Source organism: uncultured Thiodictyon sp., from assembly GCF_903946935.1.
In the GTDB taxonomy this organism is placed as follows: Bacteria; Pseudomonadota; Gammaproteobacteria; order Chromatiales; family Chromatiaceae; genus Thiodictyon.
In genome coordinates, this window is sequence record NZ_CAJAXH010000026.1 from 1 (window position 1) to 57,259 (window position 57,259).

52 protein-coding genes and 1 pseudogene (1 of these 53 cut by a window edge) are annotated in these 57,259 nt (G+C 65.7%); 16 read left to right on the plus strand and 37 right to left on the minus strand.

Annotation, left to right across the window (positions count from 1 at the left end; genetic code table 11):
- The first annotated feature begins 238 nt into the window (after positions 1–238).
- From QZX93_RS03260 to QZX93_RS03275, 4 genes are all read left to right on the plus strand, one after another.
- Entirely contained in the window at positions 239–4,219 is a 3,981-nt protein-coding gene (locus QZX93_RS03260; RefSeq protein WP_295392276.1) for a hypothetical protein, read from the plus strand.
- A gap of 83 nt (positions 4,220–4,302) precedes the next feature.
- Complete coding sequence (locus tag QZX93_RS03265; protein WP_295392277.1) at positions 4,303–4,494, plus strand: hypothetical protein; 192 nt, start codon at positions 4,303–4,305, stop codon at positions 4,492–4,494.
- 17 nt (positions 4,495–4,511) lie between these two features.
- Positions 4,512–5,708, plus strand: a complete 1,197-nt coding sequence (locus QZX93_RS03270) for a hypothetical protein (protein WP_295392279.1) — start codon at positions 4,512–4,514, stop codon at positions 5,706–5,708.
- A complete protein-coding gene (locus QZX93_RS03275) occupies positions 5,692–6,759 on the plus strand; it encodes a nucleotidyltransferase family protein (protein WP_295392281.1) in 1,068 nt (355 codons plus the stop codon). The genes QZX93_RS03270 and QZX93_RS03275 overlap by 17 nt, the downstream gene beginning before the upstream one ends.
- Before the next feature lie 170 nt (positions 6,760–6,929).
- Here the strand turns inward: QZX93_RS03275 and QZX93_RS03280 are convergent, their stop codons facing one another.
- Together QZX93_RS03280 and QZX93_RS03285 are read right to left on the minus strand one after the other, a co-directional pair.
- Complete coding sequence (locus QZX93_RS03280; RefSeq protein ID WP_295392283.1) at positions 6,930–7,508, minus strand: hypothetical protein; 579 nt, start codon at positions 7,506–7,508, stop codon at positions 6,930–6,932.
- Positions 7,509–7,518: 10 nt separating this feature from the next.
- Positions 7,519–7,731: a hypothetical protein gene (locus QZX93_RS03285; RefSeq protein WP_295392285.1), complete on the minus strand. Its 213-nt coding sequence runs from the start codon at positions 7,729–7,731 to the stop codon at positions 7,519–7,521.
- 94 nt (positions 7,732–7,825) lie between these two features.
- Here QZX93_RS03285 and pncC point away from each other — a divergent pair, with 94 nt between their 5' ends.
- Entirely contained in the window at positions 7,826–8,323 is a 498-nt protein-coding gene (gene pncC, locus QZX93_RS03290) for a nicotinamide-nucleotide amidase (RefSeq protein ID WP_295392286.1), read from the plus strand.
- Positions 8,316–8,921, plus strand: coding sequence for an RNA 2',3'-cyclic phosphodiesterase (gene thpR / locus QZX93_RS03295; RefSeq protein WP_295392288.1), 606 nt, complete (start codon positions 8,316–8,318; stop codon positions 8,919–8,921). The genes pncC and thpR overlap by 8 nt, the downstream gene beginning before the upstream one ends.
- Positions 8,922–8,997: 76 nt before the next feature.
- On the opposite strand, the gene QZX93_RS03300 is transcribed toward thpR, so the two are convergent.
- Genes QZX93_RS03300 through QZX93_RS03310 form a run of 3 tightly spaced genes read right to left on the minus strand, consistent with a single transcriptional unit; the run spans position 8,998 to position 10,845 of the window.
- Positions 8,998–9,450, minus strand: a complete 453-nt coding sequence (locus QZX93_RS03300; RefSeq protein WP_295392290.1) for a universal stress protein — start codon at positions 9,448–9,450, stop codon at positions 8,998–9,000.
- Positions 9,451–9,463: 13 nt separating this feature from the next.
- Positions 9,464–9,688: a hypothetical protein gene (locus tag QZX93_RS03305; protein WP_295392292.1), complete on the minus strand. Its 225-nt coding sequence runs from the start codon at positions 9,686–9,688 to the stop codon at positions 9,464–9,466.
- A gap of 20 nt (positions 9,689–9,708) precedes the next feature.
- Positions 9,709–10,845 carry a putative sulfate exporter family transporter gene (locus QZX93_RS03310; protein ID WP_295392293.1) on the minus strand — a complete coding sequence of 379 codons (1,137 nt, stop codon included), beginning with the start codon at positions 10,843–10,845 and terminating at the stop codon, positions 9,709–9,711.
- Positions 10,846–11,081: 236 nt separating this feature from the next.
- Between QZX93_RS03310 and QZX93_RS03315 the strand changes: the two genes are divergently transcribed.
- Positions 11,082–11,546: a hypothetical protein gene (locus QZX93_RS03315; RefSeq protein ID WP_295392295.1), complete on the plus strand. Its 465-nt coding sequence runs from the start codon at positions 11,082–11,084 to the stop codon at positions 11,544–11,546.
- 96 nt (positions 11,547–11,642) lie between these two features.
- On the opposite strand, the gene purD is transcribed toward QZX93_RS03315, so the two are convergent.
- The 12 genes from purD to cutA all read right to left on the minus strand — a co-directional run bounded on the left by purD (position 11,643) and on the right by cutA (position 24,056).
- Positions 11,643–12,938 carry a phosphoribosylamine--glycine ligase gene (gene purD / locus QZX93_RS03320; RefSeq protein ID WP_295392298.1) on the minus strand — a complete coding sequence of 432 codons (1,296 nt, stop codon included), beginning with the start codon at positions 12,936–12,938 and terminating at the stop codon, positions 11,643–11,645.
- A 173-nt stretch (positions 12,939–13,111) separates the two neighbouring features.
- A complete protein-coding gene (gene lpxA / locus QZX93_RS03325) occupies positions 13,112–13,888 on the minus strand; it encodes an acyl-ACP--UDP-N-acetylglucosamine O-acyltransferase (RefSeq protein WP_295392300.1) in 777 nt (258 codons plus the stop codon).
- A 225-nt stretch (positions 13,889–14,113) separates the two neighbouring features.
- The gene (purH, locus tag QZX93_RS03330; RefSeq protein WP_295392301.1) at positions 14,114–15,679 is read right to left on the minus strand and encodes a bifunctional phosphoribosylaminoimidazolecarboxamide formyltransferase/IMP cyclohydrolase; all 1,566 of its coding nucleotides are present in this window, start codon (positions 15,677–15,679) and stop codon (positions 14,114–14,116) included.
- Positions 15,680–15,748: 69 nt separating this feature from the next.
- Positions 15,749–16,078: a helix-turn-helix domain-containing protein gene (locus QZX93_RS03335; RefSeq protein WP_295392302.1), complete on the minus strand. Its 330-nt coding sequence runs from the start codon at positions 16,076–16,078 to the stop codon at positions 15,749–15,751.
- Positions 16,075–17,100 (minus strand): tRNA dihydrouridine synthase DusB, encoded by a 1,026-nt coding sequence (dusB, locus tag QZX93_RS03340; RefSeq protein ID WP_295392304.1) that lies wholly within the window; start codon positions 17,098–17,100, stop codon positions 16,075–16,077. Before dusB ends, QZX93_RS03335 begins: the two co-directional genes overlap by 4 nt.
- Entirely contained in the window at positions 17,097–17,924 is an 828-nt protein-coding gene (locus tag QZX93_RS03345) for a zinc-ribbon and DUF3426 domain-containing protein (protein WP_295392306.1), read from the minus strand. The genes dusB and QZX93_RS03345 overlap by 4 nt, the downstream gene beginning before the upstream one ends.
- Before the next feature lie 2 nt (positions 17,925–17,926).
- The gene (gene prmA / locus QZX93_RS03350; RefSeq protein WP_295392307.1) at positions 17,927–18,826 is read right to left on the minus strand and encodes a 50S ribosomal protein L11 methyltransferase; all 900 of its coding nucleotides are present in this window, start codon (positions 18,824–18,826) and stop codon (positions 17,927–17,929) included.
- 37 nt (positions 18,827–18,863) lie between these two features.
- Positions 18,864–20,207 carry an acetyl-CoA carboxylase biotin carboxylase subunit gene (gene accC / locus QZX93_RS03355; protein WP_295392308.1) on the minus strand — a complete coding sequence of 448 codons (1,344 nt, stop codon included), beginning with the start codon at positions 20,205–20,207 and terminating at the stop codon, positions 18,864–18,866.
- An 87-nt stretch (positions 20,208–20,294) separates the two neighbouring features.
- Positions 20,295–20,753 (minus strand): acetyl-CoA carboxylase biotin carboxyl carrier protein, encoded by a 459-nt coding sequence (accB, locus tag QZX93_RS03360; protein ID WP_295392309.1) that lies wholly within the window; start codon positions 20,751–20,753, stop codon positions 20,295–20,297.
- A 2-nt stretch (positions 20,754–20,755) separates the two neighbouring features.
- On the minus strand, positions 20,756–21,217 hold the full coding sequence (gene aroQ / locus QZX93_RS03365; protein WP_295392311.1) for a type II 3-dehydroquinate dehydratase: 462 nt from the start codon (positions 21,215–21,217) through the stop codon (positions 20,756–20,758).
- A 191-nt stretch (positions 21,218–21,408) separates the two neighbouring features.
- On the minus strand, positions 21,409–23,742 hold the full coding sequence (dsbD, locus tag QZX93_RS03370) for a protein-disulfide reductase DsbD (RefSeq protein ID WP_295392312.1): 2,334 nt from the start codon (positions 23,740–23,742) through the stop codon (positions 21,409–21,411).
- Positions 23,727–24,056, minus strand: coding sequence for a divalent-cation tolerance protein CutA (gene cutA, locus QZX93_RS03375; RefSeq protein ID WP_295392314.1), 330 nt, complete (start codon positions 24,054–24,056; stop codon positions 23,727–23,729). Before cutA ends, dsbD begins: the two co-directional genes overlap by 16 nt.
- Before the next feature lie 154 nt (positions 24,057–24,210).
- Here cutA and QZX93_RS03380 point away from each other — a divergent pair, with 154 nt between their 5' ends.
- Positions 24,211–24,630 (plus strand): FxsA family protein, encoded by a 420-nt coding sequence (locus QZX93_RS03380; protein ID WP_295392316.1) that lies wholly within the window; start codon positions 24,211–24,213, stop codon positions 24,628–24,630.
- A gap of 89 nt (positions 24,631–24,719) precedes the next feature.
- Here QZX93_RS03380 and QZX93_RS03385 read toward each other — a convergent pair whose 3' ends face one another.
- The gene (locus tag QZX93_RS03385; RefSeq protein WP_295392318.1) at positions 24,720–26,534 is read right to left on the minus strand and encodes an alpha/beta fold hydrolase; all 1,815 of its coding nucleotides are present in this window, start codon (positions 26,532–26,534) and stop codon (positions 24,720–24,722) included.
- 145 nt (positions 26,535–26,679) lie between these two features.
- On the opposite strand from QZX93_RS03385, the gene QZX93_RS03390 reads away from it, so the two are divergent.
- Positions 26,680–27,141 carry a hypothetical protein gene (locus QZX93_RS03390; RefSeq protein WP_295392320.1) on the plus strand — a complete coding sequence of 154 codons (462 nt, stop codon included), beginning with the start codon at positions 26,680–26,682 and terminating at the stop codon, positions 27,139–27,141.
- Positions 27,142–27,209: 68 nt separating this feature from the next.
- Here the strand turns inward: QZX93_RS03390 and QZX93_RS03395 are convergent, their stop codons facing one another.
- The 3 genes from QZX93_RS03395 to QZX93_RS03405 form a co-directional block, all read right to left on the minus strand.
- Entirely contained in the window at positions 27,210–28,313 is a 1,104-nt protein-coding gene (locus tag QZX93_RS03395; RefSeq protein WP_295392322.1) for an MraY family glycosyltransferase, read from the minus strand.
- A gap of 203 nt (positions 28,314–28,516) precedes the next feature.
- Complete coding sequence (locus QZX93_RS03400) at positions 28,517–29,995, minus strand: O-antigen ligase family protein (protein WP_295392323.1); 1,479 nt, start codon at positions 29,993–29,995, stop codon at positions 28,517–28,519.
- A gap of 63 nt (positions 29,996–30,058) precedes the next feature.
- The gene (locus QZX93_RS03405; RefSeq protein WP_295392324.1) at positions 30,059–30,841 is read right to left on the minus strand and encodes a hypothetical protein; all 783 of its coding nucleotides are present in this window, start codon (positions 30,839–30,841) and stop codon (positions 30,059–30,061) included.
- A 419-nt stretch (positions 30,842–31,260) separates the two neighbouring features.
- Between QZX93_RS03405 and QZX93_RS03410 the strand changes: the two genes are divergently transcribed.
- The 3 genes from QZX93_RS03410 to QZX93_RS03420 all read left to right on the plus strand — a co-directional run bounded on the left by QZX93_RS03410 (position 31,261) and on the right by QZX93_RS03420 (position 35,304).
- Positions 31,261–32,067 (plus strand): CpsB/CapC family capsule biosynthesis tyrosine phosphatase, encoded by an 807-nt coding sequence (locus tag QZX93_RS03410; protein WP_295392325.1) that lies wholly within the window; start codon positions 31,261–31,263, stop codon positions 32,065–32,067.
- A gap of 113 nt (positions 32,068–32,180) precedes the next feature.
- A complete protein-coding gene (locus QZX93_RS03415; protein ID WP_295392327.1) occupies positions 32,181–32,915 on the plus strand; it encodes a polysaccharide biosynthesis/export family protein in 735 nt (244 codons plus the stop codon).
- Between the two features lie 37 nt (positions 32,916–32,952).
- The gene (locus QZX93_RS03420) at positions 32,953–35,304 is read left to right on the plus strand and encodes a polysaccharide biosynthesis tyrosine autokinase (protein ID WP_295392328.1); all 2,352 of its coding nucleotides are present in this window, start codon (positions 32,953–32,955) and stop codon (positions 35,302–35,304) included.
- Between the two features lie 26 nt (positions 35,305–35,330).
- Here QZX93_RS03420 and QZX93_RS03425 read toward each other — a convergent pair whose 3' ends face one another.
- Positions 35,331–35,717: a hypothetical protein gene (locus tag QZX93_RS03425; RefSeq protein WP_295394353.1), complete on the minus strand. Its 387-nt coding sequence runs from the start codon at positions 35,715–35,717 to the stop codon at positions 35,331–35,333.
- On the opposite strand from QZX93_RS03425, the pseudogene QZX93_RS27265 reads away from it, so the two are divergent.
- The 4 genes and pseudogenes from QZX93_RS27265 to rfaH all read left to right on the plus strand — a co-directional run.
- Positions 35,679–35,762, plus strand: a pseudogene (locus QZX93_RS27265) (hypothetical protein); the annotation flags it as partial. The gene QZX93_RS03425 and the pseudogene QZX93_RS27265 sit on opposite strands and share 39 nt — an antisense overlap.
- Before the next feature lie 736 nt (positions 35,763–36,498).
- On the plus strand, positions 36,499–36,888 hold the full coding sequence (locus tag QZX93_RS03430) for a hypothetical protein (RefSeq protein WP_295392332.1): 390 nt from the start codon (positions 36,499–36,501) through the stop codon (positions 36,886–36,888).
- A gap of 41 nt (positions 36,889–36,929) precedes the next feature.
- Positions 36,930–38,141 (plus strand): hypothetical protein, encoded by a 1,212-nt coding sequence (locus tag QZX93_RS03435; RefSeq protein ID WP_295392334.1) that lies wholly within the window; start codon positions 36,930–36,932, stop codon positions 38,139–38,141.
- Between the two features lie 6 nt (positions 38,142–38,147).
- Positions 38,148–38,663 carry a transcription/translation regulatory transformer protein RfaH gene (rfaH, locus tag QZX93_RS03440; RefSeq protein WP_295392335.1) on the plus strand — a complete coding sequence of 172 codons (516 nt, stop codon included), beginning with the start codon at positions 38,148–38,150 and terminating at the stop codon, positions 38,661–38,663.
- Between the two features lie 224 nt (positions 38,664–38,887).
- On the opposite strand, the gene QZX93_RS03445 is transcribed toward rfaH, so the two are convergent.
- From QZX93_RS03445 to QZX93_RS03515, 15 genes are all read right to left on the minus strand, one after another.
- Positions 38,888–40,147 (minus strand): glycosyltransferase family 4 protein, encoded by a 1,260-nt coding sequence (locus QZX93_RS03445; protein WP_295392336.1) that lies wholly within the window; start codon positions 40,145–40,147, stop codon positions 38,888–38,890.
- 273 nt (positions 40,148–40,420) lie between these two features.
- Positions 40,421–41,314 (minus strand): glycosyltransferase family 2 protein, encoded by an 894-nt coding sequence (locus tag QZX93_RS03450; protein WP_295392338.1) that lies wholly within the window; start codon positions 41,312–41,314, stop codon positions 40,421–40,423.
- A gap of 152 nt (positions 41,315–41,466) precedes the next feature.
- Complete coding sequence (locus tag QZX93_RS03455; protein WP_295392339.1) at positions 41,467–42,213, minus strand: class I SAM-dependent methyltransferase; 747 nt, start codon at positions 42,211–42,213, stop codon at positions 41,467–41,469.
- 293 nt (positions 42,214–42,506) lie between these two features.
- Positions 42,507–43,262 (minus strand): hypothetical protein, encoded by a 756-nt coding sequence (locus QZX93_RS03460; protein ID WP_295392341.1) that lies wholly within the window; start codon positions 43,260–43,262, stop codon positions 42,507–42,509.
- A 38-nt stretch (positions 43,263–43,300) separates the two neighbouring features.
- Positions 43,301–45,049, minus strand: a complete 1,749-nt coding sequence (locus tag QZX93_RS03465) for a carbamoyltransferase C-terminal domain-containing protein (RefSeq protein WP_295392343.1) — start codon at positions 45,047–45,049, stop codon at positions 43,301–43,303.
- Positions 45,050–45,230: 181 nt separating this feature from the next.
- Entirely contained in the window at positions 45,231–46,400 is a 1,170-nt protein-coding gene (locus QZX93_RS03470; RefSeq protein ID WP_295392344.1) for a glycosyltransferase, read from the minus strand.
- Positions 46,401–46,403: 3 nt separating this feature from the next.
- Positions 46,404–47,897: a hypothetical protein gene (locus QZX93_RS03475; RefSeq protein WP_295392346.1), complete on the minus strand. Its 1,494-nt coding sequence runs from the start codon at positions 47,895–47,897 to the stop codon at positions 46,404–46,406.
- A gap of 111 nt (positions 47,898–48,008) precedes the next feature.
- The gene (locus tag QZX93_RS03480) at positions 48,009–49,205 is read right to left on the minus strand and encodes a glycosyltransferase family 4 protein (RefSeq protein WP_295392348.1); all 1,197 of its coding nucleotides are present in this window, start codon (positions 49,203–49,205) and stop codon (positions 48,009–48,011) included.
- Between the two features lie 24 nt (positions 49,206–49,229).
- Positions 49,230–50,126 (minus strand): glycosyltransferase, encoded by an 897-nt coding sequence (locus QZX93_RS03485; RefSeq protein ID WP_295392350.1) that lies wholly within the window; start codon positions 50,124–50,126, stop codon positions 49,230–49,232.
- A 42-nt stretch (positions 50,127–50,168) separates the two neighbouring features.
- Positions 50,169–51,125, minus strand: coding sequence for a glycosyltransferase family 2 protein (locus QZX93_RS03490; RefSeq protein ID WP_295392352.1), 957 nt, complete (start codon positions 51,123–51,125; stop codon positions 50,169–50,171).
- On the minus strand, positions 51,122–52,093 hold the full coding sequence (locus QZX93_RS03495) for a glycosyltransferase family A protein (protein WP_295392354.1): 972 nt from the start codon (positions 52,091–52,093) through the stop codon (positions 51,122–51,124). Before QZX93_RS03495 ends, QZX93_RS03490 begins: the two co-directional genes overlap by 4 nt.
- Entirely contained in the window at positions 52,068–53,852 is a 1,785-nt protein-coding gene (gene asnB, locus QZX93_RS03500) for an asparagine synthase (glutamine-hydrolyzing) (RefSeq protein ID WP_295392355.1), read from the minus strand. Before asnB ends, QZX93_RS03495 begins: the two co-directional genes overlap by 26 nt.
- 341 nt (positions 53,853–54,193) lie before the next feature.
- Complete coding sequence (locus QZX93_RS03505; RefSeq protein WP_295392358.1) at positions 54,194–55,336, minus strand: glycosyltransferase family 2 protein; 1,143 nt, start codon at positions 55,334–55,336, stop codon at positions 54,194–54,196.
- Entirely contained in the window at positions 55,251–56,594 is a 1,344-nt protein-coding gene (locus QZX93_RS03510) for a glycosyltransferase family 4 protein (RefSeq protein WP_295392360.1), read from the minus strand. The genes QZX93_RS03505 and QZX93_RS03510 overlap by 86 nt, the downstream gene beginning before the upstream one ends.
- A 76-nt stretch (positions 56,595–56,670) precedes the next feature.
- Positions 56,671–57,259 carry the 3' portion of a glycosyltransferase family 2 protein gene (locus QZX93_RS03515; protein WP_295392362.1) on the minus strand. Its footprint extends 338 nt past the window's final position, so the window shows 589 of its 927 coding nt (coding positions 339–927); its start codon lies beyond the right edge, outside the window; its stop codon occupies positions 56,671–56,673.

The following is a 57,259-nucleotide window of genomic DNA, read 5'->3' on the forward strand; positions in this document are numbered from 1 at the left end:
AACTCGTTCATGGTAGCGACCGGTGTCCAAAGATCCGACGCCCATGATCGCAGGAAGACCTCGGTTTTTCAACTGAGTGGCCGCCGCTATACATAGATCGCCGGAGCTAACATGAGTAACTTCTTAGTGAACCGTTCCTTAGACTATGGTGCAGTGGATCAGCCTCAATTGCGCACTGACTCACGCGAAGTCGCGAAGCCGCGAATAAGAACGCGAAGACGAACAACTGGAGACCGTCATGAACGCCGCCCGCTACCCCGTCTGGACCCTCCTGGTCCTGCTGCTCGCCACCTGGTCGGCCCTCGCCACGGCCGAACCCGCACCCGCACCCGCACCCGATCCCACGGCCAATCAGGCCGCGCCCATCCCGGCGGCCGAACTCGGCCGGCGCGCCGATGCCCAGCAGGCCGCGCCCACGCCGGTGCTCGACGGGGGGCGCGCCACCCTGGCCGTGCCCCTGCAGGCCCTGCGCGGGGAGGTCGGCCCGGCCGGGCTGAGCGTGGACTCCACCTCGGTCGCCGAGGGCACGGGCCGCTTCCGGCTGACGCCCGGCACCCTGAGCAAGGGCGGCACGCCCACCCCCGTGGGGCCCGGCGTCGTGCGCCTGAGCGGGCAGACCGCCGTGCTGGACCGCGGCGCGCTCACCGAGGTCTTCAGCGCCTCCGCCGACGGGCTGCGCCAGGACTTCGTGGTGGCGCAACCGCCCGCCGGGGACGCCCCGCTCACCCTGACCCTGGCACTGGAGGGCGTGACCGCGGCCGACGCGGCCGATGGGATCGCGCTGACGCTGCCGGGCGGGCGCAAGCTCGTCTATCACCACCTGCACATCACCGACGCCGCCGGCCAGGTACTGACCGGTCAATTGCGCCGCGCCGATGACCACACCCTGGCCATCACCGTGGCGGACGCCCAGGCCCGCTACCCGATCACCATCGACCCCACCATCACCGATGCCGACTGGCAGGTGTGGGGTGGTGCCCTCGCGGGGGCGAACCGCACCGTGCAGGCGCTGGCCTACGATAGCACCGGCAGCAAGCTCTACGTCGGTGGCGACTTTAGCGCCATCGGCACCGTCAAGACCAACGGCATCGCGCAATGGGACGGCAGCGTCTGGTCGGCGCTGGGCGGCGGCATCGGCCAGTACGAAACGGTCTACGCCATGGCGGTGTCGTCCGGCGGCACCCTCTACGTCGGCGGCAGCTTCACCACGGCCGGCGGGGTCGCGGTCAACAACATCGCTCAATGGGACGGCAGCGCCTGGACGGCGCTGGGCAACGGCCTGAACAGCCAGGTCCAGGCGCTGGCGGTGTTCGGCAGCACCCTCTACGCCGGCGGCTACTTCGACACAGCCGGCGCGGTCACGGCCAACTACATCGCACAATGGAACGGCAGTGCCTGGTCCAACCTCGGCACCGGCCTGGACAGCCAAGTCAACGCCCTGGCGGTGTCGTCCACCGGCATCCTCTATGCCGGCGGCGGCTTCACCGCGATTCAAGGCGGCACGGCGGGTACGCTCAACCACATTGCCCAATGGAACGGCAGCGCCTGGTTGGCACTGGGCAACGGCATGAACCAGTACGCCTCGGTCATGGCCCTGGCGGTGTCCGGCAGCACTCTCTACGCCGGCGGCTACTTCAGCACGGCCGGCGGGGTCGCGGTCAACAACATCGCGCAATGGAGTAGCGGCGCCTGGTCGGACGTCGGCGGCGGCATGGACCAGTACGGTCCGGTCAATGCCCTGGCGGTGTCCGGCAGCACCCTCTACGCCGGCGGCTCCTTCAGCACGGCCGGCGGGGTTGCGGCCAACGCCATCGCACAATGGAACGGCACCGCCTGGTCGCCGTTGGGCAGCGGCATTTCGTTCGGCATGAACGGGGTCACCGCCCTGGCGGTGTCCGGCAGCGGTACCCTCTATGCCGGCGGCGACTTCACCACGGCCGGCGGGGTTGGGGCCAACGGCATCGCGCAATGGAGCGGCAGTGCCTGGTCGGGGCTGGGCACCGGCATGGACGGCGCGGTCAACGCCCTGGCGGTGTCCGGCAGCGGCACCACCCTCTATGTCGGCGGCGCCTTCACCACGGTCGGCGGGGTCACGGTCAACCGCATCGCGCAATGGAACGGCAGCGCCTGGTCGGCGTTGGGCAGCGGCATGGACAGCGATGTCTTCGCCCTGGCGGTGTCCGGCAGCACCCTCTACGCTGGCGGCCGGTTCAGCACGGCCGGCGGGGTCACGGTCAACAACATCGCGCAATGGGACATCGTCAACAGCGCCTGGTCGGCGCTGGGCAGCGGCATGGACGGCGATGTCTACGCCCTGGCGGTGTCCGGCGGCACCCTCTACGCCGGCGGCTACTTCAGCATGGCCGACGGCAAGTCGGCCAAGTCCGTCGCGCAATGGAACGGCAACGCGTGGTCGGCCGTCGGCAGCGGTATGAACCAGTACGCCACGGTCTACGCCCTGGCGGTGTCCGGCAGCACCCTCTACGCCGGTGGCTGGTTCACCACGGCCGGCACGGTCACGACCACAGGGATCGCCCAATGGAACGGCACCGCCTGGTCGGCGCTGGGCAGCGGCATCGACAACCAAGTCAACGCCCTGGCGGTGTCCGGCAGCACCCTCTACGCCGGTGGCTGGTTCAGCACGGCCGGTACGGTCTCGGCCCCCAAAATCGCGCAATGGAACATCCTCAACAACACTTGGTCGGCGCTGGGCAGCGGCCTGAACAGCGCGCCCTCCGCCCTGGCGGTGTCCGGCGGCACCCTCTACGTTGGCGGCGGCTTCACCAGGGCCGGCGGGCTCACGGTCAACCACATCGCGCAATGGGACATCGTCAACAGCACCTGGTCGGCGCTGGGCAGCGGCCTGGACAATCAGGTGAACGCCCTGGCGGTGCTCGGGACGACGCTCTATGTCGGCGGCAACTTCCTCACCGCCGGCAACAAGTTGTCTCCCTACGCCGCCGTGGTGCGCCTGTCGCCCTGCGGCCCCGGCGTCGCGCTGACCACCAGCCCCACCGCCCTGTGGCAGCAACTGGCACTGCCCTGTGTACCCAGTGTCGGCACGGCCAGCGTGGCGAACGTACTCGGCAACGGCCCCACGGCCAACCTGGTCGGCACCAATTACGGTTCGAACAGTTGGCTGATGTATGACCTGCCGCCGACGGCGACCGCCTACCGGGTGCTCACCAAGACCAGCCTGCTCACCTCCGGCACCGGCTATTGGATCAAGAGCCTGGTGGCGCCGGTCGGGGGTCAGCTCAGGGTCGCGGGCACCAAGACCCCGGTGGATACCGCCCTCGCCGACTGCCAATCGATCGACGGCTGTGCCGTGGTGCAGGTGTACAGCAGCGGCCAGCCGATCGGCTACAAGCTGATCGGCAATCCCTTCCCCTATGATGTGGACTGGTCCAAGGTGCGGGTGCGGGTCGATGGCACCGTCTACACCCCGAGTCAAGCGGCGGGTATCGGGGGCAATGCCGCCAGTCCCGCGGTCCTGTCCAACCAGATCTGGATCTGGAACGGCAACACCTTCCAGTACTGGACCGACACCGCGCCCAACCAGGGCAACCTGCAATATTTTAAGGCATTCTGGGTCAAGGTGCTGCCCGGGGCAGCGAACAAGACCATCGAGCTGCTGATCCCCGCCGAGGCCTCCACGGTGCCGCTGAGCGCGCTGCCGACGCCGTTCGCGGCACCGCTGGCCGCCGTGCCGGCGCGGCCCTGGTATCTGGCCTGGCTGGATGCCCTGATCCCGAGCGCCGCCGCGGCGGAGCGGCCGGCGGGTGCCTGGGTGATCCAGCTCAAGGTCGAGGCCCCCAAGACCGGCTGGAAGGCCCAGGCCAAACTCGGTCAATGGCCCGGCGCCGAGCCGGGTTACGACCCCGCGGACCTGACCGCCATGGCCCCCTTCGCCAGCCCCTACCTGACCCTGGTCTTTCCGCAACCCGCCTGGGGGGCGCGCAAGGGCGACTATGGCACCGATTTGCGCCCCGCCGACGGTTGGCCGGGTACCTGGAACCTGGAGCTGCGCACCGATCCGGTCGGCGCGGCGGTGGTGCTGCGCTGGACGGGCGACCCCGCCATCCTGGCGCGCTCGCGCCTGACCGATAAGCAGACCGGCAAGGTGATCGATCCCGCCGACCCGGCCTATGTCAAGGGCTACCCCCTCACCCTGACCACCAAGGTGCGCGCCCTGACCTGGGAGTATCTCGGCAACTGAGCCGGGGCGGGCGCGCCGAGCGGTTCGGCGCGCCCGCGTTCATCTGTCCCCAACTGGCCACTTTACCGATGAGAACCACCGCGATGCACACCCCCGTTGACGACACCACCCCCACCACCGCGGACACCGCCGCGCCCACCGATGCCGAGCGCCGCGCGGCCTTGCAGCGGCTGGGTGCCCTGGCGGCCCTGACCCCGCCGGTGGTGCTCACCCTGCTGCTGTCGCCGCGCCCCTCGGCGGCCTCCGTCGGTGCGCCGCCGGTGCTTGGGCCCTAGAACAGGGGCCGGGCATCATGCTCCACACCACACTGGGTTCGACCCGTTTGCTGGCGCGCCCGGGCGACCGCCGGCTCTGGCTGCTCGATAGCTTCACTGCTGCGCTCTGGGACCTGCACGCGGCGGGCTGGGCGCCGGGGCCGCTGGCCGAGCTGCTGGCGCAGCGCTTCGGGCTCAACCCGGGCGCGGCCGGCGACTATCTGGACACCCTGCGCGCCGCATGGCAAGCGGCAGGTCTGCTCGCGGATGAGGCCGCGACGGCCGGGCGCTTGACCCCGGCGCAGGCCTTGTGGTCGCTACCCCCGCCCGACGGCGCCCCGTCCCCGCCCGGGGCCTGGCGGCTGGCGGTGGCGGATCGGACACTGAGTCTGGCGATCACCGATGGGGCGTTGCGCGCCGACCTCGCCCCGCTGCTCGCTTCCTTGATGGTACCGCCGCCCACCCCGGACCAGCTCGCCGATTGGGGGCGGCCCAGCGATCGCCTGATTCTGGATGGCGCGGCCGCGCACTGGACCCTCACCGCCAACGGCCGGGGCTGGGAGGCGGGTCACGGCCATGATGCCGCACTGGTGGCCATCCTGCACGGCTTGACCGAGTTCGGCTGCGCTACCCACGAGCGCCTGCTGGTGGTACATGGCGCCGGGCTGGTCGCGCCCGACGGGCGCGCACTCTTGTTGATTGCCCCCGGCGGTTCCGGCAAGAGCACCCTGACCGCAGCGCTGAATACCGCGAGCTATGGGCTCTTGAGCGACGACGTGGTGCCGGTGACCCCGGCGGGCGAACTCTTGGGCCTGGGATTGCCGCTGTGTCTGAAGCCCGGCAGTTGGCCGCTGCTGGTGGGGTGCCGACCGGACCTGGCCCAGGCGCCGACTGTGCAGCGCCTGGGCCAGGCGGTGCGCTTTCTGCCGCCGCGGGGGCGGGTGGCACCAGGTCCGCGGGTGCCGGCCCGGTTGCTGTTTCCGCGCTTTCGCCCCGGCCTGGCGCCCCGGCGCGAGCGCCTGTCGCCCGCGCGGGCGCTGCAGGGCCTCATCGAGGCCGAGGCGGTGATCCGCGACCTCACCCAGGTCAAACTCGCGGCCCTGGCGCACTGGGTGGGCGCGGTGCCGGCCTATGCCCTGAGCTATCCGGACCTCGACGGCGGTGTGGCGCTGGTCCGCGGCCTCCTCGATGACCTTGACTCACATGAGTATGACGCCCATGACACAACGGCTTAGAATCACCCGCTGGTCCGATCTCGCCGCCCTGCTCGATCCGGGCGGACAGTGCGCCGATCCCAGGGCGGATGGTCATGCGCTCGATTGGCTGGGCATCTACGCATTGGCGGCGGCCCATCTGGTGGCCCCCACACTCTATGCCGTGCTGGCGGCACGCGGTCGGCTGGACGCGGTGCCGGAGGCGGTGTGCGCTGCCCTGGCGGAACTGCATCGGCTCAATGACGCGCGCAATGCGCGGTTGCGTGCGGTGCTGCGTGATACGGTGCGACATCTCATCGCGGCCGGGATCGAGCCGCTGTTGCTCAAGGGGTCGATCGCCCTGCTGCCCGATCAATACCCGCAGGCCGCGGCGCGCATGATGGGCGACCTGGACCTGGCGTTGGTCAACGCGCCGGCCGAGCAGGGCGAGGCGGTGTTGCGGGCGGCCGGCTATTTTGCTGCACCCAACGTCAATCCGGCGCATTATACCGCCCCCTTTCATCATATCGTTCCGCTGTTTCACCCCAGCGGCGACGGCTATGTGGAACTGCATCGGGCTATCCTGGCCGGGTGGGTGCCGGCGCAAGCGCTGCCGCTGGCGCGGGTGTGCGGTGCGGCGCAGCCGGTCGACTGGGACGGCCTGCGGTTGTGGGTGCCATCCCTGGGGCATCGCCTGCTCCATAATGCGCTGCACCACCAGGTGACTGATGCGGGCTTGTACTCCGGCCGTCGCGCCTTGCGCCAACTGTTTGAGTTTGCAAAGTTGCGGGCGTTGCCGGGCGCCGCGCGGATCGACTGGCCGGACCTACTCGCCGGACTCGACCGGGTGGGGCAGGGCGGTGCGGTGCGCGCCTATCTGCTCGCGGGCGAGCGGCTGTTCGGCCAACCCTTGCCGGCCGGCGTCAGGCCGGGTGTCATGGCTTACTGGTCGGAGCGACTTGCTTGGCTGCGCATTGCGCTGCCGCGCCTGGGGCCGCAGTTCGATCTGGTCGGACGTCTGCACAACCTGCCCCGACACCTCATCACGCCGAGCTGGTATCCGGCGAAGATTCGTTCCCTGTGTCGGGGGTGATGGCCGGGCCGCTGCGCCAATGGTCGTCCACAATTCGCGTCAAGAGTCTTTGTGATCTTTGTGTCTGCGTGTGAGCTGTGATCGCCTGCCTGAGGGCAGGGGTAGTCCGGGGCGCCGACATTGGCACGACTCTCGGTGGTGCGCTCCAGGGCCGCCAGAGAACGGCTGGCTCACCGGGCACCGGCGACCCTCAGGGTCGCCACATCCCCGAGTGCGGCACGGATTTCGTCCAGTGTAATGGGCCGGGAGCGCGACATCTCATTGAGCATGCCCAGGCAGGTGAGTCGCATCACATTGCGATCCGGTCCCTCAAGCCATAGGTGATAGCCGTCCTGGATCATGGGGTTGCCGCCACCCCCGTCGTCGACCCAATGGGCGGGCAGCAACCGTGCCGCAGCCGCTCGGCGATGGTAGGCGACCTGCGCCCAATAGACCTGCACCCGGGCGATCTGGAAGCTTTGCGGGGCAATACGCTGGGGGCCGGCATGGGATATGCGGCGCACCTGTAGCGCGCAGCTGGGCCCCAGGTTGATCCCGATCTGGGAGATCTGACCGTCGCGCAAGACCACTTGCGCCTGATCTTGGGGCACCTGAACCGGACGGTTCAGGGTGAGTGTGCTGCCGGGCGGGATCGGGGTCCAGGGACCCCGGGCCGACTCCTGGACCAGCATCGGTCCACAGCCGGCGAGCCCCAGGGCCGCGGCCAGGACCGCGGCCACCGCAATCCGATATGAATTCCCCAGCGTCATGGTGTTGCCCTCAGTGGTGCGTTGTGTGCCGCTTGATTTGGTGCTCGGCGAGCAGCGGCGTGAGTGCGCAGGACGCCATCTCGGTCATGCTGTCCGCGATGGTAAGGCGCCGCGCAAGTCGCGCCTTGGCGCCGACGGCGATTTCGTTGAATGTGAGATTTTGGATGCAGATCGGGGACTGGTCTATGGTTGCGCCTCCAGGATGGTCGATGGCACCACTCATTTCCGGGTGGGGGCTGGCGGTACGCGAAGGATAGAATAGATGTCGCTGCCGGTGATAGGGTGGCGACGTCCAAGCACATCACAGGGGCTCTACCATGACCGAATCGCTCGACCCGCTCGCCACCCGTCTCGGGGAGTTACTGCTGGCCCAGGGGCTGCACCTCACTGCCGCGGAATCCTGCACCGGCGGCTGGATCGCCAAGGTAGCGACCGACATCGCCGGCAGCAGTGCCTGGTTCGATCGCGGGTTCGTCACCTACAGCAACTCGGCCAAGACCGAGATGCTCGGGGTGCGGGCGGCGACCCTGGAGGCCCAGGGTGCGGTGAGCGAGGCCGTGGTCCTGGAGATGGTGGCCGGTGCCCTGGCGCACAGCCGGGCGCAGGTGGCGGTGGCGGTGAGCGGCATTGCCGGACCCGGCGGCGGCAGCGCGGACAAGCCGGTGGGTAGGGTCTGGTTCGCCTGGTCGGTCCCCGGTGCCCCACCCTGGGCGCGGTGCCTGCAATTTGTGGGCGAACGGGGTGAGGTGCGACACCAGGCGGTGCGGTGTGCCATCGCGGCCCTCGTGGAGCGGCTGGCGGGGTCCGGTGGCTGAACGCTGGTTCTTTGCCCTGTGGCCGGACCCGGCGACGGCCAAGGTCCTGGCCGCGCGGGCCAGGCCGCTGATCCCGCCCGGCGCCCGCGCGGCCCATCCGCTGGATCTGCACCTCACCTTGCGCTTTTTGGGTGAGTTGAGCCCTGACGCACTGCGGGCGGCGCAGTCGGTGGGGGCGGGGGTGCGGGCCGCGCCCTTGAGCCTAAGCCTCGATCAGGCGGGCTGTTTCCCGCGTGCCGCGGTGCTGTGGTGCGGGCCGACCCGGGCCCCGGAGGCGCTGTTGGCGCTCGTGACCCAATTGGAGCAGGGGCTTGCGTCCCAGGGGTTCGTCCCGGAAACCAGGCCCTACCGCCCGCACCTGACCCTGGCGCGGCGGTTCCATGGGCGCGCGGCGCGGGACTGGGGGCCGGCGGTGACCTGGGAGGCGCGGGAGCTGGTGCTCGCCCATGGGTGTCCCGGTCAGTTGCCGCGCTATGTCGCGGCGCGCCGGTGGCCCCTCGCCGTTGCGCCTAGAGAGAGCGATTGTCCGCAAATGAACGCAAAAAACGCAAATAAAATCAAATTACTTACCTCAGCCCCGTCACCACCCCCGGGGTGACCTGGCGACCTGACTCAAGCCCTTGATTATTTGCGTTAATTTGCGTTCATTTGCGAACGAAATGCTCTTTTTGGGGTTACGGCAGCAGCAGGAGCGGCCGGGTCGCGTGCCGCGCCAGGGCGCGGGCGGCCGACTTGAGGCTGGGTCGGCCGCTGACCTGAAAGGTGCGTCGGGCGAAGATGCAGAGGTCGGTGCCCGGGTCGTTGAGGCGAGCGAGCAGGACCCGGACCGGATCGCCTGCGGCCAGCTCGAAGCGGGCGTCGCCGAGCCCCGCGGCGGCCTCGGCGAACTGGCTGCGCGCCGCCTGCGCCTGCGCGTCCTGCTCGCGCCCGATGTGGTCCAGAAACCCCTGGCGCGCGTTGCTGGAGGATTGCCAGTCGTTGCCGATGAAGTCCGCCCAGCCGGTGTCGATGACAAAGAGGCCCGTCAGGGTGGAGTCACCCTGACGGGCCAGCCAGCACGCGTGCCCCAGGGCCGCGGCGCAGGCCGGCGAGCCGTCGAGCGCGACCAGGATGTGGCCGAAGTGCATGGCCCCGACGGCCTCAGCGGCCAGGTGCGGCGCCGGGCAGCGCCGCGGGGGCGGCCGGCGCCGGTGTCGCCGCGGCAGGGGGTTTCATGAAGACGGTCAACACCACCACCACGACGACCACCAGGACCGCGAGCGCGATGGCACCCAGGTCCTCGGCGCGGTCGCTGCGGAACAGGGTCATGGTGCCGCGGTCGCCCGCCGCCCCGATGGTCTCGCTACCGGTATGTTCATTGGCCATGAGTCTCTCCTGCGAAGCGTTCAGATGGCGACCAGATAGTCGCGGATCAGCAGCACCACCGCCAGCGCCAGCACATATTTGGTCACGCCGACCAGCAGCCCGACCTTGAGCGGCGCACCCCCCGCCTGGGCCAGCTCTTTGAAATCGATATAGGCCCCCAGCCCGACCAACCCGAAGCCGAAGATCCAGGTCATCCACAGCCGCAGCATCTTGATGGTGTCCGAGGCCGCCGGCCCGCCCTTGATGCCGACATCGCCGAAGGCCCCCAGGCTGGTCAGCAGGACCATGACCAGGAAGCCGATGACGAAGACCGGGAACTTCTCGACCAACAGGGTGCCCAGGCCCTTGCGCTCGCCGCTCTCCTCGGTCTTGCCCGACCAATACCAGAGGGTAACCGCGAAGACCGCAAAGGGGATGGAGATGACCCGCATGATGTTCCAGATCTCGGCCACCGAGACCGCGCTCCCGGGCGTGACCTGCGGATTGAAGGCCAGGGCGGCGGCCAGCACCTGTCCGGAATTCAGTATTCCGGTCCCGACCCAGGCCCCGTATTGCAGATCGGTGAGCCCCAGTGCATGGCCGATGAAGGGGCTGATGAACATGGTGAGGATGCCGAAGCCCAGGATGGTGGCGATGGCATAGGCGACATGGGAGGCCTTGGCCTCCACCGCCGGTGCGGTGGCCACCGCGGCACTCACCCCGCAGATACTGAGCGCGTTGGCCAGGACGGCGGTCATGGAGCGGTCGAGCCCGAAGACCCGGCCGAGCCACAGGACCAGGACCAGGCTCAGGATCACGAAGCCGCCGATCAGCAGGACCGCCATGGCCCCGAGCTGGACGATGGCCTGCACCGTGTAGAGCGACCCCAGCAGGATGATCCCGGTCTTGATCAGTAGCCGGGAGAGCTTGAACCCGTCCTCCAACAGCGCTGGGATGCGCCCGCGAAAGAGCAGATTGCGGTAGAGCAGGCCGGCGATGATGCCGAGCAGGATGTAATTGAGGTGGGTTACCTTGATCAGCCAGCCCTTCTGGCCCAAGACCACCGCGTCCGTCATCCAGGGTTCGACCCAGTTGCGGATGACGACCATGGTCAGCACGATCAGCGCCAGCCCCGGCAGGGCGCGGGGCAGGCGCTTAAAAAAGTCGATGTCGGTCATGTGGTCCTCCTCGTTCTTAGCGTGTGACGATTCGCTCACCACGGGTTCGGACGCGCCCCCAGCCCGCCCAAGACCCGCGCTGCCTGGGCAGAATAGGCGCGCGGCGACCCGCCGACAAGGGATTTGCTATCCTGCGGGCTTCGACACCACGCGGCGTTGCCGGAGGTCGCCCGCTGGGTCGCTATGCAAGTTCTCGGCCGTCCTTTACCCCTGCTGTCATGTGCCGAGGTGGCGCCATGATCGACTTGATCCGCCGCCGCCCGCGGTTCTTCCTCGTGGCCGGCGCGGCCGGGCTCCTGCTGCGGCTGGGCCTGGTCATCTGGTTTCCCGTCAGCTTCGATGACGACACCCTGTACTATGCCGAGCTGGGCCGCAACTGGCTCCAGTACGGCACCTATGGCAGCCTGGTCAATGGCACCGTGATTCCAAGCGATGTCCGGCTGCCGGGCTACCCGGCCTTTCTCACCGCGGTCTTTGCAGTCTTTGGGGACGGCCAATATCTGCCCGTCTTACTCATTCAGGTCATCGCCGATCTGGGCTCCTGCCTGCTGATGGCCGCAATCGCACTGACGCTGGTGGGCGAGGGGGCCGCGCTGGCCGTCTTACTGGCGGCAGCGCTCTGTCCCTTCACGGCGACCTATGCCGCGGTGGGCCTCGATCATCATTGCGGCCACCGGCGCTTCACGGCGCGGAGCGCCTGACACAGGCGTGCCACCGCTTGAGCGGTGGCACGAGAACGGGGGCGCGGCGGCCGGGAATCGGATGGCGCGACAGAACTCGCATCGACACTTGGCGGGCTAAAGGCCGCTGGCGGCCTCGCGGGCAATGGCACGGTAGCCGATGTCGGTGCGGTAATAGGCATCCGGCCAGGCGATGCCATGCACCCGATCATAGGCAAGGCCCTGCGCGACCTGTGCGGTGTCGCCCAATGCGGTGACGCAGAGTACCCGCCCCCCGGCGGTCAGCGTCTGATCCCCATCGCGGCGCGTGCCGGCGTGGAAGACCTTCACCTCGGCCGTATCGCCCGCCGCCAGACCGCTGATCGGCAGCCCTTGGGCATAGGTGTCCGGGTAACCGCCGGCGGCCATGACCACCCCGAGCGCGACCCGCGGGTCCCAGTCGGCCGTCACCTCATCCAATCGCCCATCCAGGGCCGCCAGACACAGGGCCACCAGGTCGGAGCGCAGGCGCATCATGATGGGCTGGGTCTCGGGGTCGCCGAAGCGGCAGTTATATTCCAGCACCTTGGGGGTGCCGTCCGGGGCGATCATGAGCCCCGCATAGAGGAATCCCACATAGGGCAGGCACTCGGCGGCCAGCCCGGCGATGGTCGGCTCGATCACCTCGCGCATCACCCGGGCGTGGATTGCGGGCGTGACCACCGGGGCCGCTGAGTAGGCGCCCATGCCGCCGGTGTTGGGGCCGCGGTCGCCGTCGTCGCGCGCCTTGTGGTCCTGGGAGCTGGCCATCGGCAGGCAATGGGCGCCGTCGACCATGACGATGAAGCTCGCCTCCTCGCCGGTGAGGAACTCCTCGATGACGACGCGCGCCCCAGCGCTACCGAAACGCCCGGCGCCGAGCATGTCGCGCACCGCCGCTTGGGCGGTCGGCAGGTCCTGGGCCAGGATCACGCCCTTGCCGGCGGCCAGTCCGTCCGCCTTGATGACGATAGGCGCGCCGACCTGCTCGAGATAGGCCAGTGCCGGCGCCACCTCGGTAAAGACGCCATAGGCCGCGGTGGGGATGCCGTGGCGCGCGAGGAAGGCCTTGCTGAAGGCCTTGGAGCCCTCGAGTTGAGCGGCGGCCTGGCGGGGGCCGAAACAGGGCAGCCCGGCGGCGCCGAAGGCGTCCACCAACCCGGCGACCAGTGGCACCTCGGGGCCGACGATGGTGAGTCCGACGGCGTGCTCAGTGGCGAAGCGCACCAGGGCGGGGATGTCGTCGGCCGCGATCGGGACGTTTTGTAGCCCCGGTTCGACAGCGGTGCCGCCGTTGCCGGGGGCGACATAGACCAGGTCGGCCAGGGGCGATTGCGCGGCCTTCCAGGCGAGCGCGTGTTCGCGGCCACCGCCGCCGATGATGAGGATATTCATAGGGATTCCTGCGGATAGCGAGGCTCGGGCGGGGGCGGAAAATAGGCAAGCCTTGGTCAGATGCTGGCTACCGTTGGCCTTGATCGTCACGCCGGCCGCCGGCCGCGGGGTACACAGCGCCCAACACCGGCGTGACACCGCCGCCGCGGTGTCACGAGAGGTTGGCCTTTGACTCAGGCGAAAGAGCAGATGCCCCGCCGACTCGATTGGATGAATTGGACGATCTCGGCGGTCTCCGGCCCCGGATACTCGGTCTCGGCCTTGACCAGGGCCTCGGCCAGCCGCAGCCCCGAGCGCAGGGCCAGCCGGTAGACGGCCTTGATGCGGCTGCGTTGTTCTTGGGTGAAGCCGGCGCGGCGCAGGCCCACGACGTTGAGGCCGACGATCCGCGCCCGGTGGCCGTCTACCGTGACGAATGGCGGCACGTCCTGGGGCACACCAGTGACCCCCGCCACCATGGCATAGGACCCAATACGGCAGAATTGGTGGACCGCCACCTGTCCGGAGAGGAAGCAGTGGTGGTCCACCTCGACATGACCCGCCAGGGTGGCGGTATTGGCGAAGATATTGTCATCGCCGACCACGCAGTCGTGACCGGCATGGGAATACGCCATCCAGTAGTTGTGGCTGCCGATGCGGGTGCCCTCGGCGGTCTTGGTCCCGCAACTGATATTCACCCCTTCCTTGAAATGATTGTGGTCGCCGATGGTCAGCGGGCTGGCTCGCGCCGGATCGAAGCCCAGGTCCTGGGCGTCGGAACCCAGGGTGGCGCCGTGGCAGACGCGGTTGAAGGCGCCCATGCGGGTCGGCGCGAAGATACGCACCGAGCTTTCGATACGGCACCCTTCTCCGATGACGGCACCCGCCTCGATGATGGAATAGGGACCGACGCTCGCCGTCTCATGGACCTGGGCGCCGTCTTCGATGATCGCGGTGGGATGAATGCTCATGCGCGGACTCGAGAAGCAAGAAAGAGGTTTGTCCGCAAATGAACGCAAATAAACGCAAATGAAGATGAAGAGTGAATTGAAGCCGGCCGGCGCTCGGTTAATTGCGTGGCGCTCGAGCACGCGCCCATTTTGCGATGACCGGAAATACGCATCGGTCGGCGCGCCCAATCCAAAGCGTCATTTGATTTGCGTTCATTTGCGTTCATTTGCGGACGAAATCCCTTTTTAGTGACGGAAGTGCCGCATGCCGGTGAAGACCATGGCCATGCCGTGCTCGTCGGCGGCGGCGATCACCTCTTCATCGCGCATTGAGCCGCCCGGCTCGATGACCGCGGTGATGCCCGCCGCCGCGGCCGAGTCGATCCCGTCGCGGAAGGGGAAGAAGGCGTCCGAGGCCATGACCGAGCCCTTCACCTCGAGCCCCGCCAATTCGGCCTTGATGGCGGCGATCCGCGCCGAGTTCACCCGGCTCATCTGGCCGGCGCCCACGCCGATGGTCATGCCGTTGCGCCCGTAGACGATGGCGTTGGACTTGACCGACTTGGCCACCCGCCAACTGAACAACAGGTCCGCCAGCTCTTCGGGGGTCGGTTCGCGCTTGGTGACGGTGCGCAATGAATCGATCAGGCGCAGATCCGCGTCCTGGACCAGGAGCCCGCCATTGACCCGCTTGAAATCGAGCCGCGCCAGCGCCTCGCTACCCCATTCGCCACACTCGAGCAGGCGCACGTTTTTCTTGGCGGCCACGGCCGCGGAGGCCGCCGCCGAGACCCGCGGGGCGACGATCACCTCAACAAACTGGCGCTCACAGATGATGCGCGCGGTCTCGCCATCCAGCTCCCGATTAAAGGCAATGATGCCGCCGAAGGCGGACTCGGGGTCGGTGCTGAAGGCCCGCTCATAGGCCTCGAGCAGGTTCTCGCCCACCGCCACACCACAGGGATTGGCATGCTTGACGATGACACAGGTCGGCCCCTCGTCGAATTGCTTGACGCACTCGATGGCGGCATCCGTGTCGGCAATATTGTTATAGCTCAACTCCTTGCCCTGGAGCTGGCGGGCGGTGGCCACGCCGGCCTCGCGGGGATTGAGTTCAGTATAGAAAACGCCCTGCTGATGGGGGTTCTCACCATAGCGCATGCCTTGGCGCTTGTGGAACTGGAGATTGAAGGTGCGTGGGAAGCCGGTCGCCCGTTGCTTCGGGTGCTCGATCACCGCGCCCAGATAATTGGCGATGGCCCCGTCATAGGCCGCCGTATGCTCGAAGGCCTTGACCGCCAGGTGGAAACGGGTGGCTGGGCTGACACCGTCGGTGCTGGCCAATTCATCGAGCACCCGGGTGTAATCGGCGGCATCCACCAACACCGTCACCCCGGCATGATTCTTGGCCGCGGCGCGCAGCAGGGTGGGGCCGCCGATGTCGATGTTCTCAATTGCGGTGGGGAGATCGCAGCCGGGCTTGGCGACGGTCTGCTCGAAGGGATAGAGGTTCACCACCACCAGGTCGATCGGCTTGATGGCGTGCGTGTCCATCACCGCCTCATCGGTCCCGCGCCGCCCCAGGATGCCCCCATGGATGCGCGGGTGCAGCGTCTTGACCCGTCCGCCCATCATCTCCGGAAAGCCGGTGTAGTCGGACACCTCAGTGACCGCAATCCCCTGCTCGGCCAGTAGACTGGCGGTGCCGCCGGTGGAGAGGATCTCCACCCCCCGGCCGGCCAGTCCCCGGGCCAATTCAACCACCCCGGTCTTATCCGAAACACTGATGAGCGCGCGTCGTATCGGTTGCATAGCTTGACTTCCGGTTGGCCCCAGGCCACAAAAATATGAATAACCAAGTTAAATCGCCCAGCGGGCGATTTAACTACGGGTGATGCCAAAGTGCGCCAGACGTTTGCGCAAGGTGCTGCGGGTGAGCCCCAGGATGCGGGCGGCCAGGGTGAGATTGCCCTCGGCGGAACGCAGGACGGTCTCGAACAGGGGGCGTTCGACCTCCTCAATGACCAGTCGGTACAGGTCGGTGATGGCGTGCCCGTCCATGTTGTGCAGATAGGTCGCCACGGCATCCTCCACGCACTTGCTCAAGGGCTCGGCGCGCTCGGCCTGGACCACCTGCAAATCGGGGGCGTGGCCGGCCGCAGTCCCCGGAGGTACGGACGCCGTGTCGTCGTCCTGAAACGCTGTCGTCATGCCGCGTGCTCCTCCAGTGCGGGGTGTTCGTTGAAAAAGGCCGTGACCTGCCGTTGCTGGTCCAGCGTGCTGTCCGTGCGATTGACCGTGACCCTGAAGGCCGCGGCCCCCGCGCGCCCGCGACAGTACCAGGCGATGTGTTTACGCGCGATCCGCACCCCGGCACGGGCCCCGTAAAAGCCATAGAGCCCGTCCAGGTGCTCCAGCAGGAGGTCCCTGATCCAGTCTCGCGGGGGCTCGGCAGCGGCGACGCCGGTGGCCAGATAGGTGGCGATGTCGCGGAAGATCCAGGGGCGTCCCTGGGCCGCGCGCCCGATCATAATAGCATCGCAACCGGTGGAGTCCAGCACCCGCCGGGCCGCCTGGGGGGAATCGATATCGCCGTTGGCGATTAACGGAATGTCCACGTGCAGCCGCATCGCGCGTAGCGTCTCGTGTTCGGCCGGGATGTCGTAGCCGCAGCCGCGGGTGCGGCCGTGGACCGCCAGCGCGGCCACTCCCGACTCGCGGGCGATGCGGGCGATGGTGAGTGCATTGCGTTCCCCGGGCGACCAACCGGTGCGGATCTTCAGCGTCACCGGGGCCGGGGCGGCGGCCTGCACCACCGCGGCGAGGATGCGCCCCACCAGCAACTCGTCGCGCAGCAGGGCGGAGCCCGCCGCCACCCGGCAGACCTTCTTGGCCGGGCAGCCCATGTTGATGTCGATGAGCTGGGCGCCGGCGCCTAAATTGATCCGCGCCGCCTCGGCCATGGCCAGCGGATCGGTCCCGACGATCTGCACCGAGACGGGTCCCGCCTCACCGGCAAAGTCCAGGCGGCGCAGGGACTTTGCCGAGCCCCACAGGGTGGTATCGCAGGACACCATCTCCGAGACCGCAAGCGCCGCGCCGAAGCGCCGGCACAGCGCCCGGTAAGGGCGGTCGCTGATCCCCGCCATCGGCGCCAGAATTAGATTGGTGGGGAACCGGTAAGGGCCGATGGTGAAGGGCCGCAGCGCGCCCGCCGGGGGCGCCGACGTCATTGCAGCCGCACCTTGAACCCCGCGGCCTCCGCGGGGGGCGGTGCCAGGGCCAGGGCGACCACGCGGACCTCGTGCGGGGCGATGGGGTCGGCACTCGCGGCACTCGGCGCCCCCGCGGCGGCGTATTCCTCCGGTGAGAACCGGCGCGCCGCGGTGAGGTCGCCCTGCTGGTTGTACAACTCCAATTCGATCAGTGGGGCAGGCTGCGGCAGCCCCGCGCTGTTCTCGATGAGCAGGCGCAGCATCGGTACACCGGTCGTCGGATCCGGGATCAGCGAGGGCTCGCGCACGGCAAGGGCCTCCGGCAGTCGGGGCGGCGTCACGCGGCACCCCAGATAGCTGCACCAGGTGGTCAGGAATTGGAACCCCGTGGGATTGCGCAGCAGCGCGGGGCGTTGCCACCAGACCAGTTGGACGCCCAATGACACGACCAGGGCCAGGAGCAAGGCCAGGCGCCCCCAAGGCAGGCGGCCGCGGGCCGGTCGGCGCGCGGGGGCGGGTGGGGACGCCGAGGTCCGCGACCGGATGCCGCGCGAGTTGCTCGTCGGGACGGCGGCCGGCACCAGCGCGGCCGTCAGACCGGGGCGGGTCTCCCGGAGCTCCGCGCGACGACGCGGGGGCGTGGTGGGGCCAGGGTCGGCCGCGGCGCGGCCGCGGTTCAGCCGCGATTCGCCGGCCATGCCCGCCTCATCGACCAGCCCGGCCACCGCATCGATGCGCTCATTGCAGTGCGGGCAGTCGACCTGTCCCCGGCGCGCCTTGAGTTGCTGGGCATAGACGGGGAATTGGCGCCCGCAGCGGGTGCAGCGTGTCGTCAGCGGCATCGTCAGCACCCCGCGCGCCGCGTTCCCGCGATGAGCGCCCAGCCCTCGCGCAACCGCACCGGTGCCAGTTCGACCTGCCCCGCATAGGCAGCGCTCACCCCCTGCACCTGCTCGGCCAGCACCCCGGAGAGGACCAAGCGGCCCCCGGGGGCCAGAGCCGCGAGCAGCCGCGGCGCCAGCTCGACCAGCGGCCCGGCCAGGATGTTGGCGACGACACAGGCCACTGGCAGTCGCCCGGCGACGGCCGGCAGCTCATCGGGCAAACAGACGGTCAAGCGCGCTTCAACTCCATTGGCGGTGGCGTTGGCGACGGTGGCCTCGATCGCCTGGGGATCGTGGTCGACCGCGATCGCCGCGGCGGCGCCGAGCTTCAAGGCGGCGATGGCGAGGATGCCGGAGCCGCAACCGTAGTCGAGCAGGGTAAGACCCGACAGTTCGGCGGCGTCCAGCCATTCCAGGCACAGGGCGGTGGTCGGGTGATGCCCGGTGCCGAAGGCGAGACCCGGGTCCAGGTCCACGACGATGCCGTCCGGGTCTCCCGCCGGCTGACCCTGCGGGCAGACCCAGAGTCGGCGGCCGAAGCGGGTCGGTCGGAAGTCGTCGAGCCAGACGCGCTCCCAGGCGCGATCGGCGATGTGCTCGCTGCGCGGCGGGGTCAGGCTCAGTGGGCCGAAGGCCAAGGTGAGGGCATCGACTTGGGCCGCGCCCGCCGCATCGTCCGCGAATAGTGCATGCAACTGCACGGCCTGCCACAGCGGCATGGCCCCCGGCGGGGGCTCGAGTTGCGGGTCGTCGCCGGCATCGTCCAGGGTCACTGCCAGGGCCCCGGCGTTCTCGAGGGCGGCCTCCAGCAGCGGGGCCTGGTCCCGCGGGACGGTCAGAGTGAGTTGCAGCCAAGACATAGGCGGGTGCTCGGAGAAAAGGGTCATAAGGATACCGTCACATCCCCAGTTTCTTCTCCAGGTAGTGGATATTGGCCCCGCCCGCCTCGAAGGCGGCGTCGCGCATGATGCTGCGTTGCAGCTTGATGTTGGTGTCGATGCCTTCAATCACCGTCTCGCGCAACGCGTTGCTCATGCGGGCAATGGCGACTGCCCGATCCTCCCCATGGGTGATCAGCTTGCCGATCATGGAGTCGTAATGCGACGGGACCGTGTAGCCGGAATAGATATGGGTATCGATGCGGATGCCGGGCCCCCCGGGGGCATGGAATTCGGTGATCTTGCCGGGGCTGGGGCGGAAGGTCTCGGAGTGCTCGGCATTGATGCGACACTCCACGGCATGACCGCGTAACACGATGTCCTCTTGGCGGTAGCGCAGGGGCTCGCCGGCCGCGACCATGATCTGTTCTTTCACGATATCCACCCCGGTGATCATCTCGGTGACCGGGTGCTCCACCTGGACGCGGGTATTCATCTCGATGAAATAGAAATGCCCGTCCTCATAGAGGAACTCGAAGGTGCCGGCGCCGCGGTAGCCGATATCCCGGCAGGCCTGGGCACAGCGCTCCCCGATCTCATGGCGTTGCGCCGGCGTGATGCCGGGCGCCGGGGCCTCTTCCACCACCTTTTGATGACGGCGCTGCATGGAACAGTCGCGTTCGCCCAAATAGATGGCATTGCCGTGCTGGTCGGCGAGCATCTGGAACTCGATATGGCGCGGGTTTTCCAGGTACTTTTCCATGTACACCATGTCATTGTTGAAGGCGGCCGCCGCCTCGGCCCGGGTGAGCGAGATGGCGTTGAGCAGGGTCGCCTCCGAATTCACCACCCGCATGCCGCGGCCGCCGCCGCCGCCGGAGGCCTTGATCATAATCGGATAACCGATCGCGCGGGCGAGATCCAGGGTGTGTTTCTTGTCGTTGTCGTCCAGCGGACCATCGGAGCCGGGCACGCAGGGCACCCCGGCCGCCTTCATGGCCGCGATGGCGGAGACCTTGTCGCCCATGAGACGGATGGTCTCCGGGCGCGGGCCGATAAAGATGAAGCCGGAGCGCTCTACCCGTTCGGCGAAGTCGGCGTTCTCGGACAGGAAGCCGTAGCCCGGATGAATGGCCACCGTATCCGTGACCTCGGCCGAGCTGATGATGGCTGGAATATTCAGATAGCTGTCGCGCGAGGCGGCCGGCCCGATACAGACCGATTCGTCCGCCAGCAGGACGTGCTTTAAGTCCCGATCCGCCTCCGAATGGACGGCGACGGTGCGGATGCCGAGTTCACGGCAGGCGCGCAGGACGCGCAGAGCGATCTCGCCCCGGTTGGCGATGAGGATCTTCTCGATCATGGCTGGCATGCTGGGGTTGCCTGTAAACGGTGGCCGACGGGTGCGGTGTGGCATGCGGGATCGTGCGGCGGGCGCCGCGCGGGCGGGTCACTCGATAATGAACAGGGGCTGGTTGTATTCGACCGGCTGGCCGTTTTCCACCAGGATGCGGCGCACTGTGCCGGCCTTCTCACACTCGATCTGGTTGAGGATCTTCATCGCCTCGATGATGCAGAGCGTATCCCCGTGTTTGACCTTCTGACCCTCCTCGACGAAGGGCCCGGAGCCCGGGGCGGGGGCGCGGTAGAAGGTGCCGACCATGGGTGAGCGCACGACCTCGCCCGCCAGTCCATCGAGCACCTCATCCCCGGGCTTGACCGGGGTGGACGCGACCGCAGCCGGTGCCGCGGCGGCCGCCGGCATCGCCATTGCCTGGGGCATAAACAGCGATGTCGCACCGCCGTGTCGGCTGATGCGCACCGACTCCTCACCCTCGTGGATCTCGATCTCCGCCACGTTGGATTGCTCCAGGAGTTCGATCAGTTTCTTGACCTTGCGGATATCCATGTTCAGTGGTTCTCGGTGGGATTGGCCGGCACCAGCCGGCTGAAGGCGGCGCGAAGCGCCAGTTCATACCCTTGCGCACCCAGCCCGCTGATCACCCCCACCGCAATATCGGAGAAGTAGGAGTGGCGACGAAAGGGCTCGCGCGCCTGCACGTTCGAGAGGTGTACCTCGATGAAGGGGATGGCGACGGCAAGCAGTGCATCGCGTAGCGCAACGCTGGTATGGGTAAAGGCGGCCGGGTTAAAGATAATGAAGCAGACACCGTCCGCCGGGGCGGCATGGACGCGCTCGATCAATTGGTGCTCGGCGTTGCTCTGGACGAAGGCCAGGTCATGACCCTCGCGTTGCGCCGCCGCGCGCAGCCGCTCCTCGATTTGCGCGAGGGTGACCTGGCCGTAATGGCCCGGCTCCCGGGTTCCGAGTAGGTTGAGATTGGGCCCGTTGAGGACCAGGATGCTTGCCATGTCGGCGCTGTGACCTTGCAGATTCGGGGGTTCGGGGTGGTCGGCGCGGGAGCGGCGGCCGCCGGGGCGCCGCCAGGGCGCGGGTAGTCCGTGCAGGGGCGGCAAAGCGGCGCGAATTGTGCCGATTTTGCGCGATCTTGTCCAGCGTGGCGCTTGGTCCCGGCGTGGCCCGGCCCCACCCGCCGCGCGGCTCAGGGAGCGACCCGCCGCAGGTGCGCGACGAACTGCGGGGCGGGCGTGAAACCGACCAGCCGTCGCCCCGCCGCCTCCGCCCCCGTGGCATCGAAGAACAGCATGGCCGGCGGCCCGGGGAGCTTGAAGCGCCCCTGCATCAGGGCCCGATCGGCGGCATCGTTGGCGGTCACGTCGGCCTGGAGCAGGACGAAGCGGGCGAGGGCGCCGATCGCCGCGGGGTCGCTGAAGGTGTCGCGCTCCAGCTCTTTGCAGGACACGCACCAATCGGCATAGAAATCGAGCATAACCGGGCGCCCGGCCGCGCGGGCGCCGGCCAGCTCCCGATCCAGATCGGCCACGGTCTTGATCCGCTTGAAGGCGATCGGTGCGCCCGCGGCGGCCGCACCGCCCGTCCCCAGCAGACCGCGCAAGGGCTGGAGGGTGTCCTTACCGCCCGCGGCGGCCCCGACCAGCATGAGCGCACCGTAGATGAGCAGGCCGATCCCGAGCCCTTTCCAGAGCTTGCTCCAGCCGCCGGCCCCGGGTGGCAGATGGGTGAGCGCCCCCAGATAGACCGCGGAGCCGATGAGCAGCAATCCCCACAGGAGCATGGACAGTGCCGCCGGCAGGATACGCTCCAGGAGCGCGATCGCCACGCCCAGCAGCGCCACCCCGAAGACCGCGTTGACCGCCCCCATCCAGGCCCCGGCGCGGGGCAGGAGCTTGCCGGCGGAGGTGCCGATCACGATGAGCGGCGCACCCATCCCCAGGCTCAAGGCGAACAGCGCCACCCCGCCCAGGACCGCGTCGCCGGTCTGGCTGATATAGATCAGCGCGCCGAACAGTGGCGGGGCGACGCAGGGGCCGACGATCAGGGCGGAGAGCACCCCCATGATGGCGACCCCGAGCAGGGTGCCGCCCTGTTGCCGGTGGCTCAGTGCGGCCAGCCGGGAGTGTAACCCGGAGGGCAGTTGCAGGTGATAGAAGCCGAACATGGACAAGGCCAGGGCGACGAAGACCAGGGCGAAGGCGGTCAGAATCCAGGGGTTTTGGAAGGCCGCCTGGAGGTTCGCGCCGAAGAGCCCCGCCAGCACCCCGGCCGCGGTATAGGTCAGGGCCATGGCGAGCACATACACCAGCGACAGCAGGAAGGCCCGGCGGGTGGTGAGTTGGGCGCCATGGCCGGCGATGATGCCGGACAGGATCGGGATCATCGGGAAGACACAGGGGGTGAAGGCGAGCAGGAGCCCGAAGCCGAAGAAGAGTGCCACCACGGCCAACAGGCTGCCGCCGGCCAGGACCGCGGCGATCCGATCCAACTGCGCGGGTGGCGCCGCGGCGGTGGCCGGGTCGATCGGCCGGGTCTCGGCGGGGGCGGGCGGGGGGCCGTCCGGCGCCTGGTCCTCACCGCTGGACGGCAGCGCCGGCAGGTCGAGCTTGATGCGCTGGGTCTGGGGCGGATAGCAGATCCCCTGCTCGGCGCAGCCCTGATACTTGGCGACCAGGGTGACGGTGGTCGGCGCGGCGGCGGTGCGCACCAAGGGCACACTCAGAGCCAAGCGGTCGCGGTAGACCGCCACCTCGCCCACGCTGCCGTCGGGCCGCACGCCGTCCTTCTCGACCGCACCCGGGGGCAATTGGAAGGCCCCGAGTTTGACCCCGGTCGCCCCGTCCAGGGCAAGCGCGACCTTATCGCGATTCAGGTAGGTCCCGGGGGCCATCGTCCAAGTCAGTTCCAGCCGATCCGGTGCGGCCACGACCGCGGCAACGGCAAAGGCCTCCTCGACGCTCGGGGCCGCGCCAGCCAATCCCGCCGCGGCCCCCGGCGGCGGCGCAAGGGCCTGGCCGATGCGTTGAGGGTGCCTGTCTGCGGGCGGCGCGGCGGGCTCGACGGCCCGGGGCAGGCTGACCAGCAGCCGCTGGCGTTGCGGGGGATAGCACAGTCCGGCATCGGCACAGCCCTGGGCGCTGGTCTCCAGGGCCAGGGTGTCCCCGGCCCCCGGCCGGCGCGTGACCGGGAGGCGGACCTCCACCTGATCGCGATGGATCTTCACCTCCCCGAAATAGGCATCCTGCTTGGTCTGCGCGGCCGGCAGGTCGGGACTGCCCAGCGTCATCTGCGGGGTGTCGGTGGTGAAACGCAGCTTGGCTTGGTAGAGGTAATAGCCCTTGGCGATGACCCACCGCACCCGCACGGCGTCCGCCCCGTCCGGTTGCGCGGACACCTGGAAGGCCTGCTCCGGCTGCAGAAAGTCGGCGGCGGCGAGGCGCGGGGCGGCGCCGACGACGATCGGCAGGAGCAGGACCAGGCGCAGCAGGCCCACGGCCCTGGCCCTCAGGCGTGCGTGCATGAGGTCACCCAGTTCAGGTAGTCGGGGAGCCCGGCGGCGATCGGCAGCGCGATGATCTCCGGTACCTGGTAGGGATGCAGCCCGCGCAGGGTCTCGGTCAGGGCCGGGAGGCGTCCCGCGACGGTCTTGATCAGCAGCAACACCTCGGTCTCGCGTTGGACCTCGCCCTCCCAGCGATAGATGGAGGCGATGCCCGGCAGCAGATTCACGCAGGCGGCCAGCCGCTCGCCCACCAAGCGCTCGGCAATGCGCGCGGCAGTCTCCTGGTCCGGACAGGTGCAGAACACCAGCCGACAATCGGTTTCCGGGGTCATAGGTCTCCTCATGCGGGGTTCGGGATGGCGGCGCTCGGCCGACGGACTGTGGGATGATACGGGGACGGCCGGTCTTTGGCTTCCATTTGGAACCGGATACCGGCCATCGTCGCGCGGCCAAGGCGCCGCGCCTACCTACCCAGAGGCCGCTACCGTGCCAATTTTGATTTTGTTTTTTATCGGCTTACCAATCATCGAGATCTATTTTCTGATCGAGGTGGGGGCCATCATCGGCGCCGTGCCGGCCATCGCGCTCACCCTGTTGTGCGCGCTGCTTGGCACCTGGCTGGTCCGCCGTCAGGGGTTCAGTGTACTCATGCGGGTGCGCGAATCGCTCGCCCGCGATGAGGTCCCGGCCCTGGAGCTGGTGGACGGCGCCCTGCTGCTGGTCGCCGGATTGTTCCTGCTGCTGCCTGGTTTCCTCACCGATATCGTCGGCTTTCTGCTCCTGATCCCGCCGCTGCGCCGGTTGGTCATCCGGCGCACCCTGGGGGTGATCCCGGTACGCACCTTCGATGCCGATCCCGGGCGCGGCCCGCGCGTGATCGAGGGGCACTTTCGTCGCGAGGACTAACGGCCCTGGCCCGTCCCCCTCTCCGTTCTCCCCCACGAAGAGGAAGGGAGACGTGGACCGCGCTCCCGGCGCGACTTGCACGGGAAGGCTCAGTCGACCACCGGAAAGGTCACTGCAATGGCCCAGGCAAAGGCCAGTCCGATGGCCAGTGCGCCCACCAGCGGGTGGCGGGTGCGCCGGTAGATCCAGCCGCCGATGAGTCCGTAGAGCAGGAAAAAGACCAGGATCGCCGGCACGATGATGATGAGGAAGAACAGTTGGCTGAGATTCAGGGCCACCGCCGCCAGCAGTGAGAACAGGAATAACGCCTTGGTGAGCACCGGCGCGGCCCGCGGTGTACCTGGTCCGTGGGTGAGCCAGCCATCGGCGGCAAAGTAGGCCCAGGTGCCCGGGACAATCGCCAGAATCAACCACAGGCGGCCGGCCGCGGGCAGGAAGGAGGTGACATAGCGGTCGATGGGGAGCGCGATCGCCAGGGTCAGGTAGGTGCCGCTGACCAGTGTGCCGATCAGCAGGCCCGGCCACAGGACCAGCCCCGCCGACGGCGGCGGTGCGGCGGCGACGACGCGCTGACGCCATGGCGGTAAGCGTAGCGCTGCGATGGCCAGCAGGGCGTAGACCCCAAGTAAGAAGACGGTGACGTAGCGATTCAGCAGGGGTGCGGCGATCGGCAGGTTCAGCATGGCGGCAACCTGACTATCCAGCAGGGGCCGCTCGAGCGTCAGGGTAAGGTAGGTGCTGCTGGCCAGGATGGCGATCGCCAGTCCCAACCACAGGGTCCGTCCAACCAGGCGGCCGGTCGTGGCCCAGAGTCCCGCCATGGTCAGCAGACCGTAGACCCCGAAGTGCAGGGCCAGATAGTCCCCGAGCAGGATCGGCAGATAGTCGCTGGGCATGAAGCGCAAGGTGAGCGGGGTGAGCAGGGCCGGGAAGATCGCCACCGGCAGCAGTTGCCGCCAGGTGAGCCCCGCCCCCAGCGGTCGAGTCGCCGCCCGCGGCAGCAGACGCGACAGCGGCCAGGTCAGGGCGACGATACCGAGGAAGAGCAGGCCGAGCGATTGCCCGCGGGCGTCGATGAAGCCGTCTCCCGCGTGTCCGAGGGCCCGGTTTAGCCAATCCAGGGCGGCACCGATGCCGCCGCGTCCGTACAGCACCCCGATGTGCTCCACCCCGGGGACCAGCACCAGCTCCCGGGCGCTGCCGGTGGCCAGGTCGCCATAGGTCACGCCGGGCTCGACCGCGTCGCCGGTGGCGGCGGTGATGGCGTCACGGCCGGCCTCGTGGAGCATCGCGGGCTCCAGCTCCCCGAACACGAACAGCAGGTTACGCGGTTGGGTCCGCGGGGCATCCGGGCCCATGTAGGGCGATAGGAGTACCGAGGCCACGACCTGGTCGCGATGCGCGGTGGCATAGCGCAATAGGATGTCCCCGGCCATGGAGTGCCCGAGCAAGGCCAATCGGCCGTCGCCCCCGGGCAGTCCAGCGGCGAACCCGGCCACCTGCTCTAATGCCCCCAGCAAGACCCCCACGCGTCGCGCCTCGTCTTCCAGGCGGGCGACGAAGGGGCGTGGGTTGCGACCGTGCCCGGGAAAGTCGAAGGTAACGGCCATATACCCGTTGCGGGCCAGGGTGACCGCATAGGGCTGCATCAACTGCTGCGAGGCGGCGAAGCCGTGGGCGATGACCACCACGGGTGCCGGCGTCCCGCCGGCCGGGCGGTAGACGGTAACCGGGATGTCGCCGACCCGTTGGGTCTCGACGGTGAGGCCCGCCGTGGCCGCGGTCAGGCGCCACAGGCCAGTGCCGATCGCGGCCACGGCGAGGAGGGCGACGGCGAACGCCGCCAGGGCGAGCGCCCGCCGGAAGCGCTCTGGTTTGGCGACGTCGGCGATAGGGATCGTCATGGGGGGATACCTTGAAGGAAAGAAATGCTCGCAACCAGACATGGGGACAGGCAGACGCCAAGAAAGCGACGCTTAACGACAGGGTGCCGGGGCGGTCAGTGACACTGGCCAACGCATCGGCGCCGAAATGGGGTACTGTTTGCCGATGAAGATAGCCCCAGCCCGTGCCTTAGCGATCCTCGTCGTGCTGCTGTCCGGCGGTTGCGACACGCGCCTGCCAGTACCCGATGCGACCCTGCTCGAGGTCAACGCCGCTGTCAACCGTCAGGGTCTGCCCTGCCCGCGCGACTACTGCCAGGATGATTGGCCCGATCCCGCCGACCTACCGCAACTCGAGTATTGGGACTGCAAGGCCTACGCGGTGGCCAAGGCCCATCGACTGATCGGTCAGTATGGCTACTCGCCGAACCGACTGGAATATTTGCTGATCGCCGGTCCACCGCTGCGGGTCACCCATGCCGCCCTGTTGGTGGACGGTCGCTGGGTGATGGATCTGGGGCTGCGCTGTCAGGTGTGCGAGCTGGACCGATTCGTCGCTGGCGTGACCGTCACCGGACGGCTGCCGGTGAACGAACTACCGCTGGTGGTGAGGATGCTCAGGCGCTGAACCCGTCGCCGCCCGACGCGCTCGCGAGGCACGGTCGGGAACAGTCGGCCCCCAGGCCGGTGATTGTCTCAGTTAGCGTCATCCTCGTCCGGCCGGTGAAGAACCGGGGCGCCGCCCGGATCGGTCCGCCGCCGTAGCAACCCGGACGTGAGTCTGAAATAGACTAGGAACAGACCGGCGAAGGCGTAGAACGACAGATATTGAGGGACCGCCAGGCGGTCGGCCAGCACGCCCAAGGCGCCGGTAATGAGGGTGAGTGCCAGCAGCACGGCGGTGGCCCGGCCATCCGGCAGGCCGCGGCCAAGCAGCAGATGGTGCAGGTGCCGGCGGTCGGCGGCAAAGGGGCTGTGCCCGGCGCGCAGACGCCGCACCATCACCGTCAAGGTGTCCAGTAGCGGCAGGGCCAGAATCCATACCGCGGTGATCGGTGCCATGACGGCGCGATCCCCTTGTGAGAGATGGATCAGAAACCAACTCAGAACGAAACCGAGCATCGTGCTGCCGGCATCGCCCATGAACACGCTGGCGTGGGCCCGCCATGGGTGGCGCAGGTTGTAGGCCAAAAAGCCGGAGATAGCCATCGCCAGCACCAGCAGGGCGCCGATATCGCCCGGGTGAGTCCCGGGAGCGGTCAGGCACAGCACGAGCAGCCAGCCGGTGACGACCAGGCCAGTACCGCCCGCCAAGCCATCGAGCCCGTCAATCATGTTGAAGGCGTTGATGACGCCGATGACGCCGAACAGCGTGAACAGCACGGCCCCCGCGCCGAGCGTGACCGCCCCCAGCCCGAACAGATCGCCCAGACTGCCCAGTACCACATGGCTCCCCAAGGCCATGAGCAGGACAGCGACGGCTTGGAACAGGAAGCGCGTCGCCGGCCGGCTGGAGTGGATATCGTCATAGAGCCCGACCAGGGTCAGCAACGTCATGCTAATCAAGAGGATCGGCCAGTCCTCCGGTTTGGCCGGGAGCAGCAGGACGCTCAGGCAGAAGGCGCTACACATCACCACCCCACCGACCAGCGGCACCGGGTAGCGGTGGTGTTTGCGGTTGCAGGGGCGATCGACCCAGCCCAGCGTCTGGGCCGGCCCGGCCAACAGCGAAATCAAGCCGACACTGAACAAGAACGTGCCCGGCAAGACCCAGTATTGCAGTAGGCTAAATACCGTCATGTCATCGTTGAACCTTTTTGGTGCCCGCCGGTTGGAAACACCGCATACGCAGTGGGCCAGGACAGCCTCCGGCAACGGCCATGGCGCCCACACCACCCCGCAAGATGAAAGTGGCGGGCGCCTTGGCCGTTTCCCCACCCCGCCCTCCCCCAATAGGGGAGGGAGAACTGGAGCGCGCTCCCGACGCGACTTTCACGGTAAGCTCATACGCCGAACGGATTGCGCAGGTTCTCGGGTGCAATCGTAAAGGTCGACGGGGCGCGAGGCGCCTCCTCGCCGGACGCTCCCGGACGCCGGGCGCGCGACCCTTCGTGGTGTAGCGACCGGTGAAAAAACACCCCGGCCAGGAAGGCCGTAAACACGGCGTTAGCAGGCGTCCGCAGGTTAAATTCGACCAATGTGTGCAACATCATCAGCAGCAACGCGATTCCCGCTCCGGCCTGGGCAAAGCGGAACGTCGCCCAGTCCCCGCGAGTCCACACCCTTCCCCACTGGCGAAGGTAGAGCAGCAGCCAGACCGCGATCAGCACACCGGCGACCAGGCCGAATTCCAGCAACCATTCCAAATAGTCATTGTGCGCACGGTTAATGACCACTCCAGGAAACATGGCAGGATGGAACCGCTGCATGACATCGAGGAAGGTGCCGGCACCGCTACCCAGGGGGAAGAATTCGCCGATGACCTGCACCGTAGCGTTGAATATACCCCAACGCGCATCCTCAAACGGGTCAGTGGAGGCGAATCGGCTCCAGACCGGCATCAGGCCGATCAGGCTGGCCAGCCCGACCCCGCTGGCGGTGATGGTGCCGATCACCCCGTAGGCGTTACGCCCCCCCAATCGGTAAGCGAACAGCAGGACGCAGAGGACGATCCCGAGCATCGCCAGGCCGACGCCGGTGCGCGAGCGGGTAAAAATCAATCCGAGCAGAATGGCCAGCGACAGCGCGCCCAAGGCCGCAGCCTGGTTGATCCGCGTGACCGTCAAACGCGCCAGCCAGCGACGCAAGGTCGGCTTACGCCGGCCATGGCGTCCCGCGCTGTGTGCCGGCCGCCCGTGGCCGGCCACGGCGGCCAATAGGGCCAAGCCGACCGGCAACGCCATTTCCAGCAGACCGGCCAAGTGGCTGCGGTTGGTGTAGGTGCCCAAGGCGTTACCGGCGCCCATGCCGGTTCGCCCGAACTGAATCAGTCCCAGCAGCGCCTCACCGGCGGCGATACTCAAGAACACCATCACCAACACCAGCAGCCGCTCACGATCCAGCCGCAGCGCGACCAGAAACACCGCCAGTGGCGGTAGTAGCGTCAGCCAGGCGGCCTCGGTAGTACTCGGAATCAGTGACATCGCCCGCCAGCCGAAACCCTCGCCGACGTCACCGGCCAGTCGCATCGCCCCGGCATAGAAGGCCCGCCCCGGCAACTCCGCCCACAGCGTGGTCGGCAGCGGCAGCAATTGGGCGAGGGGCAGCAGAAACAGCAGCAGCAGAAAAATCCGCACCGGTTGAGACACCGGCCGGCCGCGCTCGGCGCGACTGGCTTCGCCAGGCCCCGGGGCGCCCGCCATCAGCCGCCCGGGTAGCCATAGGAGCCCCAACAGTCCCAGCGCGGCCAATTCCAACGCCATCAGGGGCAGCGGGCGCCAAGTCCCCAAAAACAGCGGTGCGAACACCAGTGTCGCGGCCATGCCGAAAAACAACGCCGCCCCGTCGGGGGGGGCGTTAAAACTCAGCGGGCGATGATCCGTCATCTAAGGTGCAGTGATCGGTACCGGCGGCGTCGGCGGCGTCGGCCCCGGCACTGGGTTAACGGTTCCTGACGACGTACCCGCGGCGCCCCCGGTCAGCGCCGCGCCCGCTACCCCGATCGCCGCGGCCGTTGCCAAACCCAAACCAAGCGGAGGAATCACAACGGCCGCGACCGCGGACCCGGCCCCGGCAGCGGCTCCCGCCAAGGCTTCCACCGACCCCTGTAGCTCGGCTGGGAGGGTGGCCAGAAAGGCGTCCGCCGCCACCTGCCCCGACGTCACCTGAATCGCCACGTACAAGTCGGACAATTGCTCTTGGCTCAACGCCGCGACCAGTTCCGCCCGCTCCGCGGCGTTGAGATTGTTGTAGGCAGCGGCCAGTTGTTGGGAGTTATAGGACGCGAAATTATTCAAGATGACCGCCACCTTGGCGGCATGTACGCTTTGCCCGATGGCCTTATCTTGAAAGCCCGCCGTGGTGCGCACCACCGCCTGCGCGGTGCGACACTGATCCGCCCCGCCGATCGTCAGCAGGCTGTTTTCCGGCAGGGCCACCGCACAGCCGTCGGGATACACGACCTGCGCGGTCCCACCCGCGACGGACATCACCCGATTGCCGGCATACAGGGGCATCGCGTCCCGCGCCGGGCCCGTCGTCGTGGACTGGCCGACGAACACCCGCCCATTTAACTGCTTCAGGGTGGCCGAGGGCTCGACCGCGCTGGCAGCGACGGCGTAGCCCGCCAGCATCAGCGTCAACCCAGCACTCTTATAGCGTATTTTCATGTCTGTAAAACCCCCGAGATTGTTGACCTGTCATTCAGCAGTGCGCCCGTCGCTGGCGGCAAACAGCTCGCGGCGCCGGTCTACGTCAGGCACTTGGGGCGATCCGGCCAGCTACCCCGGGCCCGTTGCGACCCTCAGACCTCGCGCGGACGGATCGGCGCGGTCTTTACTCCCACGCGATTATAATCGCATTGAGTGGGAGAGTTGGCAAAAATGACGTGCGCGGCACCGCCGTGGGGTCCGCGGGTCGGCCCGGCAAGTTAAGTTGGGACAGCGCCATGTCGCATGCTAGACTCGCCCTGATTTCGGGGTGCCTGCCGAGCGTCCGGGTCCTTAGGGTTTCCGGTATAGCGGCTTCATCAGTGCAGCGGACAGCACCCCCGCCCCATCGCCTGGTTCGAGTTTTTCGACGCCGCATCATGATCGATCTGCATTCCCATCTGTTGCCCGGAGTTGATGACGGAGCCCCTGACCTGGCGACGTCGCTGGCGATGGCGCGGGTGGCGGTGAGCGATGGCATTGAGGTGATGGCCTGTACGCCGCATATCTATCCAGGATTGTACGAGAATGAAGGATCGGCCATCCGGGCGGCGGTGGCGCAACTGCAAATGCGCTTGGACGAGGCCGGCATTGCCCTGCGTTTGAGCCACGGGGCCGATACCCATGTCGCGCCCGACTTGGTTGCCGGGCTGCGCTCCGGCCGGGTGCCAACCCTGAACGATAGCCGCTATTTCCTGCTGGAGCCGCCCCATCATGTCGCCCCGCCCCGGTTGGAAGAAACGGTATTCAACCTCCTGACCGCAGGCTATGTGCCAGTGATCACCCATCCGGAACGCCTGAGTTGGATCGAGGGGCACTACGAGGTCTTTGTGGAGTTGGCGCGCAAAGGCGCCTGGCTACAGATCACCGCGGGCAGCCTGACCGGCCGCTTTGGTGCAGGTGCCCGGTATTGGGCCGAACGCCTGCTGGATGAGGGCTGGGTTCACATTCTGGCGACCGATGCGCATGGGGTTGAACGCCGCCCACCACTGCTGGCCGAGGGCCAACGCGCGGCGGAACCCTGGGTGGGCGCGGAGGAGGCTTGGCGTCTGGTCAGTACGCGCCCACGTGGTATATTGGAAAACGCGGGGCCGGACAGCCTGACCGCCGCTTTAGGCTTGGTGAGCCCGGTAGCCGACGAGTCGGCGGGCTGGTGGCGGGCAAGGAAATGGTTCGGTCGTCGCTGAGTGTCCCGCTGGGTGGTCGGGAACCTGCGAGGCGTGACCGCCCTAGGTCTATGTGATTGCCATGACGTGCTAAATTCGAGAGGGTCGCGGTTTTGTCTAGTAAGGCCGTAGTCATGCCATCGTGGATATTGTGGCTGGGCGTCCGCATGGCGCTGTGCATGTTCGCGCTTGGTATCGCGGCTTGCGCCAGCACTGGCCAGCACCCGGGCGATGCAGAAAGCGCGTCCGCCTCAACGAACACCGCTACCATCAACCCGAATCTCACCACCAACGGTAATGCCTCGAGCGACAACGATTACGTCATTGGCCCGGAGGACTTGATCAAGATTGAGGTTTATGGGGCCGAGACCATGAACCGCTCGGTGCGTGTCAATGCCAGGGGGCAGGTCGTTATGCCGCTGATCGGTTTGGTTCAGGCCGGCGGCCTCACCAGCGATCAATTGGCGGCCGAGATCGCCGCGCGGCTTGGCAAAGACTATATGCAAAACCCCCAGGTCCTTATTTTTATTCAAGAGTATACCAGCCAGCGGGTCACTGTCGTCGGTGCGGTTAATAAGCCGGGGGTTTATCCGCTGAAGGGTCGGGCAACCCTCGTGCAGGCGGTTGCCAGCGCCGGCGGCCCCAGCAAGGTGGCAAACATTAGGTTAGTGAAGATCATGCGTCTCAAACCCGACGGCGAGCGCAATGTAATGGAATATAATATGCGCGACATCCAGGACGGGCGGGTCCGCGACCCAGAAATTCATGGTGAGGACCTGGTACTGGTCGATACCTCGCTGTACAAGGATACCTTCACCGATATGTTCCAATGGGTGTTACCGTTAGCGGTGTTCGGTACCTTCCTCTGAGCCAATCTCGCTGCCCTCAACTGAACCCAAAGCACGTATGAACCCGCCCGATTTCCAGCTCTCGGCCGATTCCAGTCCACCCCCTCCTGGCCGCGCCTTGGTGGAGCGCCGGAGCAGCGCTCCCCTGACGGCGGCGCCGCCGGCCTTCACGGGCTTCGAGGACGAGCCGGAAGGCCAGGGTGTCGATCTGCGCGAGCTGTTGCAGGTTGTCATAAAGCGCCGCTGGACGATCATCATCTTCACCGTCATTGTGGTCGCGGCGGTGGTCACGGCGACCAACCAGGAGACCCCGATCTACCGTGCCAACCTGACCCTGCAGATCGACCGGGACGATATCAAGGTCCTTGCGATGGAGTCGCCGGGCGAGCGATTTTTCAACGGCAAGGAGTACCTGGAAACTCAGTACCAGCTACTCCAAAGCCGCAACCTGGCCAAGCGTGTGGTCGACCAGATGGGTCTGGCCGACCGGACGGCGGCCAAACCAGCAGCCCCCTCGCTGGTCAGTGAGGCCAAGGGCTGGCTGGTCGGCTTGCTGCCGGGTGGCGGGGGCGCCGCGCCCAAGCAGCCGAACAACCAGGGCCAGGCAACCGATCCGGCGGCGGACAGCGCCCGCATGGAGGGCGCCATCGGCCTCGTGCTCGGTGGCCTGAGCGTGGCGCCGATCGAGAAATCCCGGCTGGTGCGACTGTCTTACGATGGCCCCAACCCGCAGCTCGCGGCCGACATCCTGAACAACATGGCCAAGATTTTCATTAACCTGAATCTCGAGCGACGTTTCGAATCGACTACTTACGCGCGCAACTTCCTGCAAGAGCGGCTGCAACAGCTCAAGACCAGACTGGAGGAATCGGAGCGGGAGTTGGTCGATTTCTCCCGCCGGGAACAGATCATCTCAGTCGATCAGAAGGAGAGCATTATCACCGGTAACCTGGCCGCCGCCAGTGCGGCCTTGACCGATGCGAGAAGAAAGCGGATGACGGCGGAGTCGATCTACCGACAGATGGAGGACGGCGCCCGCGGCCAGGGGCTCACTCAGGTCCTGGACAGTAAGGTCATCCAGGATCTCAAGCAGAGCAAGTCGAAACTCGAGGCACAATACCAGGAAAATCTGGGCACCTATAAGCGGGCGTTTCCGACCATGGTGCAGTTGCGTGCCCAGATCAATCAGATCGATCTCATGATTAATCGGGAGATCGACAACATTCGGGCCGCGACGACGAGTGAGATCACCTCCAACTACCAGGCCGCCCGTGCCGAGGAGGCGATGCTCCAGACCTATCTCGACCGGATGACCCAGGAAGTGCTGTCGCTGCAAACCCGCAGTATCCCTTACAATATCCTGCGCCGCGAGGCTGACACCAACCGTCAGCTCTACGACGGCCTGTTGCAGCGTTACAAGGAGGTCGGGGTGACGGCGGGGATCGGGACGAACAACATCTCAGTGGTGGATGAGGCCAAGGTGCCGCGCGCACCTTACAAGCCGAACCTGCGCAAGAGCGCCATGACTGCGCTGCTCTTGGGCCTGCTGGGCGGGATCGGCTTGGCCTTCCTGTTTGAGCATCTCGACGACAGCTTCCGCCGACCCGAGGAGCTGGAGAAACTGCTGGATATCCCGATGCTGGGCGTCATCCCGAAGACCCCGCCAACCTTCGGGGACGACCGGGCCATGGCGCTGATCGGCCACGACGACCAGCGCTCAATCTTCGCCGAGGCCTACCGTTCGGTACGTACCGCACTTCAGTTCTCCACCGCCCGCGGCGCGCCACGACTGCTGACCGTGACCAGTGCGATGCCTGGGGAAGGGAAATCCACTACCGCACTCAGCCTGGCGATCCAGTTTGCGCAAGCGGGCAAGCGGACGCTGCTGATCGAGGCCGACCTGCGCAAACCCTCGGTCCACCGCAGCCTGAAGCTGGACAATCAGACGGGGCTCAGCAATTATCTCACCGGCGGGGAGGCGCGACCGCTGGATATCACCCGACCCACCCATATTCCGAACCTGTTCGCCATCACGTCAGGGCACCTGCCGCCCAACCCGGCTGAACTCCTGTCCTCGGCCCGGATGCTTGATCTGCTCTCCCTGGCGGCGGAAAAATTCGACCAGGTGATCCTGGACAGCCCGCCGCTGCTCGGCCTGGCCGACGCACTGATCATCGGCAATCTGTGCGAGGGCACCCTGCTCACCGTCGAAATGGGCAGTACCCCGCGCAGTTATGTGCAGGGCACGGTCAAGCGGTTGCGTTCGGCCCGCGTACCCCTGCTCGGGTCCATCTTGACCAAGCAGGAGGCTCAGTCTGGTGGCTACGGCTACTATCGCAGTTACTACTACTATCAGCACACCGGCTACGGCGAGCCCATCGCCGATCAGGCAAAGAAGCTAGCCGGCTAGGGGAATTGCCGATCGAAGATCGAGGATCAACCTTGCGCCTGTAATCCTAAATCAACCATCCTCAATCGCTTGATCATAAATTCCTCGCCATGACCGCTACCGATATCGTGGATCTGGCGCTCGCATTCTATCGGGACCCGCTGGCGTATCAGGGGCGATTCGTGGCGACCTCGCCGCTGCCGCCGGGCGTGGGGCGCCTGCTGGGACTCGCCCATGGCGGTGCGCCGGTGCTGACGGAGGCGGCTCGGCAGCGTGGAGCGCGACCCGCGGAGGTGCAAGACGCCGCACGGTTCCTGATTCAGCAACTGTGCTTCGCCCGCGGTGCTGGCCATTACCGGACCCTGGGGCTCGAACCCGACGCATCCTTTGAGCAGATAAAGGAGCACCACCGCCGATTGATGTGGTTGTTTCATCCCGACCGCGCGGCCGGCCGCGACCCCTGGACCGATGGCTACGCGGCCCGACTGAACGATGCGTGGGATACACTATCCCGCCCAGAGTCGCGGGTACGCTATGATACCGGGTTGCAGCAGCGCGGGCTCCAGAGCGGCGGCGGCCGGCGTGCGACCGGACGGTCACCGCTCCTCTTCAGGAGTCGCCCGCGGCAGATCGCCAGTCGACCCATTTACGCGCAACGTCAGCGTTGGCTGCCCATCCTGGTTCTGGGCGGGTGTTCGCTCCTCGCCGCGCTGCTGGTCGGGGTGAATCATTGGCTGCGACCGGCGGCCGTGCCGCTGGTGTATGCGGCCCGCCCCGCCGTGCTGACCGCACCGGACCAAGCGGTGAGAGCGGCCGAGCTGAAATGGGCGCAAGAGCAACGAGAGCGGATCGCGGCGACCGTGAAGAGCGAGCAAGATCAGCGGTTCGATCTATTGGTGCAGACGGTCGCGGGGGCGGCTGAACGGTTACGGCTCGAGCGGTTACGCCAGGAGCAAGACGCTGCCGCCCGTCGCGCGCAATTGGCTCTACCGAGTCGCGCTGAACCACCGCGGGTACCATCGGCGTCGCCCCTGCTGGTCGTGCCGGTCGAGCCGGTCGCCCGGGTCAGCCAAGCCGCCACGCCTACCCCCGCGGTCGATCGCAACCCAGAGACCGCCGGGCTAACGGCCATGGCGCCCGCACCACCCCGAAAGATGAAAGTGGCGGGCACCGTGGCCGTCCCCCCCCCCCGCTCCCCCAATAGGGGAGGGAGAAGTGGAGCGCGCTCCCGACGCGACTTTGACGGTAACCGATCGGGACGTGGAGCGACTGGTCAAGCGTTACACCCGCGCCTACCAGCGCGCCGACCTGAACGCGGTGATGAGGCTCTTTGCCCCCGGTACGCGCGACCGGGACGGCGGCGACCTTCGCCGCGGGTACGCGGCGACCTTCGCGGCTTACGAGATCCGCGAACTGCGGTTTTATGACCTGGACTGGGGTGTGCGCGGCGATACCGCCAAGGTGTTCGCCAGCTACGAACTGCGGCTGCGGCAACGCACGAACGGGCAACTGAGCCAACTGGGGGGTACGATACGTCTTGGACTGCACAAGCACGCAGACCGGGTCGTCATCGATGCGATCGACTACCAGTGGCGGGCGAATTAAGAAGGCGGCGGACCATGCGACTATCCAGGAACTTGATTACTGTGACCGGCATCTGCCTGCTGGGTGGGTTGTTGAGCTGGCGGGTCCTGGTCGTCGGGCTCGCCGACTACTATGCCGCCGACCAGACGCCCGCGGCGGCGGCGTCCACACTACGCTGGCGCCCCGACGCCCCGGAGGCACTGCGGCGGCGGAGGCAGGCATTCGCTCAAAGCGCGCCGGCCGTGGCGGGCCCACTGCTCCAAGCCTCGGTGTGGGCGAATCCGACCAATCCCCGGCCCTATCTGGCGCTGGCGCGGGTGTGGGCCGGGGCCGGCCGAGTGCCGGAGGCCATTGCATTGGTTGAGGTCGCCGACACTCTGGCGCCGATGAGCCCCCCGGCCCTGGCCGAATCGGCGTGGTTCTGGTTCGAGCGGGGCCGCCCGGAGCGCGGCCTGGAGCGCTGGAGCGCCCTGCTGCGCAACAGCCCCACGAGCGCCGGGGAGTTGTACCCGCGGCTGCTGCGGTTGGCCGACATGGCGGCGGCCCGGCCGCTGTTCCTGCCGCTGCTGCGGCAGCCGCCCGACTGGTGGGAGGCCTTTTTTGTCTACGCGGCGGCGCACGCACCGCGTCCGGAAACAGTGACATTCCTGTATGAGGGCCGCAATCGCGGCGGGGCACTGCCGTCCGCCGCAGAGCAGCGCGCCTACCTAAACCGATTGTGGAAAGACAGCCGGTGGTCGGAGGCCTATCTAGCCTGGTTGGGCGGGCTCGACGCGGACGCGCAAAGGGGGTTGGGGCAGGTCTATGACGGCGGATTCGATCTGCCGATCACCGGGGTCGGCTTCGACTGGCGGATCGCCAAGGCCCGTGGGGTGACGGTCGAAACCATCGACACCTATGGTTCACGCGGCCAAGCGCTGCATCTGGTGTTCGATGGTCGTGGGGAACGCTTCCAGCACGTCTCTCAGCCGCTGTATCTGGAGCCCGGTCGCTACCAACTCCAAGGGCGGGTAAGGACGGACGGACTGTCCTCGCGGCAGGGGCTCATCTGGGCGGTGCGCTGCCAGCGGCCGGACGCCGAGCCGTTGGGCGCCAGCGAGTCCTTTAGTGGCAAGGATGACTGGCAGCTCTTCAGCTTCGAGTTCCAGGTGCCTCAGGCGGATTGTCCGCTCCAGTGGCTGCGTCTGGAACAGGACCAATCACCCGGCACGGTCGGTGAGGCCCTGGGCGGCGGCATCTGGTTCGACGATCTTGTCATCAGCCGGCGCGGCTAGACCGTTATGAGCACTTGGAGCGTGGTCTTCACCAAGCCTCGACAGGAAGCGCTCGCCAGGGAAAACCTTGAGCGCCAGGGATTTGCGGCCTATCTCCCGCTGCTTAAGCAGAGTAAGCGGCGACGCGGCTGCTGGGTTGAGGTGGTCGAACCCCTGTTCCCGCGTTATCTATTCGTGGCGCTGGAGTTTGGTGTACAGGACCTGTCACCCATCCGCTCGACGCTCGGGGTCATCGACCTGGTGCGATTCGGCCTCACCCCCGCGACCGTCCCGCGGGGGGTCGTCGAATCCTTGATGGCAGCCGAGGACCCGGCGGCGGCTTGTCACTTAGGTCGCCACGAGCCGTTTCGCAAAGGCGATCGAGTGACGATCGCCGCCGGTCCATTCGCCGGTATCGACGCCATCTTCGAGGAGTCTACTGGAAAGGGGCGGGTCTCCCTGCTACTCGACCTGCTGGGTCAAGCGAATCGTGTTCAGATCGACAAGAATCTCGTCCTCGCTGCGCCGGGCAGCCCCCCGTAGGGGTGTGATCGGCGCCGAGGTTGGGTCTCAATCGTCCGTGACCAGACACGGACTCGCCCCGCGCGACCTCAGCCAACAGCCCCTCCCAAGCCGCAAGCGCCCGCTGCTGCGCGAACCGTTCCTCTAGCAGGCTGTCGGACTTAGTGATGCAACCGATTGAATGCAAAGAGTTTCATCTTTTGCGCCAAAAAGTCGTTTTCCTGTTTAATCAATCGGTTACGCCATCAAGTCCGACAGGCTGCTAGGAGACGCCGCGCATTGGCCCCCTGCCGCCCCCGCAGCAGCGCATCGTCGCGCAGCCGCTCGACCGCCGCAGCGAAGCCCGCGCCGTCTCCCTCCGCCACCCAGCGCCCGCAATCGTAGTCTGCCAGCAGGCGTGCAATCTCCCCGTCCGGCTGCCCCACCAACAACACCGGTCGGCCAGCCGCCGCGACCCCGTAAAACTTGCTCGGCACCACCAGCCCTTCCAGCCCCGGGGGGTGTGAGACCCAATGCACATCCGCAACACCCAGACTCAAGTGCAGGGCTGCGCGTTCCTGATAAGGCTGAAACCGCACATTGCGTAGCCCAAGTCGCTCCACCTCGCCGCGTAGGGCGCGCCACTGAACGCCGCCGCCGATGAACAAAAACATGACCGGCCGCAGCGGCGCCCCCGCCGCGACAGCCGCGGGGCCAGCAGCGTCGCCCGGGATCGCTGGCCCGGCTCTCTGGCCCGTGCCCGGCGCTGCGCCGGTCCCCGCCTCATCGAGCAACTGCGCCGCCTGCAACAGCGTCGCGTAGGTATGTGCCCGCCCGAGATTTCCGGAGTAGCCCACGACGAAGACATCCTCCAATTCCCACTCCCGGCGCAGCTGGTTGGCCTCGGGCGCGAGCGGGCGAATCGCCTCGGCATCGGCCCAATTGTGGATGACCCTTACCCGGCTCGCTGCCACCCCGGCCGCCAGCACCCGCTCGGCCATGCGCTCGCTGATGGCCACATTCACCGCCGCCCCGCGCAGCGACCGATCCCGCAGCCGCCGCAGCCAGCGGCCGAATCGCCCGTCCATCCCCCTGACATTCAGCGCCTGCGCCACCTCCGGAAACAGGTCCTGGAGCCAGTTCACCAGCAGCACCTGCCGCCCCGCCAGGACCCAATAGGTCAACACGGACAAGAGCGGCGGATCGGTCATCGTCACCACGACCTCGCCCGGACGCGCCAACTGCCGCAGCCGCCACATCGCGCACACAAAAAAACTCAGATAATCCATGGCCCGGCCGGGCAGGCCCACTCGCCCGAAGCGGCTGGTCCAAACGCGATGGACCTCGACTCCCAGCACCGACTCCCGGGCCGCCAGCCCGGCCTGCGCGTTCAGATAGCCCTGGCGGCTGGCAATCACCCGCACCCGATGCCCCCGCGCCACCAGATCCAATGCCAAATCGGTCAGCAGCTGACTGGTTGCAGAATGGTCCGGATGGAAGAAGCGATTCAGAAAAATCAGATCCATATCATCAGCACCGCGTTACGACGACAATCGCCTGACCCAAATATCCCCACCCGTACCTAACCGAAACCGCGGCGCCTCCCGCACGCGCGCAACCAACCGTTCGCAATCGGCCACATACAACAGCCCAACTGCCAGCGCAGCCAGCGCGCCAAGGCCGCACCTGGGCGCCGACGATTGAGCGGGTGGCGCAGGATAAAGCTCAACGACCGCACCAACTTCATGGACATTGGCCCTCGCGTCTCAGTGGCCTGCGCAAGCCGCCGACCAGCCGCCCTAAACCCCATCGTGCCCGCCAAGCAATTGTAACTCGTAAACTTTCGCCCGCGCCTGGGCGATATAGCTCGCGCGAATTTGACAAGCAATCAGGCCAGCGCGACCCTCCATGAACCCCGCCCGGACGATGTAGTGGTAAAAGAACCAAAGATACGGCTCACCGGGCAGGCGAATAATCAGGGCCTTCAGCCACCGCCGCCGCTGCGGTGCGTTGCCGAACAGCCGCGGCTCGATCGTGTCCTCGCCATAGCGACCAGTGCTGAGGTAGCGGTGGCGAACCCGCGCCTCCCAGGTCGAGTATTTGTTATGGCGGGCGATATAGGCCTCCAGCCCCTTGAAATCCTGATGAATTAGTGGCGTCGCGAGCCTCCCGATGCGCCCCTGCACCACCACGCGCTCGTGGATCTCCATGTCCAGGCTGTCCGGCGAGTCGTCAAACAGTCGCTCGAAGCGCGCTGTCCCGGTGCGCCACAACAACACCGCTGCGTGGGAGAAGCCACCGTGCCGCAAGCGCCGGCCGAGAAAATGAAACCCCTTGGTAATCAGATAGGCATCCAGTGCATCCGGGCGCCGGACGACCCCCGCGATCTCCTCCCAAAGCGGCCGCGGAACCACCTCGTCAGCGTCCAGCGACAGCACCCAGGGGGTGTCGATCGCGACCTGCTCCAGCGCCCATTGCCGCTTCTTCGGGTAGCCGCCGGGGTAGTCGAACTGCACCACCTCGGCCCCATGCGCCAGTGCGACCGCGGCCGTCGCATCGGTACTGTGTGAGTCAAGCACGATCACCCGCGCCGCCGGACCCAAGGCCGCGAGGCAGCGCGGCAGGTTGAGCGCCTCGTTCTTCGCCGCGAGCAGGACGGTGAGCGGGAGTTTGGTGCTGGGATCACTCATCATGAATTAGGGCAATTGGTGTAAGCACATGGCGTCGACCGAAAGTATAGCATTGCAGGTCCTGGTATATGCCATCCTGCCAGGATTTAGTAGCCCGCGCACCCTCCTCACGTCGGCCAGATTCCCGCTATCGCGAATGCGGTCACGAGATCGCTTCAACGCTCGCCAACGTTTTGCTGGTGCTTCAGGAAAAAAACAATATCATGATATCTCTTCTCACCAACTAGCTTTGAAAGAGCATACCTAGCGATCCATCTCAGCTGGGCGTCAATTATCTTCGATAATGGCAGTGGCTTTTCGGATATCAAGAGAGAGGCTTTATCACTGATGCAATCTAACAGACGAACGATTCCCTGTGGTAGCGGATCTCCCTTCTTGATTCCGATAAAATAAATATCTTTCGCATAAATGTTGCGGACAAACCTAAAACCTGTGAAATTCTTCAGTAGCCCGGTGCGCCGAAAGTCTGAAACATCCAGATTCTTATAATAATTGCCTCCAGAAACCTCAGCGGTTAAGGAATAATGGGGCACGCACCGGGATGTCCCGTGTTCGCCGCGCCCGATAGATGCGCACGTGATAATACAGACCCCTCCAGGCTTCAGCATCCGAATCATATTCGAGAATGTCTCAATCCAGTATTCATTGTGTTCAAAGCATTCGCATGAAATCGCCACATCAAAATAATTGGACTCGAAACTTACGTCTTGCCCGAAACATACCAAATCAACATTAGGCCCTGCCGCAATATCGACTCCAATATAGCAGCATGAGGTAAATAGTTTACGAATACTTCCGTTTATATCGCAGCTACCGACCTCCAGAACCTCCTTGCTCTTAAAGTGATCCGGAAAATGCTCCCTGCAAATTAAAACAAACTGGTGCTGTTGGTAATGAGCCATGTATGGATATCCAAGTTGTAGCCGCGGTATCGTTTTCCGGGGGGCAACAGGCGGGAGCGGACACCGGCGGTTTCCGTCTTGCGCAAAACAGAGCGCACCGGGTAGCAAGGTGTTAGTCGCTACAACAACATGTCTTGCCAAATAAGCTGCCGAGGTGGGGTGCTGTCATTGCTGTCATGGAGTTTAGTCACAATCCTTCAGTCTGGAGGCGCAAGCCGCCCACGCTGTTCGAGCGCCCCCCATAACCTAAGCGCCTGCCCCCTCCCTGCGCTTTCGGATCGTGCAAAATAATCTTAGCGCCAAAGGGACGGCAAAAGCCTGCGTAAGAACGCCCGCAACATATTCTTACTAACGATCACCAAGGAATGATAATCTTGATTCGTCCCGGCGACCCCACTAGCCGGGCATTCCAAGAGAAATCGCTGGGAAATGCGATGCTCGCCTATTAGGGAGCAAATCTTTTCCGCGATAAACTCCTCGATATGCGAACAACCACCGATCATCTCGCCGCGCACATCCAGCATCTTCTTACGATAAAAATCCGTCGAGAAAAGCATGAGCTGAGTTCTGGACCTCAGGGGGTAACCGGACTCGTTCCTATATTTTCTTCGATGATCAATGATCGCATCGAATCTAATATCAGTTGTATCTAAAAGTCTGGATATCCGCGGAAACGTTAATCTACCTGTAGCTTTAATAAAGTATTCACAGTGCGCCAATAAGACGCTCTCCTTCATAGCGTAATCAATGATGCCCAACTCGGAATAACCATAATGAACCCCGACTGGCGCCGCATTGCCTTGATAACTTATTAATTCGATCGGGATACGAGAACCACGACTCGCTGCTCGTAGAAACCCAAGGTCAGCCCCTGAGTTCTCACAAAATACGATCCCGGTGATCCTGTCGTCGGATATCTCCGTCCAGAACTCGAGCGACTTACGATAGTCTTCCTGGCGAACCTGAGGATTATTGCGCACGACCTGTTGCGCATACGGCCCGGGGTCGATAGTGGCCGTCAGCAGGACCACATAGTAATTAGAATGCATTCGGTGCTGCATAATCTATTGGGCGAGTCACCAGGGTCTTATCTCATCTTTTTCATCACGTAACGCCCAAGACACAGCGCATCCATATCGGTGCGCCTGAAGCAATCGAGCGCCTGCTCTGGGGTGTCCACGATCGGCTCATTCTCATTAAAGCTGGTGTTGAGCACCAGACCCACGCCGGTCTTGCGTTGGAACGCTTCGATCAGCTGATAATACAGCGGATTACTCTCCCGATCGACCGTCTGCAACCGCCCGGTGCCGTCGACATGGGTCACCGCCGGCAGACGCTCGCGCCACTCGGGGCGAAACTTGACCACATGCATCATGAACGGGCTGTCGAGCGTCTGCTCGAAATAGGTCGGCACCAGTTCCCGGAGCACGCTCGGCGCAAAGGGCCGAAAGGATTCGCGGCGCTTGATCTTGGTGTTGATGGTGTCCTTCATGGTCGAAATGCCGGGGTTGGCGAGGATCGAGCGATGGCCCAGCGCCCGCGGCCCCCACTCGCTGCGGCCCTGATACCAGCCGGTCACCAGCCCGTCGGCAAGCAGGCCCGCCGCCAGCTCGACCAAGTCCGCGTCGTCGGCACAGGCATGAACCCGGAAGCCACTGCCTTGCGCCACCGCGCGCAGGCGCTCATCTACATAATCTGGACCCCAGAAGGCGTGCCTCATGTGGAAGCGCTCCCGCCGACCCAGGACCTGGTGCCAGCAGTAGTAGGCCGCCCCCAAGCAGGTGCCATCGTCGGATGCCGCGGGCTGGAGATAGTGCTCCGTAAAAGCAGTCTCCCGCGCAATCCGCGCGTTAGCCACACCGTTCAGTGCGCAGCCCCCCGCCATTGCCAGCCGCGCGCTTGGCACCTGCTCGTGCAAACGCTTCATACAGTGGATCGCCGCCTCCTCAAAGCGCACCTGAGTCGATCGAGCGATATCCTTTTCGCGTTGGCTGAGTGGATCGGAGCGACGGCGCGGCTGGCCCAAGGCCGAGATCAGCCGGTCGGTATAGAAGCGGCCCATGACGATCCGTTGGGTCGCGTCGACCGCCCCGCTCGCCCCGCCCTCGTGCATGCCGAAATAGCCCCTCGCCAACCGATACCAATGCCGGTCATCCAACCGCACCAACGCGCGCATCAGCGTGTCGTAGTTATCCTCGCCATAGGGCGCCAGCCCCATGACCTTGTATTCTTCGCCGAAGGCGTCGAAGCCGATAAATTGACACAAGGCAGTGTAGAAAAAGCCCAGACTGTGCGGCAGGGTGACCCGTTCCAGTACCTCGATGCGAGTCCCCTCACAGCGCGCGGCCATCATGCTGACGAAATCGCCGGAGGCATCGTATGAAAAACCAGCGGTCAGCCCCTCGAACGGCGACAAATAATAGGCGCTGGCGATATGAGCAAGATGATGCTCAACGCCAACGGTCGCGAAGCGAACCTTGGCTGGGTCCTCCTCGCAGACCTCGGCGAGCGCGTCCAAAGTCCCCTTGGTTCGCCGCTGCCGACGCCGGTGCTCGAGCACCGCGCCCGCGGTCTTGAGCGGATGCTGGATCACATAGCCGACCTTCGCGGCGCGATTGGCCTGCGGGTCACGCGCCAGGGCCACGTGCGTGACATCGCGCAGCCGCAGGCCCGCATCCGCGAGTAACCGACGAGTGGCGTTAGCCGGAAAGGCGGCGCTGTGCTTGTGGCGCTCGCCCAGGCGCTCCTCTGCGACCGCGCCCAGCAGTTGACCGTCTACCACCAGACAGGCGGCAGAATCGGCATGGAAGGCGTTGCAGCCCAGAATAACAGTCATCGTGATTTCCACTTCACCTGAAAGTCGCGCCGGGAGCGCGCTCCACGTCTCCCGCCCCTAGTGGGGGAGGGCGGGGTGGGGGAACGGCCAAGGCGCCCGCCTCTTTCATCGTTCGGAGTGGTGCGGGCGCCATGGCCGTTACCGTCGGGTGAATGAATAAACAACCAGTCAGCCGAGCCATTCAATCGACCCGCACCCAGTCCGGCCGCTCACCGCGACCGAGCACCCAGCGATACAAAGCGAGCGTCTGCGCGGCACTGGCGTCCCAGTTGAAACGCCGCACATAGTCCCGGCCGCGCTCACCCATGGCCCAGCGCTCATCGTCAGTCAGTGCCATCGCCGCGCGCAGCCCCGCGACCAGTGGCGCGACGCCGGTGGGGATCCACCAACCACAGCGGTAGGTCTCCAGATCGGCCCAGGGCGAACCCTGCGTGGTGATGACCGGCACCCCATGGCCCAGTGCCTCGGCGACGACCACCCCGAAATTCTCACTAAACGTCGGCAGCACAAAGAGATCGGCCGCGCGATACTGTGCCGCCTTAGCCTCATCGGCCACCGGGCCCAGATAATCGATGACGGAGCTCAAACCCAAGCGCGCCACCACGCGAGACACCTCGCCCCAATGCCCGTCCTCATCCGGTCCGGCAATGCGTAGCCGCCAGCCCACCGGTGCGACTAGACCCCACGCCCGCACCAGTTCGAGTACACCCTTCTTCGGATGCACCCGCGAGAGAAACAGCGCGATGCGTTCCCGCTCAACGACTTGCCGCATGGGGGCGACCGTCGCCACGACCGCGTGGTCTACCCCGTTGGGGATGACCGCCACCGGCTGGCGTAGGCCGAACCGGCGCAGATTGCCATATTCCATTTCAGAGGTAGCCACCAAGGCCCGGGCAGCGTCGAGGTCGGCCTGCTGGAACAGCCGTAAGGCCAAGCGTTTCTTGAGCGCCTTCTGCCCGCGCGCCCAGGGTTCGAGCATCCCCCGCGGATGAACGATCAGCGGCACCTCCCAGGCGCGCGCCGCCAGCGTGGCCCAATGATTCGCCGGATGCCAGACGCCATGGCTATGGATCAGTGCGGCCCGCTCGGTGCCGCCCGCCAATGCGCCGCGCAACGGTAACCCCAGTGCCGCGGCCAGTGGATAGCGGCTGCCGATCACCGAGCGCACAACCCCCGGTTCGACTGACGGGACCGTCGGCACGTCCCCGGTGCGCTGGCTCAACAGCCGAACCGCGACCCCTGGACAGCGCACCAAGGCATCGGCCAACGCCACGACCGTGCGCGACGGACCGCCGTGGCCTGGGTCCAGACTGGGGACGCAATGAACGACCGAGATCTTTGGGTTTGCCACCGTTTAACGGACGCCCGGCCGCAGCCGATTGGCCGGCCCGGACGGCCGACCGGAACCCAGCGCCTTCTGCTGTAACTGCGTCTGACGCCGCTTGAGCTTGATGCCGGCATTCACCGACGCAAAGAGCATACCGGCAACCAGGCCCAACAGGATCAACACGGCATGATCCCCATAGAGCTGATTGGCGGCACCGAAGGTAGCCATGTTCGCAATCAGCAGTGCGCTAAAGCTGGCCGCGTACACCAAAAGCGAATCCCCCAGCAGCCCGACCCCAAACCACAGCCGCGTCGCCAGACGATACAGCAACCACAGCACGATCGCGGCGCCGGCACCGCCTAACTCAACGACGATCATGCCGACCCCCGCCTCGGCCGCGCCCTGTATGCGGCCGGCGCGCGCATCCTCCTCGTCCTCGTCCTCGTCCTCGTCCTCGGCATCGGTGCCGCCCGCATACCGCGCGCCTTGGCCGGCCATCCCGGCGCCAATGCCGAGCACGCCGGCGCGATACCAGGCCGCGTTCAGCAGATCGATCGACCGATCAAGGCGCTCGTCCGCCGACTCGAACACCGACAGGCCGCGCTGTACATACGCAGAATTGCGCCGGTCCGCCTGCGGCTTGTCCTGCCCCAGCAGGGCAAACGCGAGCGATCCCGCTAGTATCATCACCAAGACGGTGACGGTAAGGCGATTCAGCCCCTGGCGCAGCACGATCAACAGGGTCCACTGCAGCGTAAAGAAGATCGTCAACGTCATCAGCATTTTGCGCCGACCGGTCAGTATGATGGCGCCAAGCAGCGCAATGATCGCCAGCCCGGCGAGGATACGCAGCAGCAGGGACGGTCGGCGTATGACCAATACCGAGATAAATGCGATCGCGGTCGCCGCATGCCAAGCGGCCAACTCACCGACACGCAACAGGCCGGGGTGGGATAGCAGCGGACCGCGATCACCGGAAATAACCAGCGCGGCACCGGTAAAGCTACCGACGTCGCGCAGTACCGGCCAGTCCTTGGCATACTCTGGAGACAAATAGACCGTCAGGGCCGTCGGCACCATGATCAGCACATAGGTGATGACGAAGCGCTCGATCTGGCGTTCCGAGCGCGCATAGGCGATCCCCACCAACAGTGCCGCGACCGGCGCGAAATAAAAGATCAGCCCGAGGGTAGCCACCATGGGATTACCCAAGCGCTCCAACGTGTGGGCGCCCTGTAACAACACCATCAGGAAAAATAGCCACCAGGCGCGCCGCAGCCCGCTATCGTGCAGATAGAGTGGCCGCAGCCCCCGGACGGCGCCCTGCGCATAGGCGACCAGGAAGATCAGCGCGAACAGTGCCCCGGTCCAGAGGATAAAATAGGACGGTGCGCTTGGCGTGAGCTTGCGAAACACGTCCTGAAGCACGACCACCACCAGCAGCCCCAATACCCCTTGACGCCAGTCAACCAGCGCCAACAGCAGCACGAGGCAGGACACCAGCACGACCCAGGGTAGCATGGTGTCAGGCCCCCGCAGCCTTGGGCTGCGCCGGCGCTTGCCCCGGTGCGCCGACCGGGCCGCCGCACTGTCGGACCCTGCCACGCCGATCGATCAGTCGTGTCACCATGGTCACCGGCTCCGCCCCAATACCTTGTTCACGGCGGCCAAGGTCCCACCCACCGCCCGTTCCACCGAATAGCCGGCCAGCACCAATTGCCGCGCCTCCACGCCCATCGCACGCAGTCGCTCACCATCGCCTGCGAATTCGCATAGCCGATCCGCCAGGGCCGCAACATCACCCGTTGGAAAAGTGGCGCCGGTGGCGCCCGCCACGATCAGGTCCGGTCCACAGCCGACCTGATCGCTGACGATGGCCGGCCGAGCGCAGGCCATCGCCTCATTCACCACCAGACCCCAAGTCTCGCCGCAATCCGATGGCAGGACCAGACAGTCGGCAGCGACATAGGCGCGGGCCAACTCCGTTTGATTGAGAAAACCGGCGAAGGTCACCGGCAAGCGCTCGTCTGCTGCCAACGCCCGAGCCGGCTCCATCAGCTCACCCGCCCCTGCCACGAGCACATGCGCACGCGCACGCGCACCGAGCCGGTTGGCCAAGCCTAACGCCCGCAGCAAATCGAGCGGGTGCTTCTTTGGAATCAGCTTACCGGAGAACAGAAAGCAGGTTGCGTCGACGGGTATACCCCAATCGCGGCGCAGCTCGGCGCGGTACCTCTCGAGCTCGACGGCGGCCGCCGTGAAACGTTGATTGTCAACAAAATGTGGCGCAGCGTCGATTCGCTTGGGTGACACTCCGCTTTCCAGGTAGAAATCACGATTCGCCTGGCCGACCGCCAACACTCCATTAACCTGGGACAACAACTGACGGTGGAGAAGGCGCTTCCACCAAGGTCGCCACGCAAGGTTGTTCGAGTCGCCTCGCACGACCAGGGGAATGCCCAGCCAGCGGCAGGCCCACCAGGCCTGCATCAGCATCCGGGAGTGCCAGCCGGTCAGGATCACGACATCGGGCGCCCATCTGCGCAAGACCCGCCCGATCGCTGGCGTGTCGCAGCCCCCGAACGCCCCGAGCGAAGGCGCCTTCGAGACATTCGCCAGCAACTCCCACCGGTAGCCGTCCAGCAGCGGAATATCCCAGTGGAAGCCGACCCCGAAACCAACCCCCTGCTGCGTCGCATCCGGCAATAGGCCGAAAAACACCTTCAAGTCCAGCTCAGGCCGCTCGCTCAGGCCTTGGAACCAGGGAATCTGGTATTGAATGGGATGTGTAGCGACGATCGCTACTCGGGCTGGAGTGCAGTCTCTCACGGCGGGGCTCGCGCAATGGGCCGATCAGTGCGGCGCGCCAGCAGAGGGAGGTCGCAGGTAACGCGGTCCGCTTAGATAAAGACCGAGCGCCCAACCCATGCCGAGCAGTTGCGCAACCAGCGTCACCGGTATCCACCAGGGTCTGCGCAGGTGGTGGCGAGTCGCGACCGACCGCGCCGCCGTTGCGAGAAACCCGCCCAGGCTCGGCCAGCCGCTCCAGGTACGCAGGCAACAATAATAGGCCCCGACCGCGTGATCCGGCTTGAAGGTGGTCAGGTGCTCGCCGAAGCTACGGGTGCCGCCGGTGGCAACCTTGAGGTGGTAAAGGGAGGCCGCCGGCTCAAAATAGATGCGGTGGCCCGCGCGATCCAGACGGTAAGCGAACTCAGCCTCGAAACGATACGCAACCCTGACGAAATTCTCGTCAAAGCCACCCAGGTCCAGGGCGGCCTTGCGGCGTATAGAGAAGTTACCGCCCATGAATTGCGTGATCCATGCCGGCCGCAATGAGGCAAAATGGAACCGAGTGTCCTTGGAGACATCTACCCCCGCTTGCCAGGGCTGGATCACCCGGCCGGCCACCAAGGTGGCTGCGGTATCCCGGTGGGCCGCGAGGTGTGCCCTGAGCAATGCCGGTTCCGGATGGATATCGTCGTCGAGGAACAGCACAATGTCATTGCTGGCGGCCAGGAGTCCCTGGTTCATGGCCCGCGTAATCGAGGGTTCCGTCAAACGCAGCCAGCGAATACCACCGGCGGCGTCCCACTCCCGCAGCATCGTTTCGACGTCTGATGTATGCGCCCGCGTTTGATCCAACACCAGGACTTCGGCCGGCGGCGGACTGAGGTTCAGCACCTCTCGCAGGGTGTCGACCAACACGTGATCGCGGCCATAACTGGGGATGGCGACCGTGATTTTCAAACGGCACTCCAGGTCGGTGCAGGCAGACCCACGGGCCATCGATTATTTGCCAGGCCGCAGCACCAGTGCGGCCAGCTTGACCCACGCCTTGGCATGCCAAGGCCAGGCCCTCACGGCTTGTTTAAGATAGCGCCGAGCGACTCCGGGATTGTTCGACGCAAGAACACTGCCCAAAAAATAGTGAAAGCGCGCTTCGCTCAACCCGCTTGGGGTGCGCAATTGTCCATCGATTTCCCCCAGGCTAGCGGTCAGCCGATCCAAGATCGGTTGCTCGCTCCCTCCCCGGTGGCGGCGTTGTCGACACGCATGGATGGCTTCAGCAGCCATCAGTTGGTCCCGGCGGCGCAGATGACTAATCGAACCCAACTGCCACTTTGCCTCATACAGTACCTCGGGTATCGCCACACAGCGCCCCGCGTCGACCAGGCGCGTCCACAAGTCCAAGTCCTGGGCCACGCGGAATTCGCGACGGTAGCCGCCCACGGCGTGGTAAGCGGCTTGACGAAACATCGTGCTACCGTGATGAGACGGCCCGCGCAGGCGTGCCACGATCAACTGTTCAAGGCCCCGCTGCAATTCATCGCCAAGTTGAACGATCGTATACAGATGCTCGCCCTCGGATCCGATAAAGCGCGTTCCGACAGAGGTGAGAACCACGTCGGGGTGCGATTCCAACAAGGCGCATTGCTGCGCCAATCGCCCCGCCAGCGATACATCCCCGGCGTCCTGTCGGGCTAGGTATTTCCCCCGCGCGCGGGCGCAGCCGTTCATCAGTGCCCGCGTCAACCCGGTATTGTCCTGATGAATCACCCGCACCCGCTCGTCGCGCCGGGCATAGTCATCCAGAATCGCTGCACTGCCATCGCTCGAGCCATCGTCGACAACGATGAACTCAAAATCGATCTCTTCCTGAGTCAGCACGCTATCCATTGTCGCGCCCAGCGTGTCCGCACTATTGAAGACGCTCATCACCACTGACAGGGACGGAGCCAGGCTCATCTTCGCAGTCCATCCACGGCGCCGGCAATCCGCCCCGCCAATTTCCACCCGACGAGACCCGCCAGCACCCGGTAGAGCCGAAAATCCAGACCGTCGCGCCGCGGGGGAGGCGACGCGGCGCGCGCTATCTGAAACAACGCTTGCGCGTCCATGGTCTGCCCGGCCGCTCCGCACTGCCGGGCGAGCAGAAACAGCGCCCGCGCGAAATGGCGCAGCTCCGGCTGTGCGAAATCGGGGCCGACGCTTTGCACGCACTGCCAGATCAAGCGGTGCGCAACGGCGCGATCTCGCCAATAGCGCGGCGCGGCAGTATTGCCGCTCAATCGGTCGGGTGCCGTATAACCCGTTAGCGACACAAACTGATCGACGTAGCACAACCGTGTCCCCAGCGCACCCGCCCGACAGTCATACACCCAATCCTCTTCATGGCGAAGTGCCTCCCAAGGGCCCGCGGCGTCGGCCACATCCCGGCGATACAGCGGGGTCGACGTATCCCACCAGCGCTCTTGGAGAAAGGACGGCCACATCGCCGCGATGCGTTCCCCAGTGCGCTTCCACGCGCGGGCGATGTCCTGGCCGTGGCCGGTCTTCCCGTAAGCGACGCCGCATTCGGGCTGGGCGCGCAGACCGGACACTTGCGCCGTGAACTTTCCCGGCAGCAGCAGATCGTCACTGTCCAGGTACTGAACGAACTCGCCACGGGCCGCCAGCCGACCGGCCTCCCGCGCCACGCCCGGCCCGCCATTGGCGACGTGAAGAACGCGAATCGCTACTGGATGCCGAGCCGCCAGCGCCTCAGCGACTTGACCGGTCTCATCGGTCGAGCCATCATTGACGATGAGGACCTCGATGGGTCGATAGTCCTGCGCCAGCACGCTAGCCACCGCCTCTTGCAACAATCGCGGACGATTGTAAACCGGGATGATGGTGCTGACCAGTTCATCAACCCTCATCGGCGTGAACTCCATAAGCCCGGGCCCACAACTCGAGCAGCAGCAGTCGCCAGGCGAGGCTGCTGAAAATGCCGATGGCGCGGGGAAACGGATAGCCACGCCGGCCATGCAAAAAATAATCGGACATGGCGCCGCGCAACCCTAGCGTCTCGGTCCAAGCACCCGGCGCCAGTATGATATCGCGGGCGTACACGCGAAAGGACTCCGACTCATCCATCCACGACGCCGCGATACTGGCCCCGTATTTAGGGCGGCCCAAGGTCTCTTCAGGCAGGAGCCGATAGCGTTGCGCCATCCGGCGCAGCACCATCTTGTCGCTGCCTGCCGACAGCAGATGCCGGGCGGGAATTCGGTAGGCGATTTCCGCCACCCGCTGATCGAGAAAGGGCACCCGCGCCTCGACGCTGACCGCCATGCTGGCCTTGTCAACTTTCATTACAAAGTTGTTGGGCAACTGTTCACACGACTCAAAGAGCCGGATGGCGGCAAAGCGATCACCCCCGGTGGCCGCCAAGTAGTCGCGCATGCGCGTGCGGAAGGCGCCGAAGTGGCGGCCATAGCGCCGGCCAACATAGTGCCGGTAGAGTGTGAACAGCCACCAGTCGGTCGGGGTTTGTGCCGCACTCAGGCGAAAGGCCCAATAGCCGCCGAACAGCTCATCGGCCCCCTCCCCCACGATCACCACCTTGATACCGAGATCCCGGCACTTGCGGTAGAGAAACCCGGTCGAAATGGTGCCCCAGTCGGCGAACAAATCATCGAAATGGTAAGCAGACTCCTCCAGGTCGGCGCGAAGCTCCGCGGCTGTGATCTGCAGTTCGTGGTGTTCCGTACCGAGGAAGCGCGCGACCGCGCGGGCCTGCGGCCGCTCATCCACCGCCGAATCGGCAAAGCCCATGCTGAACGTGCGCACCGGTGCCGATTGGGCCGCCAGCGACGCCAGCAGACTTGAATCGAGCCCGCCGGACAGCAACAGCCCGACCGGTACATCGGCGACCAGGTGCTCGCCGACCACCTGGCGCAGGGTCGCGTAAAGCGTTGCCTCCCAATCGGCGCTGGTGCGCGAGGGGTCCACGTGCAGCTCGGGGGTGAAGAATCGCTCCGGCCCCGCGGCCACCCCGGCACGCACCCTCAGCAGATGGCCAGGCGGCAACTTACGCACCTCGGCAAAGATGGTGCCGTGCTCCTCGAAGGCATAGCCAAATTCCAGGAACTGCCCCAATGAGCGTCGGTCAACGCGGCGTTCGAACCCGGGCAACGCCAGGAACGCCTTGATTTCCGATGCAAAGACGACCCCCGCCCGGTGCGGCGGCGGGCCGTAATAGAGCGGCTTGATCCCCATGGGATCGCGCGCCAGGTGCAGCGTTGCGCTGGCGACCTGCCACCACGCGAAGGCGTACATGCCACGCAGCCGCGCCAGGCAGGGCCGCAGCCCCCAGAGCGCCAACCCCTGTAACAGCACCTCAGTGTCCGAGTGTGAGCGGAAACGACAGCCCTGCCCGATCAACTCGGTGCGTAGCGCCCGGAAATTGTAAATCTCACCGTTGAACACCAGCGCGTCGCCCGTGTCCGGATGGACCATTGGCTGGTGTCCGCCGGGGCTCAGGTCAATGATGCTGAGTCGCCGATGCGCCAACGCCAAGCCAGCGGCCTCATCGCGGTATTCCCCGCAATCGTCCGGGCCGCGATGCGCAATGGCTTGCGCCAGTTGCGTCAAGAGGGTCCCGGGTAACGCCGTCCCGGGAGTTAATGCCCAGCCCGTGATTCCGCACATGGCTCAGTTCAAGCCCGGCGACGAGGCGCACAAGGGTTCAGACCGCGAAGCCGCTGCGATAAACCAGCCGTCCGATAACATCCGCGGGGGCTTCATCGCTAAGTATTTGGCGGTGCGCGCCCTTAGATCGTTGCCGGCAGCCTCACCGAAACGACAGGCTCGACGGGCGATGTGCCAAGCACAAATGAGATCGCCAACGCCCTCATGGCCTAGCAATCTATCGGCAAACCATTTCTCCTCCTTCATCGTGGTATCTTAACCTTCAAGGGAGGTGCTGAGGGTTCCGGCTACTGGAAGTCACGCATTGCTCGAGCGTCGCGCGCAGCGATGCATTTGCCATCCTACACCCCGCCGGTTGCATCAGCTCCACCGATCCGAGTAGTCGCCGTCATTACATTCCACAGAAACTGTCTGGCAGCGCCCTCAACGAGAACACGCCGAGGCGGCGCCGCAACCTCATGCGCCCGCCGCAGCAGCCGCTCGCGAAGGTCCGGACGCAACCCTGCAAGCGCATCCTCGCCTTGCGCACGTAATCGCCCCCACTGAGCGAAATAGCGCCACCAGGTCTTGCGCAGCGGCGTGGTCAGACGGCCACCCGCGGCGTGGTAGCGATTGAGCGAATCGAGGTGAATCAACACACTTTCCCAGGCCAGCCAAGTCTGGCGGCGGTATTGATCGCTGACCGAGCCGGGGCGATGACGATAGAGCACACCCGCATAGGGGATATGACAAACGCGCCCGTTGCGCTCCAGGACCCGCAAGATCAAATCGGTATCCGCGGCGCAGCCCCAACTTTCGTCCCAGCCGCCCATCTCCAGCAAGGTCGCACGGCGGTGCATCTGGGCATTGGAATGCCAGAGCTGCAGGTCGTCGAAGCTGAGCCGATACCAGTCATGCCCGGGGCGGCACTGCACCTGCATCGGCTCAATCCCGGCGCGAATCAGCGCCCGCTCCCCCAAATAGGAAGAAAACGGCTCGAGGTTGGCGTCGCAACTCAGGGTCCGGCAATACGATACCATCGGGCCGTGAGCGTCCTCCATGGCGTCCACCAGTCGCTGCAAGGTCTCCGGACGAACGGCATCATCGGCGTCGAGCTTGACGACATACTTGCCTTGCGCCGCGGCTAATGCCCGGTTCCAGTTACGGGTCATGCCGAGATTCTCGTCATTGACAACAACCCGAAAACGCGGGTCGCGCCGGCCAAAAGCGTGCGCCAGCGCAACGCTCCCGTCCGAACTCGCGTCGTCGGCGACCACGACCTCGAAATCGCCGAGCGACTGATGCAAGAGCGATTCAAGGGCTATCGCCAGATAGGCCCCGTCGTTGTAGACGGGAACAATGACCGACACGAGTGCAGTCTGCTTCATGGTCGTGGTTACGCTGACGACCTTGTAATAGTCATTGGCCGCATTGACCGTCCCTGCCATCGGCCTCTCGTGCCCATCGCAAAAACTCATTCTGTGATTGAGCGCCGTGGCAGGCATGTGGCCATTCGCCCCCCGCGTCATCATGTCGGTACGACACGCCCAGCGTGCGTCGCACCCGCTCGCCCCATTTCACCCCCAACCACCGATCGAGCCGACCCTGGGGCAAGGCGCCAGATGGCAGGCGCGGTGCGGGCAGACTTGGCAGCCTTAGAATCTGGTGAAGCGCGTCGTTCCAAAGGCTGACCGAGCAACTGCGGCTATAGCGTCTTTGGACCAGCTCCAGGCCGCCGGTTACCAATCGCTCACGAATACCAAAGGCCATCAGAGCGGCCACCGCATCGGCCGCCGCGGCCATGTCGCCGATCGGGAATAACAGGCAGTTGCGACCATTGAGAAGGGCCCCCTCAAGCCCGCTGCCGACAAAGCAACTGCTGATCACGGGAAGCCTATGGCTCATCGCTTCCCAGGCCACTATTGGCCCGGTCTCCCATACCGAAGTGATGATCAACGCATCGTGTCTCCGATACTCGCGGCTCAAGGCTGTCGGCGCCAGGACGCCCAGAAACCGGAATACCCGCTCAGCCCCGCGGGCGGCGATTGCCTGCCGCAACAGCGCTTCATCCGGTCCGGCGCCGGCCAGAGAAATCTGGCACGAGACGCCACGGCGAGCCAAGCTGCTGGCCAACTCAACAAGATCGCAGATCCGTTTCTGCTCCTGCTCGAAGCGTCCACAGTACAGTAGCCGCAATGGTTGGGTAACCGCTACCCCAGTCGTAGCCGCCACTCGCCCACTCGGCACCGGGACGCCGCAGGGCGCATAGAAAACCCGCTCCTCGCTACCCATGTTGCTAGCCGCCATCTTGACGCCGAGCCGGTTGGTCGAGACGACCCCATCCAGCACGTCGACACTCGCCCGACAGTCTTCAAGCAAGTCGCTTTGGAAGCCATGTAATGTCATCACCACCTTCGGGCTCGGCTGGCCGCGTAGCCGCAGGTAGCGAATGGCGCAATACGTTGCGGCGATGTTCACCACCACAACCAGGTCGGGCCGTACCTGTCGTAGGCAAGCCGTTATCGAAGCGATGCGTCCCGGTTGGCTACCGGTCGGATTAGCAATGCGCCGCACGTCCTGCCAGGGATGCCGCGAAAGATAGGTGTTCACATCGTGAAACCGGCCCTGCACCAGCCCAAGCACGCAGCGCCATCCCAGCGCCTGCAGGCCGGGAAGAACAGAATCCAGCCAATCGGCTACCCCCCCAAGCGGGTATGCCGAGGGCGCGATCACCAAAACAGAGGGGGCCTGCTTGCCAGTCAACAGCGGATCTGGCTAATCCGCCAGCCCATCGACGTAAGGTAGCCTTCTAGTTCCCCCCAAGAGCCACATTGGTCGCTCAAGGCCGCCAACCAAGCCGCCGGAGGACACGATAGAAAATACGTCCCTTAATTTTATTAAGTTCCTGTGTGAGCTGCACATTGGCAAGCGATACGTCGATCACCATTTCAAATAAGGCGTCATATTCGCCATGCCGCGCGTACACCAGAGCGAACTCACCCTGACTGCGGTTTCTCAACATCATGGTCTTGGTGTTGGCATAATATCTCATTGACGCAAACACGTCGTCCGTGCAGCGAAAATAAGCATGGCGCAGAAATTTGAACCAGAGGTCATAGTCGAACAGCAGTTCGAATCGTTCCTCGACGCCACCACAGGCTCGCCATACCGCGGCAGGCCAAAAGCAGGACTGTTGCATGAACCAGTGGTCGCGCCACTTCAGGCGCCATTCGACAAGAAGTTTCCGATCGACCTTAGTAGGACATCGGCGTTCAATTACAGCCCCGAATTCATCCACGACATTGCCCGCTCCCAGTAGAATGAATGATTCGTTGGGGTTCTTGAAATATCGACCAGCAATCGCAAGCGCATTACGCTCATAATAATCATCGGAGTTGATCCAGCCGAATACCGAACCCGTCGCACGC

Bases quoted from the DNA above. Each gene is read 5' to 3' on its own strand.
- QZX93_RS03260 (WP_295392276.1), top strand. From the start codon at position 239: ATGAACGCCGCCCGCTACCCCGTCTGGACCCTCCTGGTCCTGCTGCTC.
- QZX93_RS03265 (WP_295392277.1), top strand. From the start codon at position 4,303: ATGCACACCCCCGTTGACGACACCACCCCCACCACCGCGGACACCGCC.
- QZX93_RS03270 (WP_295392279.1), top strand. From the start codon at position 4,512: ATGCTCCACACCACACTGGGTTCGACCCGTTTGCTGGCGCGCCCGGGC.
- QZX93_RS03275 (WP_295392281.1), top strand. From the start codon at position 5,692: ATGACACAACGGCTTAGAATCACCCGCTGGTCCGATCTCGCCGCCCTG.
- QZX93_RS03280 (WP_295392283.1), bottom strand. From the start codon at position 7,508: ATGACGCTGGGGAATTCATATCGGATTGCGGTGGCCGCGGTCCTGGCC.
- QZX93_RS03285 (WP_295392285.1), bottom strand. From the start codon at position 7,731: ATGAGTGGTGCCATCGACCATCCTGGAGGCGCAACCATAGACCAGTCC.
- pncC (WP_295392286.1), top strand. From the start codon at position 7,826: ATGACCGAATCGCTCGACCCGCTCGCCACCCGTCTCGGGGAGTTACTG.
- QZX93_RS03300 (WP_295392290.1), bottom strand. From the start codon at position 9,450: ATGCACTTCGGCCACATCCTGGTCGCGCTCGACGGCTCGCCGGCCTGC.
- QZX93_RS03305 (WP_295392292.1), bottom strand. From the start codon at position 9,688: ATGGCCAATGAACATACCGGTAGCGAGACCATCGGGGCGGCGGGCGAC.
- QZX93_RS03310 (WP_295392293.1), bottom strand. From the start codon at position 10,845: ATGACCGACATCGACTTTTTTAAGCGCCTGCCCCGCGCCCTGCCGGGG.
- QZX93_RS03315 (WP_295392295.1), top strand. From the start codon at position 11,082: ATGATCGACTTGATCCGCCGCCGCCCGCGGTTCTTCCTCGTGGCCGGC.
- purD (WP_295392298.1), bottom strand. From the start codon at position 12,938: ATGAATATCCTCATCATCGGCGGCGGTGGCCGCGAACACGCGCTCGCC.
- lpxA (WP_295392300.1), bottom strand. From the start codon at position 13,888: ATGAGCATTCATCCCACCGCGATCATCGAAGACGGCGCCCAGGTCCAT.
- purH (WP_295392301.1), bottom strand. From the start codon at position 15,679: ATGCAACCGATACGACGCGCGCTCATCAGTGTTTCGGATAAGACCGGG.
- QZX93_RS03335 (WP_295392302.1), bottom strand. From the start codon at position 16,078: ATGACGACAGCGTTTCAGGACGACGACACGGCGTCCGTACCTCCGGGG.
- dusB (WP_295392304.1), bottom strand. From the start codon at position 17,100: ATGACGTCGGCGCCCCCGGCGGGCGCGCTGCGGCCCTTCACCATCGGC.
- QZX93_RS03345 (WP_295392306.1), bottom strand. From the start codon at position 17,924: ATGCCGCTGACGACACGCTGCACCCGCTGCGGGCGCCAATTCCCCGTC.
- prmA (WP_295392307.1), bottom strand. From the start codon at position 18,826: ATGTCTTGGCTGCAACTCACTCTGACCGTCCCGCGGGACCAGGCCCCG.
- accC (WP_295392308.1), bottom strand. From the start codon at position 20,207: ATGATCGAGAAGATCCTCATCGCCAACCGGGGCGAGATCGCTCTGCGC.
- accB (WP_295392309.1), bottom strand. From the start codon at position 20,753: ATGGATATCCGCAAGGTCAAGAAACTGATCGAACTCCTGGAGCAATCC.
- aroQ (WP_295392311.1), bottom strand. From the start codon at position 21,217: ATGGCAAGCATCCTGGTCCTCAACGGGCCCAATCTCAACCTACTCGGA.
- dsbD (WP_295392312.1), bottom strand. From the start codon at position 23,742: ATGCACGCACGCCTGAGGGCCAGGGCCGTGGGCCTGCTGCGCCTGGTC.
- cutA (WP_295392314.1), bottom strand. From the start codon at position 24,056: ATGACCCCGGAAACCGATTGTCGGCTGGTGTTCTGCACCTGTCCGGAC.
- QZX93_RS03385 (WP_295392318.1), bottom strand. From the start codon at position 26,534: ATGACGATCCCTATCGCCGACGTCGCCAAACCAGAGCGCTTCCGGCGG.
- QZX93_RS03390 (WP_295392320.1), top strand. From the start codon at position 26,680: ATGAAGATAGCCCCAGCCCGTGCCTTAGCGATCCTCGTCGTGCTGCTG.
- QZX93_RS03395 (WP_295392322.1), bottom strand. From the start codon at position 28,313: ATGACGGTATTTAGCCTACTGCAATACTGGGTCTTGCCGGGCACGTTC.
- QZX93_RS03400 (WP_295392323.1), bottom strand. From the start codon at position 29,995: ATGGCCGCGACACTGGTGTTCGCACCGCTGTTTTTGGGGACTTGGCGC.
- QZX93_RS03405 (WP_295392324.1), bottom strand. From the start codon at position 30,841: ATGAAAATACGCTATAAGAGTGCTGGGTTGACGCTGATGCTGGCGGGC.
- QZX93_RS03410 (WP_295392325.1), top strand. From the start codon at position 31,261: ATGATCGATCTGCATTCCCATCTGTTGCCCGGAGTTGATGACGGAGCC.
- QZX93_RS03415 (WP_295392327.1), top strand. From the start codon at position 32,181: ATGCCATCGTGGATATTGTGGCTGGGCGTCCGCATGGCGCTGTGCATG.
- QZX93_RS03420 (WP_295392328.1), top strand. From the start codon at position 32,953: ATGAACCCGCCCGATTTCCAGCTCTCGGCCGATTCCAGTCCACCCCCT.
- QZX93_RS03425 (WP_295394353.1), bottom strand. From the start codon at position 35,717: ATGAAACAACCACATCAATCGGCGGTGGTGCTCCTTTATCTGCTCAAA.
- rfaH (WP_295392335.1), top strand. From the start codon at position 38,148: ATGAGCACTTGGAGCGTGGTCTTCACCAAGCCTCGACAGGAAGCGCTC.
- QZX93_RS03445 (WP_295392336.1), bottom strand. From the start codon at position 40,147: ATGGATCTGATTTTTCTGAATCGCTTCTTCCATCCGGACCATTCTGCA.
- QZX93_RS03450 (WP_295392338.1), bottom strand. From the start codon at position 41,314: ATGATGAGTGATCCCAGCACCAAACTCCCGCTCACCGTCCTGCTCGCG.
- QZX93_RS03455 (WP_295392339.1), bottom strand. From the start codon at position 42,213: ATGGCTCATTACCAACAGCACCAGTTTGTTTTAATTTGCAGGGAGCAT.
- QZX93_RS03460 (WP_295392341.1), bottom strand. From the start codon at position 43,262: ATGCATTCTAATTACTATGTGGTCCTGCTGACGGCCACTATCGACCCC.
- QZX93_RS03465 (WP_295392343.1), bottom strand. From the start codon at position 45,049: ATGACTGTTATTCTGGGCTGCAACGCCTTCCATGCCGATTCTGCCGCC.
- QZX93_RS03475 (WP_295392346.1), bottom strand. From the start codon at position 47,897: ATGCTACCCTGGGTCGTGCTGGTGTCCTGCCTCGTGCTGCTGTTGGCG.
- QZX93_RS03490 (WP_295392352.1), bottom strand. From the start codon at position 51,125: ATGAGCCTGGCTCCGTCCCTGTCAGTGGTGATGAGCGTCTTCAATAGT.
- QZX93_RS03495 (WP_295392354.1), bottom strand. From the start codon at position 52,093: ATGGAGTTCACGCCGATGAGGGTTGATGAACTGGTCAGCACCATCATC.
- asnB (WP_295392355.1), bottom strand. From the start codon at position 53,852: ATGTGCGGAATCACGGGCTGGGCATTAACTCCCGGGACGGCGTTACCC.
- QZX93_RS03505 (WP_295392358.1), bottom strand. From the start codon at position 55,336: ATGCCTGCCACGGCGCTCAATCACAGAATGAGTTTTTGCGATGGGCAC.